The 52,668-nt window shown below is 62.1% G+C and carries 62 protein-coding genes, 1 tRNA gene and 1 pseudogene (1 of these 64 only partly in view); 31 read left to right on the forward strand and 33 right to left on the reverse strand.

Going from position 1 to position 52,668, the window contains the following annotated elements:
• The 4 genes from HJC04_RS08200 to HJC04_RS08215 all read right to left on the reverse strand — a co-directional run.
• Positions 1-244: ACT domain-containing protein (locus HJC04_RS08200; RefSeq protein ID WP_221102709.1), on the reverse strand; the 244-nt coding region annotated here is incomplete at its 3' end.
• Positions 245-556: 312 nt separating this feature from the next.
• Positions 557-1,573: an acyltransferase gene (locus tag HJC04_RS08205; protein ID WP_210629561.1), complete on the reverse strand. Its 1,017-nt coding sequence runs from the start codon at positions 1,571-1,573 to the stop codon at positions 557-559.
• Positions 1,574-1,627: 54 nt separating this feature from the next.
• Entirely contained in the window at positions 1,628-2,908 is a 1,281-nt protein-coding gene (locus HJC04_RS08210) for a hypothetical protein (protein WP_221145681.1), read from the reverse strand.
• A gap of 2 nt (positions 2,909-2,910) precedes the next feature.
• On the reverse strand, positions 2,911-3,960 hold the full coding sequence (locus HJC04_RS08215) for a glycoside hydrolase family 5 protein (protein WP_221145684.1): 1,050 nt from the start codon (positions 3,958-3,960) through the stop codon (positions 2,911-2,913).
• Between the two features lie 135 nt (positions 3,961-4,095).
• On the opposite strand from HJC04_RS08215, the gene HJC04_RS08220 reads away from it, so the two are divergent.
• The 3 genes from HJC04_RS08220 to HJC04_RS08230 all read left to right on the forward strand — a co-directional run bounded on the left by HJC04_RS08220 (position 4,096) and on the right by HJC04_RS08230 (position 6,601).
• The gene (locus HJC04_RS08220) at positions 4,096-5,733 is read left to right on the forward strand and encodes a GumC family protein (protein ID WP_221145686.1); all 1,638 of its coding nucleotides are present in this window, start codon (positions 4,096-4,098) and stop codon (positions 5,731-5,733) included.
• A 61-nt stretch (positions 5,734-5,794) separates the two neighbouring features.
• Positions 5,795-6,127, forward strand: a complete 333-nt coding sequence (locus HJC04_RS08225) for a hypothetical protein (RefSeq protein WP_221145688.1) — start codon at positions 5,795-5,797, stop codon at positions 6,125-6,127.
• A 183-nt stretch (positions 6,128-6,310) separates the two neighbouring features.
• Positions 6,311-6,601 carry a DUF982 domain-containing protein gene (locus tag HJC04_RS08230; protein ID WP_221145690.1) on the forward strand — a complete coding sequence of 97 codons (291 nt, stop codon included), beginning with the start codon at positions 6,311-6,313 and terminating at the stop codon, positions 6,599-6,601.
• Between the two features lie 129 nt (positions 6,602-6,730).
• Here HJC04_RS08230 and HJC04_RS08235 read toward each other — a convergent pair.
• Positions 6,731-6,815, reverse strand: a tRNA-Leu gene (locus HJC04_RS08235).
• Between the two features lie 169 nt (positions 6,816-6,984).
• Between HJC04_RS08235 and HJC04_RS08240 the strand changes: the two genes are divergently transcribed.
• Positions 6,985-7,398 carry a BA14K family protein gene (locus HJC04_RS08240; RefSeq protein WP_210629555.1) on the forward strand — a complete coding sequence of 138 codons (414 nt, stop codon included), beginning with the start codon at positions 6,985-6,987 and terminating at the stop codon, positions 7,396-7,398.
• Between the two features lie 10 nt (positions 7,399-7,408).
• Here HJC04_RS08240 and HJC04_RS08245 read toward each other — a convergent pair whose 3' ends face one another.
• Positions 7,409-7,702, reverse strand: a complete 294-nt coding sequence (locus tag HJC04_RS08245; RefSeq protein ID WP_210629554.1) for a SelT/SelW/SelH family protein — start codon at positions 7,700-7,702, stop codon at positions 7,409-7,411.
• Between the two features lie 125 nt (positions 7,703-7,827).
• Here HJC04_RS08245 and HJC04_RS08250 point away from each other — a divergent pair, with 125 nt between their 5' ends.
• From HJC04_RS08250 to HJC04_RS08260, 3 genes are all read left to right on the forward strand, one after another.
• A complete protein-coding gene (locus tag HJC04_RS08250) occupies positions 7,828-8,565 on the forward strand; it encodes a type 1 glutamine amidotransferase (protein WP_221145692.1) in 738 nt (245 codons plus the stop codon).
• Between the two features lie 11 nt (positions 8,566-8,576).
• Positions 8,577-9,134 carry a sugar O-acetyltransferase gene (locus HJC04_RS08255; protein ID WP_210629552.1) on the forward strand — a complete coding sequence of 186 codons (558 nt, stop codon included), beginning with the start codon at positions 8,577-8,579 and terminating at the stop codon, positions 9,132-9,134.
• 70 nt (positions 9,135-9,204) lie between these two features.
• Positions 9,205-9,657, forward strand: coding sequence for a GFA family protein (locus HJC04_RS08260; RefSeq protein WP_221145694.1), 453 nt, complete (start codon positions 9,205-9,207; stop codon positions 9,655-9,657).
• A 3-nt stretch (positions 9,658-9,660) separates the two neighbouring features.
• Here the strand turns inward: HJC04_RS08260 and HJC04_RS08265 are convergent, their stop codons facing one another.
• From HJC04_RS08265 to tenA, 4 genes are all read right to left on the reverse strand, one after another.
• A complete protein-coding gene (locus tag HJC04_RS08265) occupies positions 9,661-9,960 on the reverse strand; it encodes a CcdB family protein (RefSeq protein WP_221145696.1) in 300 nt (99 codons plus the stop codon).
• 87 nt (positions 9,961-10,047) lie between these two features.
• Positions 10,048-10,278 carry a type II toxin-antitoxin system CcdA family antitoxin gene (locus HJC04_RS08270; protein ID WP_210629549.1) on the reverse strand — a complete coding sequence of 77 codons (231 nt, stop codon included), beginning with the start codon at positions 10,276-10,278 and terminating at the stop codon, positions 10,048-10,050.
• 57 nt (positions 10,279-10,335) lie between these two features.
• Positions 10,336-12,168, reverse strand: a complete 1,833-nt coding sequence (lepA, locus tag HJC04_RS08275; protein ID WP_085776615.1) for a translation elongation factor 4 — start codon at positions 12,166-12,168, stop codon at positions 10,336-10,338.
• A 77-nt stretch (positions 12,169-12,245) separates the two neighbouring features.
• The gene (tenA, locus tag HJC04_RS08280) at positions 12,246-12,944 is read right to left on the reverse strand and encodes a thiaminase II (RefSeq protein WP_221145698.1); all 699 of its coding nucleotides are present in this window, start codon (positions 12,942-12,944) and stop codon (positions 12,246-12,248) included.
• Between the two features lie 138 nt (positions 12,945-13,082).
• On the opposite strand from tenA, the gene HJC04_RS08285 reads away from it, so the two are divergent.
• Positions 13,083-13,652: a helix-turn-helix domain-containing protein gene (locus HJC04_RS08285; RefSeq protein ID WP_221145700.1), complete on the forward strand. Its 570-nt coding sequence runs from the start codon at positions 13,083-13,085 to the stop codon at positions 13,650-13,652.
• Positions 13,653-13,676: 24 nt separating this feature from the next.
• A complete protein-coding gene (locus HJC04_RS08290; protein WP_085776617.1) occupies positions 13,677-14,195 on the forward strand; it encodes a GNAT family N-acetyltransferase in 519 nt (172 codons plus the stop codon).
• A gap of 21 nt (positions 14,196-14,216) precedes the next feature.
• Here HJC04_RS08290 and HJC04_RS08295 read toward each other — a convergent pair whose 3' ends face one another.
• A complete protein-coding gene (locus HJC04_RS08295; protein WP_183700681.1) occupies positions 14,217-14,822 on the reverse strand; it encodes an HAD-IA family hydrolase in 606 nt (201 codons plus the stop codon).
• A 134-nt stretch (positions 14,823-14,956) separates the two neighbouring features.
• Here HJC04_RS08295 and HJC04_RS08300 point away from each other — a divergent pair, with 134 nt between their 5' ends.
• The 3 genes from HJC04_RS08300 (at position 14,957) to HJC04_RS08310 (ending at position 17,530) form a co-directional block, all read left to right on the forward strand.
• Entirely contained in the window at positions 14,957-15,982 is a 1,026-nt protein-coding gene (locus HJC04_RS08300) for a histone deacetylase family protein (RefSeq protein WP_221145702.1), read from the forward strand.
• 9 nt (positions 15,983-15,991) lie between these two features.
• A complete protein-coding gene (gene recX / locus HJC04_RS08305) occupies positions 15,992-16,543 on the forward strand; it encodes a recombination regulator RecX (protein ID WP_221145704.1) in 552 nt (183 codons plus the stop codon).
• Between the two features lie 93 nt (positions 16,544-16,636).
• On the forward strand, positions 16,637-17,530 hold the full coding sequence (locus HJC04_RS08310; RefSeq protein ID WP_210629542.1) for a DMT family transporter: 894 nt from the start codon (positions 16,637-16,639) through the stop codon (positions 17,528-17,530).
• Here the strand turns inward: HJC04_RS08310 and HJC04_RS08315 are convergent, their stop codons facing one another.
• Positions 17,531-17,998: a group III truncated hemoglobin gene (locus HJC04_RS08315; RefSeq protein ID WP_221145706.1), complete on the reverse strand. Its 468-nt coding sequence runs from the start codon at positions 17,996-17,998 to the stop codon at positions 17,531-17,533.
• A gap of 171 nt (positions 17,999-18,169) precedes the next feature.
• Between HJC04_RS08315 and mbfA the strand changes: the two genes are divergently transcribed.
• On the forward strand, positions 18,170-19,153 hold the full coding sequence (mbfA, locus tag HJC04_RS08320; RefSeq protein WP_207244224.1) for an iron exporter MbfA: 984 nt from the start codon (positions 18,170-18,172) through the stop codon (positions 19,151-19,153).
• A 261-nt stretch (positions 19,154-19,414) separates the two neighbouring features.
• Here mbfA and HJC04_RS08325 read toward each other — a convergent pair whose 3' ends face one another.
• Both HJC04_RS08325 and HJC04_RS08330 read right to left on the reverse strand, forming a co-directional pair.
• Entirely contained in the window at positions 19,415-20,014 is a 600-nt protein-coding gene (locus HJC04_RS08325; protein ID WP_210629540.1) for a transglutaminase-like cysteine peptidase, read from the reverse strand.
• A 137-nt stretch (positions 20,015-20,151) separates the two neighbouring features.
• The gene (locus HJC04_RS08330) at positions 20,152-21,003 is read right to left on the reverse strand and encodes a carboxylesterase (protein WP_221145708.1); all 852 of its coding nucleotides are present in this window, start codon (positions 21,001-21,003) and stop codon (positions 20,152-20,154) included.
• A 179-nt stretch (positions 21,004-21,182) separates the two neighbouring features.
• Between HJC04_RS08330 and infC the strand changes: the two genes are divergently transcribed.
• The 5 genes from infC to pheT all read left to right on the forward strand — a co-directional run bounded on the left by infC (position 21,183) and on the right by pheT (position 26,403).
• Positions 21,183-21,719, forward strand: coding sequence for a translation initiation factor IF-3 (infC, locus tag HJC04_RS08335; RefSeq protein ID WP_073990355.1), 537 nt, complete (start codon positions 21,183-21,185; stop codon positions 21,717-21,719).
• 366 nt (positions 21,720-22,085) lie between these two features.
• Entirely contained in the window at positions 22,086-22,289 is a 204-nt protein-coding gene (gene rpmI / locus HJC04_RS08340; protein ID WP_011423646.1) for a 50S ribosomal protein L35, read from the forward strand.
• Positions 22,290-22,328: 39 nt separating this feature from the next.
• The gene (rplT, locus tag HJC04_RS08345; protein ID WP_011423647.1) at positions 22,329-22,733 is read left to right on the forward strand and encodes a 50S ribosomal protein L20; all 405 of its coding nucleotides are present in this window, start codon (positions 22,329-22,331) and stop codon (positions 22,731-22,733) included.
• Positions 22,734-22,880: 147 nt separating this feature from the next.
• Positions 22,881-23,963, forward strand: a complete 1,083-nt coding sequence (gene pheS / locus HJC04_RS08350) for a phenylalanine--tRNA ligase subunit alpha (RefSeq protein WP_210629538.1) — start codon at positions 22,881-22,883, stop codon at positions 23,961-23,963.
• Positions 23,964-23,979: 16 nt separating this feature from the next.
• Positions 23,980-26,403, forward strand: coding sequence for a phenylalanine--tRNA ligase subunit beta (pheT, locus tag HJC04_RS08355; protein ID WP_221145710.1), 2,424 nt, complete (start codon positions 23,980-23,982; stop codon positions 26,401-26,403).
• 51 nt (positions 26,404-26,454) lie between these two features.
• On the opposite strand, the gene HJC04_RS08360 is transcribed toward pheT, so the two are convergent.
• Both HJC04_RS08360 and HJC04_RS08365 read right to left on the reverse strand, forming a co-directional pair.
• Positions 26,455-26,814: a nuclear transport factor 2 family protein gene (locus tag HJC04_RS08360; protein WP_210629536.1), complete on the reverse strand. Its 360-nt coding sequence runs from the start codon at positions 26,812-26,814 to the stop codon at positions 26,455-26,457.
• 91 nt (positions 26,815-26,905) lie between these two features.
• Positions 26,906-27,901, reverse strand: a complete 996-nt coding sequence (locus HJC04_RS08365; protein ID WP_221145712.1) for an aldo/keto reductase — start codon at positions 27,899-27,901, stop codon at positions 26,906-26,908.
• A 129-nt stretch (positions 27,902-28,030) separates the two neighbouring features.
• Between HJC04_RS08365 and HJC04_RS08370 the strand changes: the two genes are divergently transcribed.
• Complete coding sequence (locus HJC04_RS08370) at positions 28,031-28,939, forward strand: LysR family transcriptional regulator (protein ID WP_210629534.1); 909 nt, start codon at positions 28,031-28,033, stop codon at positions 28,937-28,939.
• 27 nt (positions 28,940-28,966) lie between these two features.
• Here HJC04_RS08370 and HJC04_RS08375 read toward each other — a convergent pair whose 3' ends face one another.
• Positions 28,967-29,464 carry a ferritin-like domain-containing protein gene (locus HJC04_RS08375; RefSeq protein ID WP_210629533.1) on the reverse strand — a complete coding sequence of 166 codons (498 nt, stop codon included), beginning with the start codon at positions 29,462-29,464 and terminating at the stop codon, positions 28,967-28,969.
• 148 nt (positions 29,465-29,612) lie between these two features.
• Here HJC04_RS08375 and HJC04_RS08380 point away from each other — a divergent pair, with 148 nt between their 5' ends.
• A complete protein-coding gene (locus tag HJC04_RS08380) occupies positions 29,613-30,230 on the forward strand; it encodes a hypothetical protein (protein ID WP_221145999.1) in 618 nt (205 codons plus the stop codon).
• Here the strand turns inward: HJC04_RS08380 and HJC04_RS08385 are convergent.
• Positions 30,220-30,663, reverse strand: coding sequence for a GNAT family N-acetyltransferase (locus tag HJC04_RS08385; protein ID WP_221145714.1), 444 nt, complete (start codon positions 30,661-30,663; stop codon positions 30,220-30,222). The genes HJC04_RS08380 and HJC04_RS08385 overlap by 11 nt on opposite strands.
• 11 nt (positions 30,664-30,674) lie before the next feature.
• Positions 30,675-31,622 carry an aldo/keto reductase gene (locus HJC04_RS08390; RefSeq protein WP_221145716.1) on the reverse strand — a complete coding sequence of 316 codons (948 nt, stop codon included), beginning with the start codon at positions 31,620-31,622 and terminating at the stop codon, positions 30,675-30,677.
• A 187-nt stretch (positions 31,623-31,809) separates the two neighbouring features.
• On the opposite strand from HJC04_RS08390, the gene HJC04_RS08395 reads away from it, so the two are divergent.
• The gene (locus tag HJC04_RS08395) at positions 31,810-32,796 is read left to right on the forward strand and encodes a Gfo/Idh/MocA family protein (protein WP_210629531.1); all 987 of its coding nucleotides are present in this window, start codon (positions 31,810-31,812) and stop codon (positions 32,794-32,796) included.
• Between the two features lie 9 nt (positions 32,797-32,805).
• Here the strand turns inward: HJC04_RS08395 and HJC04_RS08400 are convergent, their stop codons facing one another.
• Positions 32,806-33,183, reverse strand: a complete 378-nt coding sequence (locus HJC04_RS08400) for a GtrA family protein (protein ID WP_210629530.1) — start codon at positions 33,181-33,183, stop codon at positions 32,806-32,808.
• Positions 33,180-34,187, reverse strand: a complete 1,008-nt coding sequence (locus tag HJC04_RS08405; protein WP_221145718.1) for a glycosyltransferase — start codon at positions 34,185-34,187, stop codon at positions 33,180-33,182. The genes HJC04_RS08400 and HJC04_RS08405 overlap by 4 nt, the downstream gene beginning before the upstream one ends.
• 162 nt (positions 34,188-34,349) lie before the next feature.
• On the opposite strand from HJC04_RS08405, the gene HJC04_RS08410 reads away from it, so the two are divergent.
• Positions 34,350-36,197 carry a hypothetical protein gene (locus HJC04_RS08410; RefSeq protein ID WP_221145721.1) on the forward strand — a complete coding sequence of 616 codons (1,848 nt, stop codon included), beginning with the start codon at positions 34,350-34,352 and terminating at the stop codon, positions 36,195-36,197.
• A gap of 28 nt (positions 36,198-36,225) precedes the next feature.
• Here the strand turns inward: HJC04_RS08410 and HJC04_RS08415 are convergent, their stop codons facing one another.
• Positions 36,226-36,468, reverse strand: coding sequence for a hypothetical protein (locus tag HJC04_RS08415; RefSeq protein ID WP_221145723.1), 243 nt, complete (start codon positions 36,466-36,468; stop codon positions 36,226-36,228).
• 338 nt (positions 36,469-36,806) lie between these two features.
• Between HJC04_RS08415 and xseA the strand changes: the two genes are divergently transcribed.
• Both xseA and HJC04_RS08425 read left to right on the forward strand, forming a co-directional pair.
• On the forward strand, positions 36,807-38,387 hold the full coding sequence (gene xseA / locus HJC04_RS08420; RefSeq protein ID WP_210629527.1) for an exodeoxyribonuclease VII large subunit: 1,581 nt from the start codon (positions 36,807-36,809) through the stop codon (positions 38,385-38,387).
• Positions 38,388-38,389: 2 nt separating this feature from the next.
• Positions 38,390-38,980, forward strand: a complete 591-nt coding sequence (locus HJC04_RS08425; protein ID WP_210629526.1) for an NAD(P)H-dependent oxidoreductase — start codon at positions 38,390-38,392, stop codon at positions 38,978-38,980.
• Positions 38,981-39,149: 169 nt separating this feature from the next.
• Here the strand turns inward: HJC04_RS08425 and HJC04_RS08430 are convergent, their stop codons facing one another.
• A complete protein-coding gene (locus HJC04_RS08430; RefSeq protein ID WP_221122707.1) occupies positions 39,150-39,647 on the reverse strand; it encodes a MarR family winged helix-turn-helix transcriptional regulator in 498 nt (165 codons plus the stop codon).
• A gap of 82 nt (positions 39,648-39,729) precedes the next feature.
• Between HJC04_RS08430 and HJC04_RS08435 the strand changes: the two genes are divergently transcribed.
• Complete coding sequence (locus HJC04_RS08435) at positions 39,730-40,641, forward strand: EamA family transporter (RefSeq protein WP_221145725.1); 912 nt, start codon at positions 39,730-39,732, stop codon at positions 40,639-40,641.
• Here the strand turns inward: HJC04_RS08435 and HJC04_RS08440 are convergent.
• Entirely contained in the window at positions 40,589-41,842 is a 1,254-nt protein-coding gene (locus HJC04_RS08440) for an aminopeptidase (RefSeq protein WP_210629523.1), read from the reverse strand. The two genes, HJC04_RS08435 and HJC04_RS08440, sit on opposite strands and share 53 nt — an antisense overlap.
• A gap of 252 nt (positions 41,843-42,094) precedes the next feature.
• Positions 42,095-42,778 carry a glutathione S-transferase family protein gene (locus HJC04_RS08445; protein WP_210629522.1) on the reverse strand — a complete coding sequence of 228 codons (684 nt, stop codon included), beginning with the start codon at positions 42,776-42,778 and terminating at the stop codon, positions 42,095-42,097.
• A 79-nt stretch (positions 42,779-42,857) separates the two neighbouring features.
• Between HJC04_RS08445 and HJC04_RS08450 the strand changes: the two genes are divergently transcribed.
• On the forward strand, positions 42,858-43,301 hold the full coding sequence (locus HJC04_RS08450) for a MarR family winged helix-turn-helix transcriptional regulator (RefSeq protein WP_210629521.1): 444 nt from the start codon (positions 42,858-42,860) through the stop codon (positions 43,299-43,301).
• On the opposite strand, the gene ybaK is transcribed toward HJC04_RS08450, so the two are convergent.
• The 3 genes from ybaK to HJC04_RS08465 all read right to left on the reverse strand — a co-directional run bounded on the left by ybaK (position 43,302) and on the right by HJC04_RS08465 (position 45,281).
• Positions 43,302-43,775, reverse strand: a complete 474-nt coding sequence (ybaK, locus tag HJC04_RS08455; RefSeq protein WP_221145727.1) for a Cys-tRNA(Pro) deacylase — start codon at positions 43,773-43,775, stop codon at positions 43,302-43,304.
• A 3-nt stretch (positions 43,776-43,778) separates the two neighbouring features.
• Entirely contained in the window at positions 43,779-44,129 is a 351-nt protein-coding gene (locus HJC04_RS08460) for an ArsC family reductase (RefSeq protein WP_210629519.1), read from the reverse strand.
• A gap of 90 nt (positions 44,130-44,219) precedes the next feature.
• Entirely contained in the window at positions 44,220-45,281 is a 1,062-nt protein-coding gene (locus HJC04_RS08465; RefSeq protein WP_210629518.1) for a succinylglutamate desuccinylase/aspartoacylase family protein, read from the reverse strand.
• A 290-nt stretch (positions 45,282-45,571) separates the two neighbouring features.
• On the opposite strand from HJC04_RS08465, the gene HJC04_RS08470 reads away from it, so the two are divergent.
• The gene (locus HJC04_RS08470) at positions 45,572-46,135 is read left to right on the forward strand and encodes a methylated-DNA--[protein]-cysteine S-methyltransferase (RefSeq protein ID WP_210629517.1); all 564 of its coding nucleotides are present in this window, start codon (positions 45,572-45,574) and stop codon (positions 46,133-46,135) included.
• A 31-nt stretch (positions 46,136-46,166) separates the two neighbouring features.
• Here the strand turns inward: HJC04_RS08470 and HJC04_RS08475 are convergent, their stop codons facing one another.
• The 3 genes from HJC04_RS08475 to HJC04_RS08485 are packed head-to-tail and all read right to left on the reverse strand — an operon-like array spanning position 46,167 to position 48,209.
• Complete coding sequence (locus HJC04_RS08475; RefSeq protein WP_210629516.1) at positions 46,167-46,901, reverse strand: SDR family oxidoreductase; 735 nt, start codon at positions 46,899-46,901, stop codon at positions 46,167-46,169.
• Positions 46,902-46,939: 38 nt separating this feature from the next.
• Positions 46,940-47,791, reverse strand: coding sequence for an oxidoreductase (locus tag HJC04_RS08480; protein ID WP_221145729.1), 852 nt, complete (start codon positions 47,789-47,791; stop codon positions 46,940-46,942).
• A 43-nt stretch (positions 47,792-47,834) separates the two neighbouring features.
• A complete protein-coding gene (locus tag HJC04_RS08485) occupies positions 47,835-48,209 on the reverse strand; it encodes an Atu4866 domain-containing protein (protein ID WP_221145731.1) in 375 nt (124 codons plus the stop codon).
• 126 nt (positions 48,210-48,335) lie between these two features.
• On the opposite strand from HJC04_RS08485, the gene HJC04_RS08490 reads away from it, so the two are divergent.
• The 3 genes from HJC04_RS08490 to HJC04_RS08500 all read left to right on the forward strand — a co-directional run bounded on the left by HJC04_RS08490 (position 48,336) and on the right by HJC04_RS08500 (position 50,813).
• Positions 48,336-49,232: a LysR family transcriptional regulator gene (locus HJC04_RS08490; RefSeq protein WP_210629513.1), complete on the forward strand. Its 897-nt coding sequence runs from the start codon at positions 48,336-48,338 to the stop codon at positions 49,230-49,232.
• A 142-nt stretch (positions 49,233-49,374) separates the two neighbouring features.
• Entirely contained in the window at positions 49,375-50,229 is an 855-nt protein-coding gene (locus HJC04_RS08495; RefSeq protein ID WP_221145733.1) for a helix-turn-helix domain-containing protein, read from the forward strand.
• Positions 50,230-50,267: 38 nt separating this feature from the next.
• On the forward strand, positions 50,268-50,813 hold the full coding sequence (locus HJC04_RS08500) for a YbhB/YbcL family Raf kinase inhibitor-like protein (RefSeq protein WP_210629511.1): 546 nt from the start codon (positions 50,268-50,270) through the stop codon (positions 50,811-50,813).
• A 116-nt stretch (positions 50,814-50,929) separates the two neighbouring features.
• On the opposite strand, the gene HJC04_RS08505 is transcribed toward HJC04_RS08500, so the two are convergent.
• Positions 50,930-51,460, reverse strand: coding sequence for a dihydrofolate reductase family protein (locus HJC04_RS08505; protein ID WP_221145735.1), 531 nt, complete (start codon positions 51,458-51,460; stop codon positions 50,930-50,932).
• Between the two features lie 107 nt (positions 51,461-51,567).
• Here HJC04_RS08505 and HJC04_RS08510 point away from each other — a divergent pair.
• Positions 51,568-52,185: pseudogene (locus HJC04_RS08510) on the forward strand (GyrI-like domain-containing protein); the annotation flags it as partial.
• Positions 52,186-52,210: 25 nt separating this feature from the next.
• Here the strand turns inward: HJC04_RS08510 and guaA are convergent.
• Positions 52,211-52,668: the final stretch of a glutamine-hydrolyzing GMP synthase gene (guaA, locus tag HJC04_RS08515; RefSeq protein WP_210629509.1), read on the reverse strand. The gene runs 1,105 nt beyond the window's last position; 458 of the gene's 1,563 nt are visible here — the last part of the coding sequence; the start codon falls outside the window, past its right edge; the stop codon is at positions 52,211-52,213.

Genomic DNA, 52,668 nt, shown 5'->3' on the forward strand with positions numbered 1-52,668 from the left:
TGTCGTGGAAGTCGTAATCCATCTCGAAGGGCGCGGCGACGGCGGCAAAATCGGCGCTGATGGCGGAGCCCGACAGTCCCTCTTCCGAAATGAAGCTGACGCGCATGAAGAACCTGCCGGTATCGAGGTCGTCGAACTGGCTGGAGTCGATGATGTTGCAGCCTTTGTCGGCCAGATAGCTCGAAATCGCCGCAACGATGCCGCGCGTCGATTTGCAGGATACCGTCAATACATAGCTTCTCATGTCTCTCCCTCTTCCCTCTTGGAGGCCGCAGCCCGTGCTTAAATCAAAGCCCGTGCCGCGAATAGGCCGGCGCACTTTCATTCATGCGACAAATTGCAAGATAAACCATCACGTTCCAGCAAGTTCTCTCATGGCCGTATCGGCTTAGGAGAAGTCGCTCAACGCCGCACCGCCAGCGCCGTCCGGATGTGTATTCTCGCCTTCAGTGGATGAAATTAAAGCATGTCGCTGAAAGCTGATGAGCAATATGCGACATCGAGAGGCGGGAAACCAAGCATGTGAAGGGCGGAAATTGAATCCGAAGGTTCACATCTAGGCCGGCGGCCTGCCTGCCACGGCCACCTTCCGGCGCGGCGTGGTGATTTCATGGACGATTGCGCCGCCGATTGACGAAAGCACCAGCGCCAGGATCACGAAGAGCACCGGTTGCTGCAGGATGCCGATCGGCAGGCGGTCCGAAGCCACCCTCAGGAAAGCGAGGGTGAAGGCGTGGGTGATATAGATGCTGTAGGAGCAGTCGCCGAGATAGTTCAGCCATCCCAGAACCGGCAGACGGGAAAAGTCGATGGAAACAGCGCCGTAGAGGATGAAGATCGCCGGGATGCCCCAGGCGTAGAACCGGCTCTCCGGCGGCATCAGCGCTTCGTTGACGACGAGGAACACAAAACCCGTGGCCAGTGCCGCCCATGCCCAGCGGTTCGGCAGAAGCACCTTCTGCCGGTAAAGCCAGCCGAGCACGACGCCGGCAAGAAATTCCAGCATGATCGGCTCGCCGTAGAACCGGGTGGCCGTTGATTCCGGAAGCAGCCGGCAGGCAATCAGGATGACGGCAAAGACGGCAAACATCACCGGAATCCGGCGGGTTTCCGAGAGCGGCAGCAGCAGTGCAAACACGAAATAGAAGAACATTTCGTAATTCAGCGTCCAGCCCGGCACGACAACGGGGGTGATCGTGCCGGGATCGGCGGCATTGGCCCATGGCAGGAACAGCAGCGAGGCAATGAGATGCGGAAGGTCGAACACCGTGGATTTGAGCAGTGAGGGGGCAGCAAGCGCCACGACAGCCGAAAACAAGGTTGCCAGCCAGTAGAGCGGGACGATCCTCCTGATGCGGCGGCGGGCGAAATCGATGGGGCGGATCGCCCGCCCGCTCGTCGTCAGCCACATCACGAAGCCGCTGAGCACGAAGAAGATGTCGACGCCGGTTTCGCCATAAAGAAAAGCCGTGGCGTCGACGGCGGGATTGACCTTGGCCAGCTGCAATATTGCATGGAAATAAACGACCATCAGCGCCGCAACCGCGCGCAGATATTGAAGCTGGACAAGCATCTGATGTCTTGCTCCTCGAGCTCGCGGACGCCGGTTTCCACCGTGCCGCTGCGGTCAACTCAGTACATCTGCCGCACGACCCTGCCGGATGCGCGGGCTGTCGTGGAAGCGCATATATCCGACGACGAACCACAAGAGGCCGGCAATCTTCATCGAGAAAACGGCGGTGCCCCCGATCATCATATTCAGAAAAATGAAAAGAGAAAGTGAATGGGCGCAACGCCGCTGCGCCGCCGTACGGCCGGCAGGGAACAGGCAGACGAACAGCCAGAGGGCGACGACGCCGAAGATCGTCGCCGCGTAGATCAGATAGACGTAGCCGCTGTCGGCGAACTCGGCGACCCTGTCGACCGAAAGCCCGAGAACGGCGAGCGGATCGAGCTCCATGATCTTCTTCATCGTCAGGTTGATGCGGCCGGTGAAATTGTCACCCGTCGCATTCGGTTTGAGGGTATAGACGATGAAGCCCGCGGCGACGATCAGCGGCATCAGCGCCAGATTGAGATTCCGCGGGATCTTCGGAAAGACGAAATAGCCGACGATGCAGGCAAAACAGAAGATCAGCATTGTGCGCGTGTCGTTCGTCACCAGGATCAGCACCGCCGTGCTGATGAAGAGCAGCCGGTCCCAGCGCCCCAGTCTTTCCCACATGGAAATCAGGTAGATCGCGATCACGCCGCAAAAATTGGCAAGCGACACCTGTTCGAGGAAGATCGACGACGAGCGATGGTCGATGATGCCGAAGGAAAATCGCTCGGGAAAGCCCAGCGCGTTCTGGAACAGGCCTGTCGTGTTGTAGCTCAGCGGCAGCAGCCCGCGCGTATTGGCGAAATAATCGGACGGATGCACGATGCTGACATAGAAGGGCACGCTGACGATCTCGAAGATCAGGAAGATCAGCACCGTAAGGCTTGCCCAGCGGAAGGCCAGCTTCATCGTTCTCTCGTTGCTCCAGCCGCCGAGGCCGGTAAAGCAGAAGATGATCAGCACGTTGCGGAAATGATCGACGAACGGCATGCGATTGAGCACGCTGATATAGATGGTCACGACAAGCGTGAACAGCAGGAACAGGAAGGCCGGCAGATCCGTCTCGTAGATCCCCTTATGAAGGATGTAGATGATTGCGCTTGCCAGAATCAGGCCTTCGCTGGCGGCGACATGCGTCATCGACAGCGGCATGATGTTGTGGTTGATGAAGGCGAGAATGCCGTTATAGAGCATCGAAAGCAGGCCGAGCCAGAGCACTGGATGGTCGATGCGCGACGTCCCCCCGGCCGCCTCGATGCGGTTGCCCGCCACGGTGAAAGTCGCTGCCTTCTGATCGACTGTCGCCACGGTCAGTTCCCCGCAGGCTTGACGGCGGTGCAGGCGCCGGCGTCCGCTTTCGCCGACGCGGCGAGAAGCCGCATCTGCGGTCGCTCGGGGCCCTTGCCCGGCTGAACGTTGAAAGGTTCGTCCGCCGGCCACCATTCGCCCGCCGCCCAATAGGACCAGCCGAGCCAGACATCGCTATTGTCGGACATGGTCGCGTAGATCTTGGTCAGGCCGCTCATGCAGTCCTTATCGGCGGAGCCGCCGAATTCGCCGAGAAAGCCGCGTTTATGGTTCCGCTTCAGCCAGGCGGTGACGCCGGCGATGGCCTCGACCGCGGTGGCGGCGCCTTCGCAGGTGGCATGGGTTCCCGACGAATCGACGTCGAGATATTGGTGGACCTCGTAAGCGTAGAAATCGAGCGGATCGCGCACGCCGAGCATCACCGTAGCGTTGGCGCCGCCGATCACATCCTCCTCCCAGCTGTGAGCGCCGCTCCAGGCGGTGCCTGGCACGAGGATAAGGTTGCGAGCGCCGACGGCGCGGATGGCGCGGATCGCCGCGTTGGCGGCATCGAGCCAGTCGGTGGCCTTGATGTCGTGCGGCTCGTTCATCAGGCCGAAGAGAACGCCGTCCTGATTGGCGAATTCGACCGCGAGCCTTGCCCAGAAGTCGGCGAATGCGGCGTCCGTCGCCGGCGGGTTGCCGATCTGCGCCTTATCGTAATAGCCGAAATTATGCGGGTCGAGCAGAACGGCCATGCCCTGCTTTCGGATCAGGCCGACCGTATCCTTGATCCGCTTGAATTCGTCCTCGTCCAGCCGCCCGCCTAGCGCCGGCTGCAGCCGCTCCCAGCGGAAGGGCAGCCGAATGATCGTCATGCCCTTCTCGGCGAAATAGCGGATCGTCTGCTCGCTCGGATAGATGTAGTTCGTGCCGTAGATGGCGCCGCGCTCGCTATATTCGCCGCCGGAAAGATTGATGCCGCGATAACACGGCGCGCCGGCCGCAAAGACCGGCGACGGCATGAGGGCGGCCGCAAGCAGCAGCGCCACCAGATGGCGTGTCGTCCTCATGGCTATCCTCGCAATCACGGCAAATCGCAACATCGACTTCGCTGCGCCTATCTTAACGGTCCGTTAGCTAAGAATTTCTAAAGTCTCGGCACCTCGGCTTCAGTTTTTCACGCTGGGCGGGACACGAGTGCGCGTATGAGCCAGTATGACAGGAACAGGGTAAGCCGGCTGCCCGGCTGGCGGAGTTACGAGCCGTCTCCGACTGCGTCCGAAGGCGTGCGCCCGCGCAGTCCCGTCGTTCGTCCGGATGATTTCGCCCGTCCCGAGCCCGAGCCAGCCCCTCCGCCTTTCGTGCCGCCGTCGGCACGGGTTGCAGAAATCCGTCGATCCGAGCAGCCGCCGGCCGCTGCAGTCGAACCGCCTGCGGCCATAGAAACGCCTGCGGCCCCAGAGAGGCCTGCGGCCAATGTGCCGCTGCAGAGCACAGCCGCCCCGCTTCTCGATCTCCGCTCCAGCATCGCGGCGATCTGGAGCCGCCGGCTGGTGGTATTTGTGCTGGCCCTTGTCGGAGCCGTTGGGGGTGGCGCGGTGGCGCCGCTGATCGGCCAGAAATTCACCGCCGCCAGCAGCCTTTATTTCGATCCGCGCCAGATCGGCCTGGCCGAGGCCGGCGCGCAATCTTCAGGCCCGTCGCCGGAAATGATCTCGGCGCTGATCGACAGCCAAGTGCAGATTCTGACCTCGGGCAATGTGCTGCGCCGCGTCGTCGAGGCGATGAAGCTCGACCAGGATCCGGAATTCAACGGCGGCAGGACGGATGGCGCGGCCGTGATCGGCGCCCTGCAGAAGGCGCTTGTTATTACCCGCCAGACCGGCACCTATGTCGTTTCGCTCGCCGTGACGACCAACGATCCGGAAAAATCGGCACGGCTTGCCAACCAGGTGGTCACCTCCTTTACCGAGGAGGAAAACAGCGCCTCGAACGGCCTCTACGAAAACACTTCCTCGACGCTTGACGGACGCCTTGCCGACCTGCGCCAGAAGGTGCTGGAGGCCGAGCAGGCGGTCGAAACCTTCCGGGCCGACAACGACATGGCCGCGACCGAAGGCAACCTGATCTCCGACCAGCGCCTCGTCTCGCTGAACACGCTCTTGGTGACGGCGCAGGAAAAGACCATCCAGGCGAAGGCCCGCGCCGATGCCGTCGCCAATCTGCGCGTCGAAGATATCGTTGCCGGCAACCAGGCGGAGGGCGGCGGCACCTCGCCGCTCGTCAGCCTGCGTCAGCAATATGCTGCCCAGGCCGCCGCCGTCGGCAGCCTCGAAAGCCAGATGGGCACGCGTCATCCGCGCCTGCAGGCGGCGCGCTCCTCGCTGCAGAGCATAGCAGGCGAAATCAGGGGCGAATTGCAGCGCCTCGCCACCTCGGCAAAGGGCGAATATGAGCAGGCCAAGGCCGCTGAGGACAGCATTGCCAAGGAGCTTGGCGTTCAGAAGGCGCTGCAGGCAACCGTCTCCGACAAGCAGGTGGAACTGAACGAATTGCAGCGCAAGGCGACGGCGGCGCGCGATATCTACGAAACGGTGCTCAAGCGCTCGAGCCAGACGAGCGAGGAACAGAACCTCAGCCAGAGCAACATCCGCGTCATCTCGCCTGCCGAGCCGCCGGTCAAGGCCGACGGCCCGGGAAAGAAGATCCTGATGGTCGCCGGCGTCATCGGCGGCTTCCTCGCCGGGTTCTTCCTGGGTGCCGCCTTTGCCATCCTCGCCGGTCTCTTCGGCCACCCCGTCATCAGAGGCTATTTCAGGAAATCGCCCGCCGCGGCGGCTTGATGCGCGCCGTCGATTTTCCTACATGGAGCAGAAGCGCTTTGTCGCCGGCAGGAGAATTCCCATGCGGCTGTTGATGATGCTTCTGATATCGCTCGGCGTCCTGTCCAGCCTCGCCCCGGCGTCAGCCCTCGCTGTCGATTGGACGAAATCCGTGGATTCGGCTGTTCAACCCCTCTACCCTTACAAGGGCCTTCCCGGCGTCAAGGCGCAGCCGGACAAGAAGGACGAGGAATCCTATAATTGCCGCACCGAGACCGTCCAGCTCCGCCGCCGTTATGACGATATCTTCCGCTCAGGCGGCATGCCGACGCTGATGTATGTCTGCGAGCGCGACGGCTTCGTCACCATGGGCGGAAAGGTTCCGCTCCGCGGCCATTACCAGCCGGTGCGGTAAGGCCAATCGCCTTTCTCGGAGAAGACATGCAGCTCGGCCGGTTTGTCCCCGAGCCCCGAAAGATTTCATCTCTTGCCGAGATCATTCACGAACCGCTGCTCGATCGGGCAACGAACGTGCCTCCGCTCCCCGGCACGCTTCTTGCATCATTACTAATATTCTAACCTTTTGGGAGAAAGTGTCATGCAATGGAACGCATCGGCGAATTTTGCGCCTCTTGTCCTCTTTCTTGGCGGCCGGCGAAGGGTCGTCAAGACGCTCCGAGACGCAGCCGAAGTTCTGATAATAGATTGGCCGTTCGACGATGGAGAGGAATATGTCGCGGCCGTAAAGGCTTGCGACGATGCCATCGCCGGGGAGGCCGGCTTGGAGGAATTGAGGGAATTGCTTCTTCGCGCCGCCAGGGAAGCCGGCATTACGGCTTTGTCGGTCATATCGGATAGCGGGAAGACGACCCCCCATATGGCGGCGTGACAGGGCTTCAACCTGCACCGCTCCTCGAACCGGTATCCAGACAAGCACGTGGATGGCCTCTGTCAACAGAGCCAAACGCGTAATTTTGGAAAGATTTGATATTTGATCTTGGCAGCGATCAAAAGGAAATGGTGCCCAGAAGAGGACTCGAACCTCCACGCCTCGCGGCACAGGTACCTGAAACCTGCGCGTCTACCAATTCCGCCATCTGGGCGACGGAGAGCGATGTAAGGGGGCGGCTCATGACTGTCAACTGGGTTTTTGAAGTTTTCCTGACAGTTGGCAAAAAACTGCGTCTCGCATCGGGAGGAGTGCGGGCCGGGCCGGCATAGCGCTGTCGCCGGCGCGCCCTATATAAAGAGAATATCGAAAGGAAATGCGTCATGCCCGCTCCTCGCACGCTTCTGCTCGCCAGCCTCTTGGCCGTTCTGTCGCCCGCAATGGCAGCCGCCGATTCGCTGAATGTGGGTAGGCCTGGCCTCGGCTCGGTCAACACGGGATCGACGCTCTGCGATTTTCGTGGCTGCTTCGGCTTCGGGCCGCAGCAATGGCATCGCCCCGCGTATGTTCAGCCAAATTACCGTCCGAGGGGCGCGGGGCCGACCTATTACCTGCCGGGCGCGGCGGGGCGGCCGCAGCTCACCTATGATCCGCCGCCGGTGCCCCGTGTGCAGCCGAAGCAGGTGAATAAGCACATCGCCTGGTGCACCAATGAATACCGTTCTTATAATCCGCGGACGGATCACTTCCTCACCTATGAAGGCGTCTACAGGGTCTGCCGCTCGCCCTATCGCTGAGCGAGCTTGATCAGCTTTCGTGCGACACGCGGTCGACATGGCCGAGATCGCGGCCGGGCTCGATGATGTCGCGGACGCGTTGCTTGAGCTCCTTCGGCCCGGGAAAGCCGCCGTCGCGCTTACGCTCCCAGAGGAGATCCCCATTGATGCGGATTTCGAAATTGCCGCCGGTGCCCGGGATCAGCGCCACCTCGCCGAGACTGTCGGAAAAGGTGCTCAACAGCTCCTGCGCCATCCAGGCGGCGCGCAGCAGCCAGTTGCACTGGGTGCAGTAGAGGATCGAGACGCGGGCTTTTTCGGTCATGGCGTTTTCCTTTCGTTTGGCGTGATTTAAGCCCTTGCGGCGTGCGGACGCAATCGCACATGCGCAAGCATCTTGCGCGCCGTTCTTCGGCATGGTCTCTTCCTGCCGACCACCGGGGAGAACCTATGCGAGTCGCAGTCGTCGAAAATATGCGCAACACCGGCCTCGGCGCGCTTGCCACGGCGCTCGACGAGGCGGGTGCTGAGATCGAGTGGTTCCGGGTCTGGCGGGATGGCATCCTGCCGAAAGACATATCCGGTCATGACGCGCTGGTCGTTCTCGGCGGCGAGCAAAGCGCGCTGGATGACGAGACGCATCCCTATCTGCCGGAGCTCGCCCGGCTCGCGCGCCGTTTCGGCGATGCCGGCAAGGCCGTGCTCGGCATCTGCCTCGGCAGCCAGATTCTTGCGCGCGCCTATGGCGCCGACAACCATCTCGGAACCGCCCGCGAATTCGGCTGGCACAGTATCGGCGTCACCGATGAAGGCCGGGCCGATCCGCTGCTCTCGGCGCTTGGCGGCGAATTCACCATCTTCGAGTGGCATGCCGACACCTTTTCCCTGCCTGCAGGCGCCGTTCGTCTCGCGACAAGCGCTGTCGCCGAAAATCAGGCCTTCCGCATCGGCCGCGCCGTCTACGGCACCCAATTTCATTTCGAGGCCGATAGAAGGGTTGTCGAGCAGTGGAAGGCGGAATTCCCTGACACGATAGAACGCATCGCGCCCGGCTGGCTGGAAAGCTATGCCGAGCTGACTGCGCGGCATGCTGGTGACGCCGATGCCGCTGGCCTTGCCATCGCCCGTGCCTGGGTCGGGCAGATCGAACAGCAAGAGGTCGAGATGCTGTCGCAGGTCCCGGCTTGAAGGGCAATGCGATGACACTAAGCGAACGCGAGAAGATGGCGGCGGGTGAGTGGTATTGCTGCCTTGACGATGAGCTCGATCACCTGCGCCGGCAGGCGCGGCTCGCCGTCCACGCCCACAATACGCTGCCGCCGGACGAGCGCGGCCCCGCTGCCCCCGCCCTCAGCGCGCTTTTTGCACGGGCCGCCTCCGATATCTTTATCGAAGCGCCGTTTCACTGCTCCTATGGCATCAATATCGTTCTCGGCGAGCGCGTCTATGTCAATGCCGGCTGCACCATCCTCGATTCCGGCAGCGTGACGATCGGCGATCGCACCATGTTCGGCCCCGGCGTGCAGATCTATTGCGCCGAGCATCACAATGACCCTGCGCTTCGCGGCGCGGGGATCGAGATCGCCCGGCCGGTCGCAATCGGCAGCGACGTCTGGATCGGCGGCGGCGCCATCATTCTCGGTGGCGTGACGATTGGCGATGGCTCGATCGTCGGTGCTGGTGCCGTGGTGACGAAGGATGTGCCGACGGGCGCAACGGTGGTTGGCAATCCCGCGCGTCCGATAAACCGCGTTTGAGATACGCGTCTAGGACTCTCGACAATGACGCCGCCTCCGCTAGATCAGGGGACGGAAGGGGAGAGATATCATGACATCACCGAATTTGCCCATGGAAGGCGGCTGCCGCTGCGGCCGGGTGCGCTTGAAGATCAGCGCTCCGCCGCTGCTCACCATGGCCTGCCATTGCACGGGCTGCCAGAAGATGACGGCGAGCGCCTACTCGCTGAGTGCTGCCATCCCCAGCGAGGGCTTCGAGGTTACCAAGGGCGCGCCTGTTATCGGCGGGCTGCACGGCGCCACCAAGCATTATTTCTGCCCGCATTGCATGAGCTGGATGTTCACCCGGCCGGAAGGCATGGACTGGTTCGTCAATCTGCGCATCACCATGCTCGACGACCCGAGCTGGTTCACGCCCTTCATCGAGACATGGACGAGCGAGAAGCTGTCGTTTGCCGAGACAGGAGCGGTGTATAGTTACGAAGCGCTACCCGAGATGGACGCCTATGAGGGGTTGGTGAAGGAGTATATGAGCAGGGGATAAGGCTCAGAAGCCTTGGAAGAGAAAGTCCATGGCGCCGATGATGGCATCGCTTTTGCCCGATAGATCTGTGACGGCTTCTCCAATTTCCGATGTCGGGACAGACGCCATGCGCTGGGTGGCCATCACGTATGGTTCATTCTCAATGAGAAAGCGTGGGTTCAGTCGCGAGATCGTCCAAGCCAATTCCTGGACTGGATGCAAAGGAACCATGACTCTTGAAGGCAGATCGTCAAGCAGATTGGCTTGAAGGTCGACGGCAAGGACATTCCCACTTTTCAGGCGATAGACGTGAAAGCGTGCCATGGAGCAATTCCAGGAAAAGTGTGAAGCGGGTTTTCCGTCAGGAATTGCGTAATACAAGACTGCGCTTCAATGAAAAACTGAACCGCTCTAAAACTGACGGTACTTGGCGAGCGGCAGGCCGTGTTTTTCGACATATTCGTTTTCGAGCCGGATCGCCTCGGCGTTCTCGATCCGCCACAGCCGCTCGCGTTCCGCCTTTATCGCTTTCGCGATACCTTCTTCCGCCGCCCTGGATATGTTGATCTTGAGCTCGCGGGCCTGGGAAACGAGGCCTTCATCAAGTGAAAGATTCGCTGCTTTTCTCGCCTGATGACCCATAACGATCTCCTCGTCTTATGCGCAAATCATATGCGCATAAGACGTCATTGAGAAGCGTTATTCATCGCCCATCTTGAGCGCGGCGATGAAGGCTTCCTGCGGAATCTCCACCTTGCCGAACTGGCGCATGCGCTTCTTGCCTTCCTTCTGCTTGTCGAGCAGCTTGCGCTTGCGGGTGGCGTCGCCGCCGTAGCACTTGGCCGTCACATCCTTGCGCAGGGCCGAGATGGTCTCGCGGGCAATGACGTTGCCGCCGATCGCCGCCTGGATCGGGATCTTGAACATGTGCTTCGGGATCAGCTCCTTCAGCCGCTCGCACATGTCGCGGCCGCGCTTTTCGGCTGCCATGCGATGCACGAGCATCGAGAGCGCATCGACCGGCTCGCCATTGACAAGGATCGACATCTTCACGAGGTTGCCTGCGCGGTAGCCTTCGAGGTGATAGTCGAAGGATGCGTAGCCCTTGGAGATCGATTTCAGCCGGTCGTAGAAGTCGAAGACCACCTCGTTGAGCGGCAGTTCGTAGGTCACCATCGCCCGGGTGCCGACATAGGTCAGCTCGGTCTGGATGCCGCGGCGGTCCTGGCAGAGCTTCAGGATGCCGCCGAGATAATCGTCCGGCGTCATGATCGTCGCCTTGATCCAGGGCTCGCGGATTTCGGCAATCTTGACGACATCGGGCATATCGGCCGGATTGTGCAGTTCGCGCTCGCTGCCGTCGGTCATCGTCAGCTGATAGACTACGGAAGGCGCGGTGGCGATGAGGTCGAGGTCGAACTCACGCTCCAGGCGCTCCTGGATGATTTCGAGATGCAGCAGGCCGAGGAAGCCGCAGCGGAAGCCGAAGCCGAGGGCTGCCGACGATTCCATCTCGAAGGAGAAGGAGGCGTCGTTGAGGCGAAGCTTGCCCATGGCGGCGCGCAGGTCTTCGAAATCGGCGGCATCGACAGGGAAGAGGCCGCAGAAGACGACCGGCTGCGCCGGCTTGAAGCCCGGCAGGGCTTCCGCGGTCGGGCGCTTGTCTTCGGTAATCGTATCGCCGACACGCGTATCGGCCACTTCCTTGATCGAGGCGGTGATGAAGCCGATCTCGCCGGGGCCGAGGCTGTCGACATTGACCATCTTCGGCGTCAGCACGCCGACGCGCTCCACCTGGTATTTCGCATCGGTGCCCATCATGCGGATCGTCTGGCCCTTGGTCAGCACGCCGTCGATGACGCGCACGAGAACCATGACGCCGAGATAGGTGTCGTACCAGCTGTCGACGAGCAGCGCCTTCAGCGGCGCCTTCTCGCCGCCCGGGCTCTTCGGCGCCGGCAGCTTATGGACGATCGCTTCCAGCACGTCGGGAATGCCGAGGCCGGTCTTGGCCGAGATCAGCACGGCCTCGGAAGCGTCGATACCGATCACTTCCTCGATCTGTTCCTTGATGCGGTCGGGTTCGGCGGCCGGCAGGTCGATCTTGTTGAGGACGGTGACGAGTTCGTGGTTGTTGTCGATCGCCTGGTAGACGTTGGCGAGCGTCTGCGCTTCGACGCCTTGGCTGGCGTCGACGACGAGCAGCGAGCCTTCGCATGCTGACAGCGACCGCGAGACTTCATAGGCAAAGTCGACGTGGCCGGGCGTGTCGATCAGGTTGAGAATGTATTTCTCGCCGTTGTTTGCCTGGTAGTGCAGGCGCACGGTCTGGGCCTTGATGGTGATGCCGCGCTCACGCTCGATCTCCATATTGTCGAGCACCTGCTCGGACATTTCGCGCTCGGCAAGTCCGCCCGTCGTCTGGATCAGGCGGTCGGCCAGCGTCGATTTGCCGTGGTCGATATGGGCCACGATCGAGAAGTTGCGGATATGGGACAGCGGAGTGGTCGAATTGGTGCTCATGCGCGCCATATAGCAGCGCCGCCCCCTGCCGCAAAGCGGTAATTATCCCCGAATTTACGCTATTTTGCGGGTCCGCGGCCAGCATGTCAGATCGGCCAGGTCTCCAGCCGCCAGGCCGAATCCCAGAACATCCATTCATATTGCGAGGCGCGCACGAAAACGTCCATCATCGCGGCACGTTCCGTCTCCGATGCGGCGCGTGCGGCGATATCGGTCAGCGCGATCACCTCGCGGGCGCCGGCTGCAAATTGCGGATCGCCATAGGTGTTGATCCAGGCCTGGAAGACATTGCCATCGATTGCCGGCCTGCCTTTGATGCCTTCGCCGACATGCATGTAGATCCAGAAGCAGGGCAGGATGGCCGAAAGCGCAACGGCATAGGAGCTGTGATAGGCGGTCGCCAGAAGGAAATTCGTATAGGCGAAGCACGAAGGCGAGGGCTCGGCGGCCGTCACGTCCGCGCTCGAAATGCCGAATTGCGAGAGGAAGCCCGCATGCAGGCCCTGCTCGACGGTGATGGCCTTCTGCGCCGAACCGAGGAAGCGCAGCACCTGTGCATTGTCGGGCGCCTTTGCCGCGACGATGGCGAGGCACCGGGCATAATGCTTCAGATAGATTGCGTCCTGCAGGATATAGTGACGGAAAACCTCCGGCGGCAGCGTGCCGTCCGAAAGCCGTTCCAGGAGCGGCAGTTGCTCGATCTCGGCCATAAGAGGCTTGATCCGCTCCCAGGCGGCGGCCGTGAAGCTTCCCGTGATTTCGATGTTCTGCAAGCTGCCGTCCATGATGTCCTCCGCTCTCCAAGCGCCGCTGCCATATATCGGCGGCACGGCGGTGAAGGCAAGCGCGACGACGCATCAAAAAGACGCTTGATTCCATGATGAGATAAGATATTTCTCTTATAGTAGAATCTTGGATCGGCGATGGAACAGGAACTCGAACAGGCGATCGGCAGCCGCATTCGCACCTTGCGGCTGGAAAAGGGCCTGACGCTGGATGAGCTTGCCGGGGCGTCGGGCGTCAGCCGCGCGATGATCTCGCGCATCGAGCGGGCGGAGGCGAGCCCGACCGCCTCGCTGCTGGCAAGGGTCTGTGCCGCGCTCGGACTGTCGCTGTCAGCCTTCTTTGCAGAGGAGGGGCAGCAGGCCTCGCCGCTGGCACGCGGGCATGAGCAGCAGGTCTGGCGTGATCCGGAGACCGGTTATCTCAGGCGCGCGGTATCGGCGCCCGGCACCGGCTCCGCCGTCGATATCGTCGAAGTCGAATTCCCACCCGGCGCCCGCGTCAGCTTCCCACCGCATGCGGCATCCCATGACATGACGCAACATGTCTGGCTCTTCGACGGCGAGTTGGAGATGACGGCGGGTGAGGCGGTCTACCGGCTGCGTCCAGGCGATTGCCTTTTCATGCCCGTCGGCGAGGGCCATTCCTTTCATAACCCGGGTCATGCGCCGGCGCGCTATTGCGTCGTGCTCGATCGCGGCGGCCGATGACGACCTTCATTTCAGGAGAAGACCATGCCTGACATTCGCATCCTTTCTGCTGAGGAGGCCCACGCTGCAATTCCGGCCCTCTCGGAGGTACTGGCCGATTGCGTCACGGGCGGCGCTTCCGTCGGCTTCATGCAGCCCTATGGACCGGAAGATGCCGAGCCCTATTGGCTGGACGTTGCAGATGCAGTCGCCGCCGGCAGCAGTCTACTGCTGGTCGCCAAACTCGATGGCCGGATCGTCGGCACGGTGCAGGTGGGTGCCGCGCAGATGCCGAACCAGCCGCATCGCGGCGACCTGAAAAAGCTCCTGGTGCATCGCTCCGCTCGCGGCAAGGGTCTCGCACGCCTGTTGATGGAAGCTGCCGAACGCGAAGCGGCCGCCCGCGGTAAAACCCTGCTCGTGCTCGACACGGCAACCGGCAGCGATGCCGAAGCCATCTACCCGCGCCTCGGCTGGCAGCGCGTCGGCGTCATCCCGGATTATGCGCTGTGGCCGGAAGGCGGCTTCTGCGACACCACGCTGTTCTACAAGCGGCTCGCCTGATTGCGCCCGCGTGGCCCATGCTCACCTTGCGAATATTGGAAACGCGCCGGTAAGCGTCACGCCCGCCGTCCAATGCGTCGCGTTCCAGCCGAACTGCCGCGCTGCTTCGATGTTGGCCGCCATATCGTCGACAAAGGCGATCTCCTCAGGCAGGACCCCCGCGCGTTCGGTCGCCAGCCGGAAGAAATCAGGCGACGGTTTGCTGTGTCCGAGTGCTGCCGAATAGATGATGTCGTCGAAGTGGGCGCAAAGGCCCAGCTGTTCCATCAGATAATGCGCCCGCCTGTGCTCCTGGTTCGTCGCCAGGAAGAGAGTGATACCGCTTCGCCTGAGAGCGGCGAGATCCGCCAGCAGATTGCGGTCGAGCCGGGAATCGTTTTCGAACCAGTAGTCGATCAGCGCCGCGGCGCTGAGATGGGGCGCGATCTTTGCGAGCACGCCGGCGAGCGTTGGCTCCAGTGCTTCGCGGCCGATGATGATGGCGCCCCAGTGAACCTGGAAAAACTCCTGCTGCAGCAGATCGGGTCGCAGGCCGAGATCGCGCTCGAGATAGGTGAAGTGGGGCAGCCCGTCGGCCGGGCGGCCATGGATGAGCACGCCGTCGACATCGACCATCAGCACTTTCATGCGGCAGTTTCCTTCGGACTCAAAACATCGCGAAGGGTGAAGTCATTCACTTTGGCGATCAAGGGCGCCGCGCCGGCTTTTTTGTCGCGGCCGACCCATGTAAATCTCGAATTCCAATCAAGGACGGATCCGAAATGCGCGTCATCTATTCCGAAGACCATAAGCTGCGTGACGCCAGGACCGAGCTCTATGCCGGCCAGCTGGTGACGCCCTTCGAGGCGCCGTTTCGGGCCGAGTGGATCCTGGCGGCGGTCAAGGAAGCGGGTTTTGCCGATGTCGCAGCGCCGGACGCGCATGGGCTGGAAGCGGCCCGAAAGGTGCATGACCCCGCCTATCTCGATTTTCTCGCCACCGTCTGGGATCGCTGGGTGGCGGCCGGTTTCGAAGGCGAAGCGATCGCCAATTCCTTCCCGGTCCGCCGCACCAGCCAGCGCGTGCCCGACAATATCGTCGGCGCGATCGGCCATTACGCCAATGCCGCCGACACCTCCATAACCAAGGGCTCTTATGAAGCGGCGATCGCCTCCATGCGTTGCGCCATCACCGGCGCGGATTGGCTGAATGCCGGCAACCGTTTCGCCTTTGCGCTTTGCCGGCCGCCTGGCCATCATGCCGGCATCGATCTCTTCGGCGGCTATTGTTTCATCAACAATGCGGGCGTCGCGGCCCAGCGGCTCATCGATGACGGTGCGAAGAAGGTCGCCGTGCTCGATGTCGATTTCCATCACGGCAACGGCACGCAGGACCTCTTCTATCACAGAGGTGATGTCTTCACCGCTTCGCTGCATGGCGACCCCATGTTTGCCTTTCCCTATTTCCTCGGCCATGCCGACGAAGAGGGCGAAGGAGAGGGCACGGGTAGCAACCGCAATTATCCGATGCCGCCCCACACGCCCTGGCAGGTCTGGTCTTCGGCCCTTGCCGATGCGCTCGCCCGCATCAAGGCCTTCGGTGCCGAGGCGATCGTTGTGGCGCTCGGCGTCGATACCTTCGAGCGAGACCCGATTTCCTTCTTCCAGCTGAAATCGGAAGATTTCATTCGCATGGGAGAGATGATCTCCGCCGCCGGCCTGCCCGTCGTCATCTGCATGGAGGGCGGTTACGGCGTGCCGGAAATCGGCCTCAACGTCGCCAATGTCCTCAAGGGCCTGGAAGCCTGATCGCTTGATATGACCGACGACACCATTCCATCCGATATACCGACGCCGCGCATGCTGAGCTGGGCGCGCAATTCCGCCATCTACAGGCTGGAGCGGCGGATGATGACGGAAAAACAGCTGTTTGACGCCATCACCCGTAAGGCGAAGGAGAAGTTCGAGGATATCGGCGCGGCGCAACTCAAGGCCCTTGCCGATTTTGCCGTCAGGTTCGCTTATGACAACAAGGCGCTCGATGATCGCGCCTATGCCGAGATCAGCACGCGCTCCCAGCTGCGCGGCGGCAAATCGAAGCGCGCCATCGCCCGGAAACTTGCGGCCAAGGGTGTTGCTGGCGATAAGGTCGAGGCCGCCCTTGCGGAGGCTGACGATCTCTATGCTGCTGCGATATTTGCCCGCAAACGCGCCTTCGGTCCCTTCCGCCGCGTCCAGCTTGACGAAAAGCGAAAGGCCAAAGAGCTTTCGGCCTTCGCCCGCAACGGCTTCAGCTTCGATATCGGCAGGAAAGTGTTCGACATGAGTTTGGAGGATGCCGAAGACGTCATCCTGGCCCGCCGTCTTTGATATCGCATAAGGCCTTTTGCTGGCCGGATCAGAAGTTTGAATTTGTCGCTCGCAGGCCGTCTTCGTAAGAAGAGCGCACAATCGGGGGCGAGCATGGAAGAAAGAGCAAATGCTGGCGCGGGCACGCTGACCGCAGAGGCGTCAACAGCATTTGGCGGGGTAGCGACCGGTGGGCTGATGTGCCTCCTGTCCATGTCGTCGATCCAATTCGGCGCCGCACTCTCATCCTCGGCCATCTCAACCTATGGGCCGGCCGGCGCCAGCTGGCTGCGCCTGGCTTTTGCGGCCATCATTCTCGCCCTTGTCGTGCGGCCGCGCATCGTCAGCTACAACAGGGCGCAATGGACGAGCGCACTGGTTCTCGGCGCGACGACAGCGCTGATGACCATGAGCTTCTTCGCGGCGATCGCGCGCATTCCGCTCGGTCTCGCCGTAGCGATCGATTTTCTCGGTCCGCTGTCCGTTGCGACCATCGGCTATGGCCTCAGCCGGCGTCTCGTCTGGCCGCTCATTGCAGCACTTGGCGTTCTGGCCCTCGCCCATGACGGTAAAGGCTGGGTCGGCGATACCGGGGGCATTCTTTTTGCGCTCGGCGCGGGAACCGGGTGGGCGATCTATATCGTCCTGACAAAAAAGATCGGCGCGAGCTTCAAGGGGCTGGAAGGACTGTCCATGTCGCTGATGGTCGCCGCTCTTGTCGCCACACCCTTTGGCTTCGCCGGCGCCGTGCCGAAGCTCGATGCTTACGGCCTGGTTGAAATGGCGGGCCTTGCCATCCTTGTGCCGCTGCTGCCCTACACTCTGGAACTGATCGCCCTGCGGCGCATGCCGACAGCCTCCTTCGGCATTCTCATGAGCCTCGAGCCGGCCATTGCGGCACTCGCGGGTTTCGTCATTCTGGCGCAGCCGATGACGCTGCTGCAGATGGCCGGAACTGCCCTGGTCGTGGCCGCAAGCGCCGGCGCGACCTTTTCCGCACGGCAGTGATCAGCCTGCCTTTTTCGCCGGGTCGTCGAGAGCGGGATTGTAGAACAGCGACAGCGTCAGGCTTTTGGCGATCCGCTCTGCGGTCGCCATGAACCAGTCCTTGGCTTCCGGCGAAGGGGCGACATCGTCAAGTGTTGCGGCAAATAGCGACAGCCACTTCGGAAAAAGATCGGGCGTCAGGTTCTGAACGGTGGTATGCGCCTGCACTGGCTTGCCGCCATAGGCGCCGCTGCGGAAGGCGACGGCCGACCAGAAGCTCTTCATCTTCTCCAGATGCTCCGGCCAGCGGCCGGAAAGCCGCGCATCGAATACCGGGCCGAGATCGGGATGCTCCAGCACGCGCCCGTAGAAAGTCTCGACCAGCCTGCCGATAAAGGCCTCGTCGACCCCCATCGCCCGCATCTCGGCCTCCGCCTTTTCGCGGATCGCCGCGACATGGGCAGGGCGGCCCTGAATGTCATTGTTCATCATAAACCCCGGCGCCGCATGATGCGGCAGCCTCCATATAGGCCTTTACCCCAGCGAACCAAAGCCGCTCGTGCGGATTGCGGCAATCTGTCAGCTAGTCCGCCCCGGCCACTTGACCGCCATCGCTTCCTTGCTTAGATTTAGAATTATTCTAAATTATTGGAGAGATTTATGCTGGCGCGTTTTTTCAGATCGCCGAAACGATCCTTCGAGTCCCTCTCCGAGCAGGAGATTCTCGCCCTTGCGATTGCCTCCGAGGAAGACGACGCCCGCATCTATCTGGCCTATGCCGATAGGCTGCGCCCTGAGTTTCCGGCTTCGGCCAAGGTCTTCGAGGATATGGCCGAGGTCGAGGACACGCACCGCAAATCGCTGTTCGAAATCCACCGCCAGCGTTTCGGCGAGCGTATCCCGCTGATCCGGCGCGAGCATGTGCAGGGCTTTTACGAGCGCAAGCCGGACTGGCTGAGAGCCAACCTGTCACTCGATGCGATGCGGCAGGAGACTGAGGCGATGGAGGAGCAGGCCTATCGTTTTTATGTCGAGGCGGCAAAGCGCACCACCGACGCCTCGACGCGTGAGCTTCTCGGCGACCTCGCACTCGCCGAACAAGGGCACGAAGACATCGCCCGCATGCTTGGCGACAAACATACGCCTGAGGATATCAGGCACGACGAGGACGAGACCGCGCACCGGCAATTCGTGCTGACCTATGTGCAGCCGGGCCTTGCCGGCTTGATGGACGGCTCTGTCTCGACGCTGGCGCCGATCTTTGCCGCCGCCTTCGCAACCCAGGACACATGGCAGACCTTCCTCGTCGGTCTTTCCGCCTCCGTCGGCGCCGGCATCTCGATGGGCTTCACCGAGGCCGCCCATGACGACGGCAAGATCTCCGGCCGGGGCTCGCCGATCAAACGTGGCCTTGCCTGCGGCATCATGACGGCGCTCGGCGGCCTCGGCCACGCGCTGCCCTATCTGATCCCGCATTTCTGGACGGCGACGATCACCGCCGCCATCATCGTCTTCTTCGAACTCTGGGCAATCGCCTTCATCCAGAACCGCTACATGGAAACCCCCTTCCTGCGCGCCGCCTTCCAGGTGGTGCTCGGCGGCGGCCTGGTCCTCGGCGCCGGCATCTTGATCGGGAATGGGTGAGGAGCGGTCGGCGAAGCCGAGCAATCGATCCAGTGAATCGATTGCAGCGACGAACGCCCTGAGCCAAAGCGAAGGGCCGGGAGACGGTGCGGCATATCAACACCTCATCTCCGGCGGCACGCACGATCAACGCTCAATGAGGTGCACAGCACGGACCTCGAAGGAAGAGGACTGCGAAAGCTAACGACGACGCGTCTCCAATCTCCAAAAAGCAAAAGGCCGGCTTTCGCCGGCCTTTTCCCCCGCATCCCCTTGAGATCCCTATCGAAGAGCGCCGACCAGAAGGTCGCGGCCGTTCTCGATGGTGACCCAGCGGCCAGCATTGTAGCTCGACTGGCGCTTGACGAAAGTATAGGCCGTCGCGAACCAGGGCTTCACGTCGGCAGCGAGATTATCGAGCACGAAATCGCCCTCGGCGGTGCGCAGCGTCAAGACAGCATGGCCTTCACCGTCAGGCTTGCGCACGACGGTCATCAGCAGGTCGGCGGCCGAAAAGCCGCGCTGGATCAGCATGCGGCGCTTCAGCAGCGCGAAATCTTCGCAGTCGCCGGCGGTCGTCGGATAGGCCCAGACCTCGTCCTTGCCGTAGATTTCCTTGTCGGTCATCGGCTTGATCGTGCTGTTGACCGTGGTGTTGAGCGAACGGACGAGCGACCACTTCGCCGGCGTCATCTCGATCGGGCCCGCATTGCGGTTCGCGCCGCATTCACTGCTGTGGATCTGACAGAAATCGTAATGGCCGATCGGCTGCGAAGTGGCATTGCCTGTTACCATGGAAGCATTTCTGCTTGGAGCTGGGATGGCGGCAGTCGCCATCGCAAACACGGCCATCATGGCCACAAAGACACCCTTGATCCGCACGCCCGCTCTTTCCTTGATCGCCCCTTAATTATTAACAAATTGTTAATGGAGAGGGCGGAGAAGAGTCAATCGTTACTTCTTGGGAGAGCGTTGCAACGCGCCAACATGGTTAAAATGCAACGGGTTGGCGGCTTGCGTTAGGGGAATTTCTCGGGCGGTGCTGTTCGAATGGGCATCTGCATATTTGTTGATGAACGAATGATGCCTTTGACGGCGCTGAGGAGAAGGGCGATATCGCCCGGGCGGGAAAGGCGGTGGTCGCCATCGCGGATGAAGGTCAGCACCACGTCGTCGGCGGGAAGGTGCTCCAGAAGCTTCATCGCGTGCGCATGCGGCACGTCCGGATCTTTCATGCCCTGCAGGATATGGACCGGGCAGCCCGTCTCGATCATGCCGTCGAGCACCCGGTTTTTGCGCCCGTCCTCGATCAGCGCCTGCGTATAGATGTTCGGTTCCGGGCTGTATTGCGAGCGCTCTTCGAAATAGCCGCGCTCCGCCAGCGACTTGCGTTCCTTGGCCTTAAGGTTCGGCTCGATCAGTTCGGAGGTGAAATCGGGCGCCGGCGCGATCAGCACCATGCCGGCGAGCTTCGGACCTCCCTGTCGGGCGAGTTCCTGCGCCAGCCGGAGCGCGATCCAGCCTCCCATCGAGGAACCGACGAGAATGATGCGCTCGGGCGCAACATGGCGGATGACGGCAAGCGCTTCCTCCAGCCAGCGCGAGATCGTGCCGTCGCGAAAGCTGCCGCCGGAAAGCCCATGGCCTGAATAGTCGAGGCGGATGCAGGCCGCACCGAGTTCGGCCGCCAGCCCATCGATCTCCGCCGCCTTGGTGCCGCTCATGTCGGAACGGTAGCCGGATAGCCAAACGAGCGATGGGGCAGCATTGCCGGCCTGCGCCGGACGCAGGAGCATGGCGATCTCCCGTGCCGCCTCGCCTTCGCCGACGGTCAGGAACTGCGGTTGGGCATTGCTGATCTGATCGGACATCGGCGAAACCTCCTGTTGTTTCGGCCTATAAAACAGATTCTTGGCAGGCTGACAGCTGGTGATTTTTCCGCTAAAGGATGATATTGACTCCGTTGCAGCGATGACGAGATACGTTTGTGCACCCAAGATTGAGCGTGCGCGGCTGCAACGTTCCGAAACAACGCGAGGAGAATACGACCATTCGCAGACCTTTTAAGACCGATGCGCCCGTGAAGGACGGACCGCGCTCGAATCGTGAAATCCGCATTCCCAAAGTTCAGCTGATCGCGGCTGACGGACAGAATATGGGCGTCGTGCCCACCGACCAGGCCTTGAGAATGGCGGAAGAAGCCGGCCTCGATCTTGTCGAAATTTCCCCGAATGCCGAACCGCCGGTGTGCAAGATCCTCGATCTGGGCAAGCTGAAATATGCCAACCAGAAGAAGGCTGCCGAAGCGCGCAAGAAGCAGAAGATCGTCGAAGTCAAAGAAATCAAGATGCGCCCGAACATCGACACCCATGATTATGAGGTAAAGATGAAGGCGATGGGCCGCTTCTTCGACGAAGGCGACAAGGTCAAGGTGACGCTGAAATTCCGCGGCCGTGAAATGGCCCACCAGGAACTCGGCATGAAGCTTCTGCAGCAGGTCAAGGCGGATACGACCGAGATTGCCAAGGTCGAGGCCGAGCCCAAGCTCGAAGGCCGTCAGATGATGATGGTGCTGGCGCCGAAGTAAGCGCCAGTCACTTCTTGCCCAAGGCCGTCCGCAAGGGCGGCTTTTGTGCGTTTGGCTACCCTGTCTTCAGCCTTTGTTTTATGCATGTCGTTATCCCGGAACCGCCGCACACTTCCGGGCGACATGCGTAGCCGAAGATTCCTCCGGGGCCCCGTTGCACTTTCGTGACGCTGCGGTTATAAGCGCGCGTCCGAACTGACCGGCAGGGCATGCCGTGGCAGTTTCGAATGCTTGCGGAACGGTTCGTCGCCGATGCCGCAGATCAACAACAAACGCTCCCGCACCTTGTTGCGACGGCCGGAGAACCGGACTTCGCAAGGAGGGCTTTTTGATGAAGCGCGCAAGGAGGACAGAAGGAGTAGCAAAATGCCCAAGATGAAGACGAAGTCCGCTGCCAAGAAGCGGTTCAAGATCACCGCATCCGGCAAGGTCAAGGCGGCTGCCGCTGGCAAGCGCCATGGCATGATCAAGCGCACGAACAAGTTCATTCGCGATGCACGCGGCACGATGGTTCTCGCAGAACCCGATGGCCGCAAGGTCGTGAAGAACTATCTGCCGAACGGTCTCTGAGACTATTCCGGTAACGCGTTAGATTAAGGAGATCATGATATGGCACGTGTAAAAAGAGGCGTCGCAGCTCACGCCAAGCATAAGAAGGTTCTGAAGGCCGCGAAGGGCTTTTACGGCCGCCGCAAGAACACCATCCGTACCGCCAAGGCTGCCGTCGATCGCGCCAAGCAGTACGCCTACCGCGACCGCAAGGTCAACAAGCGCAACTTCCGCGCCCTCTGGATCCAGCGCATCAACGCTGCCGTCCGTGAATTCGGCCTGACCTATGGCCGCTTCATCGACGGCCTGAACAAGGCTGGCATCGAAGTCGACCGCAAGGTTCTGTCCGACATGGCGATCCACGAGCCGGAAGCATTCGGCGCCCTGGTTGCTGCCGCTAAGAAGGCCCTTGAATATCTCAAGGAAACCGGCACGGCTAACGAGTTTGAAGGCGCGGTTCGGTAACCAGCGCTTCCCAAGCTTGACGCTTTTTGAATTTTGGGAAACCCGCGCTGGTTTGGGCTGGCGCGGGTTTTTCTTTCTTTATATTCCTTGCGCCGGCCTCTCCGGCCTGCCTTTCGAACGCCGCCTGATCTGGACGGAAAGAAGACGATGTCAGATATCGACCAGCTTAAATCTACCTTGCTTGCCGAAATTTCCGCTGCTGGTGATGAGCCCGCGCTTGAAGCCGTGCGCGTGTCCGCGCTTGGCAAGAAGGGCTCCGTCTCCGAACTGCTGAAGACGCTCGGCGCCATGACGCCGGAGGAACGCCAGACCCGGGGGGCTGCGATCAACGCCCTGAAGAATGCGGTGACGGACGCCATTGCCGAACGCAAGTCAGTGCTGAAGGTTGCGGCTGTCAATGCGCGGCTGAAGGCCGAGACGGTCGATATCAGCCTGCCGGTGCGCTCCTCGCCCGCCGAGCGCGGCCGCATCCACCCGATCAGCCAGATCGTCGACGAGATCACCGCGATCTTCGCCGACATGGGCTTCTCGATCGCCGAAGGTCCCGATATCGAAACCGACTACTACAATTTCACGGCGCTGAACTTCCCCGAAGGCCATCCGGCCCGCGAGATGCATGACACTTTCTTCTTCAATCCGGATGAGAATGGTGAGCGCAAAGTGCTGCGCACCCATACCTCGCCGGTGCAGGTGCGCACTATGGAGACGCAAAAACCGCCGATCCGCATCATCATTCCCGGCAAGACCTATCGCCAGGACTCTGACGCCACACATTCGCCGATGTTCCATCAGGTCGAGGGCCTGGTCGTCGACAAGAAGGCCAATGTCGCCAACATGCGCTGGGTGCTGGAAGAATTCTGCAAGACCTTCTTTGAGGTCGACAGCGTGACGATGCGTTTCCGCCCGTCCTTCTTCCCCTTCACCGAGCCCTCCTTCGAGGTCGATATTCAGTGCGACCGCTCCGGTCCGATCGTCAAGTTCGGCGAAGGCACCGACTGGATGGAGATCCTCGGCTGCGGCATGGTCCACCCGAACGTGTTGCGCTATGGCGGGCTCGATCCGGACGAATATCAGGGTTTTGCCTGGGGCATGGGCCTCGATCGCATCGCCATGCTGAAATACGGCATGCCCGACCTGCGCGACTTCTTCAATGCCGACGTCCGCTGGATGACGCATTACGGCTTCCGCCCGCTCGACATGCCGACGCTGTTCGGCGGTCTGAGCGCTTGAACGGAGATTTGGGACGATGAAATTCACGCTCTCCTGGCTGAAAGAGCATCTCGAAACGGATGCCACGCTGGATGAAATCTGCGCCCGCCTCACCGAGATCGGGTTGGAAGTCGAGGATGTCGATGACAAGGCGGCGTTCAAGCCCTTCGTCATCGCCAAGGTCCTGTCGGCGGAAAAACATCCCCAGGCCGATCGCCTGAAGGTGTTGATGGTGGATACCGGATCCGGCGCGCCGGTGCAGGTCGTGTGCGGTGCCCCGAATGCACGCGCCGGCCTGGTCGGCGCCTTTGCCGCACCTGGAACCTATGTTCCCGGCATCGAGGTGACGCTGGCCGTCGGCAATATCCGCGGCGTCGAAAGCCGCGGCATGATGTGCTCCGAAAAGGAGCTTGAGATTTCCGACAATCATGACGGCATCATCGATCTGCCGGAGGATGCGCCGGTCGGCCGGAGTTATGCTTCCTATGCCCATCTCGACGATCCCGTCATCGAGATCAACCTGACGCCGAACCGGCCGGACTGCACCTCGATCCACGGCATCGCCCGTGATCTCGCCGCCTCCGGTCTCGGCACGCTGAAGACGCGGTCTGCGCCGTCCTTCGCTATCGAAGGCGAAACGCCGGTGAAGCTGACGCTCGATCTCGATGATCCCAGGCTCTGCCCAGGCTTTGCGCTGCGTCTCGTGCGCGGCGTCACGAACGGCCCGAGCCCGCGCTGGATGCAGCAGCGGCTCACCGCCATTGGCCTGCGCCCGATCAATGCGCTCGTTGATATCACCAATTACATGACCTTCGATCAGGGCCGCCCGATCCACGTCTTCGATGCCGCCAAGATAAAGGGCAATCTCACTGTCCGCCGGGCAAGGGAAGGTGAGACTGTGCTGGCGCTCGACCAGCGCGAATACAAGCTCGGCCCGAACAATGTCGTCATATCAGATGAAGAAGGCATCGAATCGATCGGCGGCATCATGGGCGGCGAACATTCCGGCTGCGACGACAACACCGTCGACGTCCTGATCGAATCCGCTCTGTGGGATCCGATGAACATCGCCAAATCCGGCCGCAGTCTCGGCATCATCACCGATGCCCGCTATCGCTTCGAACGCGGCGTCGATCCGGAATACATGGTTCCCGGTCTCGAACGCACGACGGAACTGGTGCTGGAACTCTGCGGCGGCACCGCCGCCAGGGCCGAGATTGTCGGCTATCACGGCTACGAACCGAAGGTCGTCGATTTCCCCTATTCGGAGGTCAAGCGCCTGACCGGCCTCGACGTCTCGAATGAGGAAAGCAACACGATCCTGACGCGTCTCGGCTTCACGGTCTCCGGTTCCGGCGAGCGCGTCTCCGTCGCCGTTCCCTCCTGGCGCCCGGATGTTGACGGCAAGGCGGATCTCGTCGAGGAGGTCATGCGCATCCATGGCGTCGACAATATCAAGCCGGCGCCGCTCGAAAGCCATGCCGCCGTCAACGGCAAGATTCTGACGACTCTGCAGATCCGCACCCGTGCGGCCAAGCGGGCGCTGGCCGCGCGCGGCATGCTCGAAGCCGTCACCTGGTCCTTCATTGCGGAGGAACATGCGAAGCTGTTCGGCGGCGGTTCGCCAGCCCTCAAGCTTGCCAATCCGATCGCTGTCGAAATGTCGGACATGCGCCCGTCGTTGCTGCCGGGTCTGCTGACCGCAGCTCAGCGCAATGCCGACAAGGGTTATGCCGACGTCGCCATCTTCGAGGTCTCGGGCACCTATGAAAACGACCGGCCGGAAGGCCAGCGCCGCGTCGCCGGCGGCATCCGCCGCGGCACGGCCTCGCTCGCCGGCGCCGGCCGCATGTGGTCGAATGCAGCCAAGGGCGGCGGCAAGCCGGTCGACGCCTTCGACGCCAAGGCCGATGCGCTCGCCGTCATCGAAGCCTGCGGCCTGCCGATGGGCAACATCCAGATCGAGCGGGGCGGGCCCGAATGGTATCACCCCGGCCGCTCCGGTACGATCAAGATGGGGCCGAAGATCGTGCTCGGCTATTTCGGCGAATTCCACCCGCTGATGCTGGAAGCGCTCGATGTCTCCGGCGCTCTCTGCGGCTTCGAAGTCTATCTCGATGCTATGGCGGAGCCGAAGAAGAAGGCGACCCGTACCAAGCCGGCGCTCGATCTGTCGCCGTTCCAGGCCGTCAAGCGCGACTTCGCCTTCGTCGTCGACAAGACGGTGGAATCAGGCGCGATCGTCAAGGCTGCGACCGGCGCTGACCGCAAGCTTATCACCGGCGTTAACGTCTTCGACATCTTCGAGGGCGCATCGGTCGGCGAGGGCAAGAAGTCGGTGGCGATCGAGGTTCAGATCCAGCCGGTCGAGCGCACGCTGACGGATGAGGATTTCGAGGCGCTGACGCAGAAGATCGTGGCGAGCGTGACGAAATTCACCGGCGGTGTGCTCAGAAGTTGAGCTTCATCTTCCGAAAACTGAAAAGACCGGTCGCGTAAGCGGCCGGTCTTTTCACGTATGAAGATGGTAGAGCTTGCTGACGATCACCCAGCGTCCTTCGATCTTCAGCAGCGAGAGATAGTCGGTAAAGCGCATTCCGGCGAAATCGTCGGTGACCTTGACGCTTGCCGCGTCACCCTCGACATCGACGTTCTGGATGTCCATGAAAGGCTGCGTGCCGGGCGCGGCGGGCTCCTCCGCCAGGATCGCGGCGATGAATTCGTCCCGCGTCAGCCATTCGACGGCATTCTGGTAATAGCCGATGATCGAGCTTTTCGGGTGAAAGGCCTTCTTCAAGGCTGCCGCATTGGCGAAGGCCATGCCTTCGACATAGAGATGAACCGTCTGTTCGACTGCCTGCCTGTCCGACATGTTTCCATCCCGTTCTCCAAGATGACGTTAGATAGTTTCGCCGGCCGCGAAGGCAAGCCCGACCTATGCGACCGGCCGGGCTTGTCCGTTTTCAAATGTTCGTCATGGCAAGCGAGGCATCCGAATAGCGATTGCCGGCGACCTGTGCCGCTGGGATCGCTTCGCCGAGCTGATCAAGCTCCTCCGCGCTGAGCGTGATATCGGCAGCGGCGACATTTTGTTCGAGGTGGTGAAGCTTGCGCGCGCCGGGGATCGGCACGATGTCGTCGCCCTGGTTCAGCACCCAGGCCAGTGCCAGCTGCGCCGCGGTCACGCCTTTGGCGGCGGCTAGCTTTTCGAGCGTTGCGACAAGCGCGGCATTGGCGTCGAAATTCTCCGCCTGGAAACGCGGCACCTGCCGGCGGAAATCGTCGGCGACAAGGTCGTCGGCCTTGCGGATCGCTCCTGTCAGGAAACCGCGCCCGAGCGGGCTGTAGGGCACGAAGCCGATGCCGAGTTCGCGGCAGGTGGCAAGCACATCCTCTTCGGGATCGCGCGTCCACAGCGAATATTCGCTCTGAAGCGCTGCGATCGGATGGACCCCATGCGCGCGCCGGATCGTGGCGCTGCCGGCTTCCGAGAGGCCGAGGGCGCGAACTTTCCCTTCCTTCACAAGCTCGGCCATGGCGCCGACCGTCTCCTCGATCGGCACGTTGGGGTCGACCCGGTGCTGGTAGAGCAGATCGATCGTCTCGATGCCCAAACGCTTGAGTGAGGCTTCGGCGACCGCACGCACATGTTCGGGACGGCTGTCGACGCCGGCGATGGCGGCAGCGCCGGCCTGGCTGGTATCGATCCTGAAGCCGAATTTGGTGGCGATCACCACGCGGTCACGGAAGGGCTTCAGCGCTCTTCCGAGAAGAACCTCGTTGGTGAAGGGGCCATAGACCTCGGCGGTGTCGAAGAAGGTGACGCCGAGATCGACGGCGCGGTGCAGTGTCCTCACTGATTCCGCTTCGTCGCTGGCGCCATAGGCAAAGCTCATGCCCATGCAGCCGAGGCCGACGGCAGAGACCGACAAATCGCTTCCGAGTTTTCTGGTTTTCATGATGCGCTCCTTTTCTGAGCTGGCGCCGAACCGCTTGGGAGATCATTGCGGCAGGGGCAGACTATATCGGCGCCGTATCAATCAAAAAATGCATGCAGTTTCTAACAGCCTGTTCTATAATTTCGATCAATGGACAGAAGGCAACTCTCTCAACTCGCCGTTCTCGCCGCCGTCGCGGAGCATCGCAGCTTCCGGGCCGCGGCCAAGGAACTGCTCGTCGCGCCGTCGGCGGTCAGCCACGCCATTTCGAGCCTGGAGGACAGTCTCGGCGTCAGGCTTCTGGCGCGTACGACCCGCAGTGTCGCGCCGACAGAGGAAGGCCGGCTGCTTCTCGAAAGGTTGCGTCCGGCGCTCGAGGAGATCGGCGTCGCATTGGAGGCGGTCAACGATACGCGCGGCAAACCGGCCGGAAACCTGCGCGTCACTGCGCCGCGCTTCGCCTCCGATATCCTGCTCGCCCCGCGCCTTGGCGATTTTCTCAACACCTATCCCGATATCACGCTGGAGATCGCCAATGAGGACGGCTTCACCGATATCGTCAAGGAGGGTTTCGACGCGGGCATCCGGCTGGAGGAGAGCCTGGAGGCCGATATGATCGCAGTCAGGATCTCACCCAATCTGACGACGGTGATCGCGGCCTCGCCGGAATATTTCGAGCGCTATCCGAAGCCGGAGCACCCGCGCGATCTCGTCCATCATCGTTGCATCAAGCGACGCTTCACCAACGGCTCCATCTATCGTTGGGAATTCGAAAAGGATGGGCAGGAACTGATCGTCGCGGTCGATGGGCCGCTTGTTGTCAGCGAGGACCGGCTGGCCCTGCTCGCGGCGCTGAACGGCGCCGGCCTTGCCTATCTCTTCGACATGCGGGTGCATACCGAACTGACGGCCGGCAGGCTGGTGCGGGTGCTGGAGGATTGGTGCGCGCCCTATCCCGGGTGGTTTGTCTATTATCCGAGCCGACGGCAAATGCGGCCGGCGCTGCGCGCCTTCATCGATTTCTTCAGGTATGCGGTGAGGGATGCGGGCGGCCGATGAGGGCCGCCGCTCGTTTGCCTCGTTTCGTCAGGCGGCTTTTGCCTTCTGGTTTGCCGCAGTCGTGGCGAGCTTGGTAAGGATCTTGTCGGTGGCCGTTTCCTCCTGCAGCGTCTGGTCGAGCAGGGCGACGACATCCTTCTGGCCGAGCGTCGCGGCCCATGTCTTCAGCGTGCCGTAACGGGCGATTTCATAGTGCTCGACCGCCTGGGCAGCCGAGATCAGCCCCGCATCCAGCGCCGGTGTGCCCTTGAATTCTTCCATGATCTCTTCTCCCTCGGCGATAATGCCCTGGATCGCCTCGCAAGTCTTGCCCTGGGCGCGCTTGCCGATCTTTTCAAAAACCTGCTGCAGCCGCTCGACCTGGGCTTCCGTTTCCTCGAGATGCTTCTGGAAACCGGCCTTCAGTTCGGAGGACTGGGCGGCGCGCGCCATCTTCGGCAGGGCGCGCAATATCTGCCGCTCGGCAAAATAGATGTCCTTGAGCGTGTCGTAGAAGAGGTCTTCCAACGTCTTTTCCTTGGCCATTTTCTCGATCCTTGTTTTGGGAAAGGCCGCGAATGCGGCGACACACTAAGAAGCAAAGATCGCGCAATTTGTTCCCGATCGATTTCGGGTGGACTGGAAAACCGCGCCGGGCAATCATTCGGCCGCTGAAGTGGAGGACGAAAAGATCATGCGAAAGCCGGGTTCGATGAAAGGTCTGGAGGATCTCGGCCGCGTGCGGCTGTCGCAAAACTTCTTCTTCCGCGATTTCCTGCATTCGGAAATCGCGGATTTCTACCGGATTCCCAATATCCCCGAGGATCCCGACCTGGCGATCGAAGCCGGCAAAAGACTTTGCGAGGAACTGCTGGAGCCGCTGGAAGCGACGTTCGGGCGTCTTCACATCCGCTCCGGCTACCGCTCGCCTGAGGTCAACCGCTTCGGCAACGCGAACAATCTGAACTGTTCCACCAATGCCGCAACGGCTGCGCATCACATCTGGGATATCAGGGATATCGACGGCTGCATGGGCGCCGCCGTCTGCATTGCCGTGCCCTGGATGATCGACCGCTATCGCGATGAAAGCGATTGGCAGCGGCTCGCCTGGTGGATCCACGACCATCTGCCCTACGCCTCGCTCTGCTTCTTCCCAAAGCTTTCGGCCTTCAATATCCAATGGCACGAACGGCCGAAGCGGGTGATCCAGAGCTACGTCAGGCCGCGCGGCATCCTGACCAAGCCGGGCATGGGGAACTGGGAAGGCGACCATTCGGAATGGTATGAGGGATTTCCCGCCCTCAGAAACTGATGCGGTAGCGAATGTGGCCGTCACTCTCGACGTAGCTGTCGTAGAGCGCACGGGCAGTCTTGTTTCCTTCGCTCGTATGCCAATAGAGCCGCGACCAGCCCTCGGCCTTGCAGAGCGCGACGAGATCGTCCAGCAGCGCCCGGCCGACACCCTTGCCGCGCGCATCGGGATCGACGAAGAGGTCTTCGAGATAGCAGTCCCTGCCGCGGATCCAGGTGCCCTCATGCGTCAGGAAAAGAGCGAAGCCCATGATCCTGCCGTGGGCCTCGGCGACGCGCATGCCGATCGCCGAGGCCGGATCGAAGATTCGCCGCCACGTCTGGTCGGTGATGTCAGCGTCAACGCTCACCTCGTAAAAGGCCAGATAAGCTGCCCAGAGTTCACGCCAACGGGCTTCGTCTTCCGGGCGGGCATCGCGAATGATTACGGTCATGGCATTCCTGTTCAGGCACCGGCTTCGTCGAGCAGCGCCATTGCGTCGTTGGAAAGGGAGAGTGTTGCTGATTTCACCAGGCTTTCAAGCTGCGACAGGCTGGTCGCACTGGCAATCGGCGCCGTGACGCCTTTCTTGCGCAAAAGCCAGGCGAGCGAGATTTCCGCGGGTTTGGCGCCGGTCTCGGCCGAGACCTGATCAAGCGCGGCGAGGATGCGCAGGCCCTTGGCGTCGAAATATTGCGAAACCCGGCCTTCGCGGGCGCGGCCTTGCGTATCGGCCTTGCTGCGGTATTTGCCGGTCAGGAAACCGGCTGCGAGGCTGAAATAGGTGATGACGCCGATATTCTGACGGATGCACAGTTCGGCCAATTGCCCCTCGAAGCTCGCGCGCTCGTAAAGATTATATTCCGGCTGCAGCACGTCGTATCGCGGCAGGCCAGCCTTCTCGGCTGCGTCGAACGACGCCTGGAGCAGATCCGCATCATAGTTCGAGCAGCCGATGGCGCCGATCTTGCCCTGTTGCTTCAGCTTGGCGAAGGCGCCAAGCGTTTCCTCGTGTGGCGTATCGGCATCCGGCCAGTGCGAGAGATAGAGATCGATATAGTCCGTCTGCAATCGGCGCAGCGAACCCTCGACCGCCTTCAGGATGTATGCCTCCTTGAGGGTCTTTCCCTGCCCCATGTCCGAGCCGACCTTGGTAATGATGACGGCCTTGTCGCGGGAGATCCGCGATTGCTTTAGCCAGCGCCCGATGATCTCCTCGGAATCGCCACCCTTGTTGCCGGGAACCCATGTGGAATAGACATCCGCCGTGTCGATCGTGTTCAGCCCCGCGTCGAAGAAGGCGTCGAGAATGGCGAAAGATGTTTTCTCGTCGGCCGTCCAGCCGAAAACATTGCCGCCGAAGACGATCGGCGAGATCGAAGGACCTGTTTTTCCAAGCCGGCGCATGTTCATGACGCTCTCCAAAATGGGTGAATATAAAAGGCTGTATTGAATCGCGGATACGGCAGAACGCCGTCTGGCCAAGCTAGCGCGATCCCGGCGCCAGGCAAACCCGGCTTCCGCAATTTCATGTCGCGCCATTGCGTCGCGGCGGAGGCCTGAATATGGTTCGCCGACATTGGTTTTGGGAGGCTCGCACATGCTGCGTTTCGGTATCATTTCAACGGCGAAGATCGGTCGCGACAATGTCGTTCCCGCCATCCAGGACGCGGAAAATTGCGTCGTCACGGCGGTTGCCAGCCGTGATCTCACGCGCGCAAGGGAGATGGCCGATCGCTTCTCCGTGCCGCATGCCTTCGGCTCCTATGAGGAAATGCTGGCTTCCGACGTCATCGACGCGGTCTATATCCCGCTGCCGACGTCGCAGCATATCGAATGGTCGATCAAATCAGCCGATGCCGGCAAACATGTGCTCTGCGAAAAACCCCTGGCCCTGAAGGCCGACGATATCGACGCGGTAATCGCTGCCCGCGACCGCAACCGCGTGGTGGTCACCGAAGCCTATATGGTCACCTATTCCCCGGTCTGGCAGAAGGTGCGCTCACTGATAGCCGAGGGTGCGATCGGTTCGCTGCGACATGTGCAGGGCGCCTTCACCTATTTCAACCGAGACCCCGCCAACATGCGTAACGTTCCGGAACTCGGCGGCGGCGGCCTTCCCGATATCGGCGTCTATCCCGTCATGAGCACGCGTTTTTCCACCGGCAAGGAGCCGCTCTCAGTCCAGGCGATCACCGAGCGCGATCCGGATTTCGGCACCGATATCTACTCCAGCGTCAAGGCCGATTTCGGCGATTTCGAGCTGAGCTTCTATGTCTCGACACAGATGGCCAACCGTCAGGTCATGGTCTTCCACGGCACCGAAGGTTACATCGAGGTCAAATCGCCCTTCAACGCCAATCGCTGGGGACCGGAAGAGATCGAACTCGCCGATCGCAGCCACAATGAATCGCGCATCTTCCGCTATCAGGACAGCCGCCAATACAGGCGCGAGGTCGAGGCCTTCGCTCGCGCGGTCAAGAACGGCAAGGAAGAGATCGTCACGCTCGAAAACTCGAAGCTGAACCAGAAGGTGATCGATGCCATCTACCGCGCCAGCGAGAAGGACGGCTGGGAGGCAGTCTGATCATTCCGCTCATTCCGCGCGGAAGACGAAGCGCGAATAGCCGAAGAAGCTGAAGACCATCGAGGCGACGCTGGCGATCACCATGGCCGCCAGCGGTTGCAGCGCCGGCAGCGAAAGCAGCAGCGCAGAGTATAGCCCGTAATTGACCAGTGCCGCCGTCACGCCGACCGAGCCGTAGCGGAAACCCTCGGCGGCAAGCGACCGGCCGGAACGATCGAAGGTGAAGCTGCGGTTGAAAGCCCATGTGGTCGCCATTGCCGTCGCGATGGCGACGAGCCGGGCCAGAAACGGTCCGAGTGGCGTCAGATGGAGCAGCGCCGCCAGCATGCCGGCATCGACAAGGAAGCCGATGCCGCCGCCGATCGCGAAGCGGACGAGCTTTCTCATGCCGCATCCGCCTTGCCGGGACGATCGCGCGATGCCGGTTTGGCGTCGGCGAGCGGTGCCTTGACCGCACTCGGGGTCTCCAGGCTCATATAATGGATACGAAGCTGCTCGGCCCGGGCGCGGGCCACGGAATCCAGGATGACGCCGGCGGTAAAAAGCATGAAGGAGATCATCATCAGCGCCATCGACAGCACCCAGGTCGGCATGCGGCTGACGAGGCCCGTGTCGAAATATTCCGCCAGCACCGGCGTCATGAAGCCGAGGCTCGTCAGCATGAAGGCGGCGCTGATCGCGCTGAAGAAGGCGAAGGGCCGGGTTTCCTTCATCAGCATCGCGAACATCCAGAGGATTTTTCCGCCGTCGCGGAACGTCGAAAGCTTGGAATGCGAGCCTTCCGGGCGCCGGCCATAGTCGAGTTCCAGCTCGCTGACCGGAAGCTTCAGCCGGGAGGCATGCACCGACATCTCCGTTTCGATCTCGAAGCCGCCGGATACCGCCGGGAAGCTTTTGACGAAGCGACGTGAGAAAGCGCGGTAGCCGGAAAAGATATCGGTGAAGTCGGGGCCGAAGATCGTTCGGTAGAGCAGGTTGAAAAGCCGGTTGCCAAGCGCATGGCCCTGACGGCCGGCATCGGCATGCACGCCGCGCCGGGTTCCCACGACCATGTCGGCGCGCTCGGTTAGAAGCGTTCGCACGAGCTCCTCGGCGTCGCCAGGCGCATAGGTTCCGTCGCCGTCGGCGATGATATAGATGTCGGCCTCGATGTCGGCGAACATGCGGCGCACGACGTGCCCTTTGCCCTGGCGCCGTTCGCGCACGACATGCGCTCCGGCCAGCATCGCCTGCAGCGCGGTGCCGTCGGTGGAATTATTGTCGTAGACGTGGATCGCGGCATCCGGCAGCGTCGCCCGGAAGCCCCGCACCACAGCGCCGATCGTCGCAGCTTCATTATAGCAGGGAAGCAGGACGGCAATGTCCGGGTGATGGGTAAGCGTTCGGGCCATGACTCTACTCGTTACACTGAAAAGCCGCCACCAGCCTAAATCACGCAGCGTTAATAAGACCCTATGACGCAGGCAAAATCGGCTGCGGTCTCAGACGGCTTTACACTTTCTTGATCGGTGCCCGCTAAGGTTCGGGCATCTGGAAACGAAGCGCTAACCACGATGAACGCCGTGCAGCCGATCGCTGATGCATCCGCCGTGACCGCCGCCCGCCGGAGCCGGCTCGGGGGGCTGCTGACGCGTCTGTGGCCGGCTGTCATTGCCTATAGTGTCATCCTCGCCGCCGTTATCCTTGTTACCAAATTCTCCGGCTCCACCGATTATGTCGGTCCCGACAACGACGACGGCATGCGTCTCGTCGAGGTTCGCGATTTTCTTGCCGGCCAGGGCTGGTTCGATCTGACGCAATATCGTCTCGGCCTTGCCGGCGGTACGCTGATGCACTGGTCGAGGCTGATCGATCTGCCGATCGCTTCGCTGATCTGGTTCTTCGGCCTGTTTGCGCCGCATGAAACCGCCGAGGCGCTGGCGCTCGCCGTCTGGCCCGTATCGCTCATCTTTCCTGCCATGCTGGCCATGGGCGTCGCCGGCCGGCGGATCGGCGGCGTCGCGGGCATGCATATCGCCCTCGGTCTCACCGCTCCGGCGATCTACACCGGAAACCGCTTCGCCCCGGGCGCCATCGATCATCACAATGCGCAACTGGCGCTGGTCGCGACGATGGTGGCGATGCTCGTGGACCCCCAGCGTCGCGGTTGGAGCTACTCAGTCGCCGGCGTTGCGGCGGCTGTCGCCATCGCCATCGGGGCCGAGACCACCCCGTTCGTCGCCGGCGTCTGCCTCACGGTCGCCCTGCTCTGGGCATGGGAAGGGGAGAATTTCGCCGTCGCCGCCCGGGCCTTCGGGCTGTCGCTGACGATTACGATCAACATTCTTTTCTTCGCAACGGTACCGCCCCGGCTCTATTCGATGGTCACCTGCGACAATCTCTCGCTCGGCTATTACAGTCTGGCGGCGATTGGTGGCGGCCTGCTGCTGTTTTTGGCCGTTTTTGCCAGCGCCTTGCGTCGGCCCTTGCGCTTTACCGCGCTCGCCTTTATCGGCGTCGGCGTTTTTGGTGCGGCGATCGTCATCGCGCCGCAATGCCTGAGCGATCCGTTGGGCAATCTCGATCCGATGCTGGTCGAGCTCTGGCTGCGGCATATTTCGGAAGCCCAATCGCTCCTGGCGCTGGCGCGCACCGATCCCACCGCGGTCGGCGCCTTCTATGCGGCAGGCCTCTTCGCCATTGCCGTCTGCATCTTTCGCCTCATTCAGCGCGACCGCGTGCAGATCCACCTGATCCTGCTCTTCCTGATCGCCACGAGTTGGGCAATCGCGCTGGTCCAGGTGCGCGGCTCTTCCTTCTCGAACCTGCTTTCGATCCTGCCGCTCGCCCTGCTGATCATTGATGTCAGGCGCATCTCCAACAGCGACAGCGAGAATGTCTCCGCTGCCTTCGTCTATGTGATGAGCGTGCTTGCAAGCGTTCCGGCAGTCTGGGCCGTCGGTGGCGGGCTTGTCTCGCTGCAGATGGAGAACGATGCGCAGAAGAAGGCGGCGGAGCCGACAAAAGCGCTTTCCTGCACATCGAAAGAGGCGCTGGCACCGCTTGCCGAACTCCCGCCCGGCCTGGTCTCCGCGCCATCGGAAATGGGTGTGCCGATCCTCCGCTTCACGCAGAACCGGGTTCTCTCTGCCCCCTATCATCGCGATCAGGGCGGCATGCTGACGGAAATGCATATCGGCCTGGCAACACCGCAGGAGGCGGAAGCCTTCCTGAAGGGAGCCGGTGTGACGGCGCTTGCTTTCTGCCAGAAGGACCTGCAGACGCGCGAACTCGCCAAATTGAAGCCAGATGGGCTCTATGCCGAACTCGGCAAGGGGAATATTCCGCCCTATCTGGAGCGGCTGGCGCAGGTGCCGGGTACGGGCGTCCAGTTCTTCCGCTACCGGCCGACGGCGAATTGACGCCGACAGCCTTTATGTTGCGCTGACGTCAGTGAGACGTGCGGACGGCCTGCAGACGGTCGCTGGCATAAAGCCCGAGCACGAAGAGGATAAGGCCGCCATTATAGCCGAGAATGGCATAAACAAGCGCCAGAAGTGACACCGGCCCCGGCGAGGTTATCGCCGCCAGCGTGAAGCTCATTCCGATCAGCGCGGCGACCAATGCGATACCGGCGGCCGAGCGCATTAACCCGGCGCTGATGCCCAATGCTGCTGCTGTGAGAATAATCATTTCAGCACCTTCCCAGAGAGAACGAGGGGAAGAATAGGAAGCGCCAACTAACAAAGATTTACCGGCTCTCTCGGCTGAAAATCCTTTGTATTGCGGTGGTTAGCAATCCCTTTCAGAGAAAACGCGCGTTTTATCTATGCGTTCCCCGACGGAGCGAATTTTCCCGTTTTTCTTGTCATTCTTATCGCTGCAACGACCGCATGCACGCAATGCCCGGAGCGTGAGTCTTGATGCAACGGCGACGACTCTGCCTCGCCACCGGTTTCAGCAGTCGGGAAAACGGTCTCTCCGGCTGTCGCGACCTTCCCGTTTCCCGCCAATGGAAATAGAAAGGAGGGATGAGCAACCTCTTCGACAGCGATTCGCCGACCAACCTTGCCGAATATTCGGTTTCGGAGCTTTCCGGCTCGATCAAGCGCACCGTCGAAACCGCCTTCGATCAGGTTCGCGTGCGCGGCGAAATATCCGGCTATCGGGGTCCGCACTCCTCCGGCCACGCTTATTTCGCACTGAAGGACGATCGCGCCCGTATCGACGCCGTTATCTGGAAAGGCACTTTCTCGCGGCTGAAGTTCCGTCCTGAGGAAGGCATGGAGGTGATCGCCACCGGCAAGGTCACCACTTTTCCCGGCTCCTCGAAATATCAGATCGTCATCGAGACACTGGAGCCGGCAGGCGCCGGCGCGCTGATGGCGCTGATCGAGGAGCGCAAGCGCAGGCTCGGCGGCGAAGGCTTGTTCGATGCGGCCCGGAAGAAGCGGCTGCCCTTCATGCCGCATGTGATCGGCGTCGTCACCTCGCCGACCGGCGCCGTCATCCGCGATATCCTTCACCGCATCTCCGACCGGTTTCCCGTGCAAGTCCTCGTCTGGCCGGTGAAGGTGCAGGGGGAGGGATCCGGCGAGGAGGTGGCGAACGCCATCCGCGGCTTCAACGCGCTGGACCCCGCCGGCGCCATTCCGCGTCCGGATGTGCTGATCGTCGCGCGCGGCGGCGGCAGCCTGGAAGATCTCTGGAGTTTCAATGACGAGATCGTCGTGCGCGCTGCTGCCGAAAGCCGCATACCGCTGATCTCGGCCGTCGGCCATGAGACCGACTGGACGCTGATCGACTATGCCGCCGATGTGCGCGCTCCGACGCCGACCGGGGCGGCGGAGATGGCTGTGCCCGTCAAGGCGGAGCTCGAAGCGCAGGCGGCCGCACTTGCCGCCCGCCTGCAGGGTTGCATGAACCGGCAGATGGATCAGCGCCGCCAGTCCGTCCGTAGTCTGATGCGGGCATTGCCCTCGCTTGATCAGCTTCTCGCCTTGCCGCGCCGCCGCTTCGACGAGACGGCGGCCGGCCTCGGCCGCGGGCTGGAACTCAACACCATCAACAAGCGTCGCGGCTTCGAGCGCATCGCCTCGCATCTCCGCCCGGATGTGCTCTCCAATCGCATCGCCGAGCGACGCCAGCTTCTGAGCGAGCGCATGGCGCGGGCCGAGCGCACCGTCGAGCGCCTGGTCGATCGCTCGAAGTCCCGCATTGACCGCGCCGAGGCCATCCTCGCCTCGCTGCCGGCCCGGCTGAAGACCGAGACAGACCGCAGTCGCGAGCGGCTCGGCAACCTTTCGCGCCATGCCGATACGGCGATCCGCCACCAGCTGACGCGCGGCCGCGCCGAGCTCTCCGCGCAGGACCGCGTGCTGCAGTCGCTCTCCTACAAGAACGTGCTGAAGCGCGGCTACGCCGTCATTCGCGACGAGGACAACAGGCCGGTCTCGCAGGCGGCCGCACTTTCCGCCGGCATGGGCATCGCCATCGAATTTGCCGACGGCCGTGTCGGCGCAATGACCACGGAAGGCAGCATCTCGCCTGGCGGCGCCAAGAAGCGCAGCACAAAACCGGCGGAACCGACGAAGCAGGGAAGCCTGTTCTAACGATGCGGATCCTGCTGGTGCTCGCCCATCCCTTGTCGGACAGTTTTGCTGCCGCGGTGGCGCACACGGCTCGCCAAGCGCTGGAAGCTTCCGGTCATGCCGTCGATCTGCTCGATCTCTATGCCGAGGATTTCGATCCACGACTCTCCGAGGCCGAGCGCCGTGCTTACTTCGATATGCCCTACGACACCTCTGATGTGGCCGATATCGTTGCCCGGCTGAAGGCGGCCGATGGTCTCGTCCTCGTCTTTCCGCAGTGGTGGTTCAATTTCCCAGCCATCCTGAAAGGCTTCTTCGATCGCGTCTTCGCGCCAGGTGTGGCCTTCACGCATGACGCCGCTGGCGGCCGGATCGTGCCTGAGCTCACCAATATCAGGCTGCTCTATGCGCTGACGACGACGGGCTCGCCCTGGTGGCTGGTGCATCTCTATATGGGCGATCCCGTTCGCCGCCTGCTGAAGCGCGGTATCGCCAACTTCTGTTCGAGGAAGCTTATCTTCCGCATGCTGAGCCTCCACGATATGGACCGCGCCACGGAATCCAGGCGCAGGGCGCATCTGGAGCGTGTCAGCAAGGCGCTCGCCGCCATCTAAAGAGCCTTTCCTGGTCAGATTGAAGCATTCTGCCGGAGGGCTGAAACGGGCCGGCTGATCGACCGGCCGGCTTGGCCGTAGAGCTTGGCTACGACGCGCGCCGGCCGGTCGACCATCCGACTCCGTTTGAGCCAACAGAATGCTTCAATCTGACCTGGAAAGGCTCTTATTATTCGAAATCCGCGAGGAATTTCTTCAGCAGTCGGTCAAACTCGGCCTTGTCCTCGGCCGTCAGGTTGCGCGTCAGCCGCTGCTGGTTGGCGACATGCGCGCCGACCGCCTCTTCGACGGTCGCAAGCCCCTTTTCGGTCAGCGCGATCAGCACGCTGCGCCGATCCTGCGGATTGACGATGCGCTCGACCAGGCCCGCCTTCTCCAGCTGGTCGATCCGGTTCGTCATCGTGCCGGAGCTGACCATGGTCATTTCCAGGAGCTCGCCCGGCGAAAGCCGATGAGGTGCGCCGGAGCGGCGAAGTGTGGCCAGCACGTCGAAGGCCGAGGTGGAAAGCCCGTGCTTCATGAGCATGGCTTCGACTTCGCGGCCGAGATGGGTGCCGAGGCGTTTCAGGCGCCCGAGGATGCCCATCGGCTCGACGTCGAGATCCGGCCGCTCGCGCCGCCATTGCGCCAGAATCCGGTCGACGTGATCTTGCTTCGCTTCACCCATGTGGGATGGATACCACTGCATATCTTGACGTCAAGATAAATTGCGTTATGTTCGAATTTATCTTGATGTAGAGATTCTTGAGATGAAGACAAATTCTCGATACTTGGCGGATGTGCTGACGACCGCTGTCGCCCCCGCTATCTGGGGCAGCACCTATTTCGTCACCACATCCTTCCTGCCCCAGGGCTATCCGTTGACGGTCGCTCTGCTGCGCGCCCTGCCGGCGGGCCTGCTTCTGCTACTGATTGTTCGGAAGCTGCCGACGGGCGTCTGGTGGGGCCGCGCCTTCCTTCTCGGGGCGCTGAACTTCTCGTTCTTCTGGGCGATGCTGTTCGTCTCCGCCTACCGGCTGCCCGGCGGTGTTGCCGCGACCGTCGGTGCCGTGCAGCCGCTGATCGTCATCGCCCTGTCGCGGCTTTTCCTCGGCAAGCCGGTCCGGCCACTTGCCGTGCTGGCGGGTCTTGCCGGCATGGCCGGGGTCGCGCTGCTGGTGCTGACGCCGAAGGCGAGCCTCGATCCCGTGGGTGTCGCCGCCGGTATCGCCGGCGCGGTTTCGATGGCGTTCGGCACCGTGCTGTCACGGCGCTGGGCGCCGCCGGTGTCGAACCTCACCTTCACCGCCTGGCAACTGTCGGCAGGCGGTATTCTCTTGGTACCCTTTGCGCTCTTCCTGGAACCGGCGCTGCCGTCGCCGAACATCGCAAACATTGCCGGCATTGCCTATCTCGGTCTGGTGGGTGCGGCTTTCACCTATCTGCTCTGGTTCCGCGGCCTGTCGCGCGTCGAGCCCTCGGCGATTTCCTCGCTCGGCTTTCTGAGCCCTGTGGTCGCGACCCTGCTCGGCTGGCTGGCGCTCGGCCAGAGCCTGACGCCGGTGCAGATCGCCGGTTTCGCCCTGGTGCTTGCCGGCGTCTGGCTCAGTCAGCGCAAGGTGATGCCGCTCAGGCCCATTCGCCCTGCCGCATCACCGGGACCCGCGAGCCGTCCGGTGTGATGCCGTCGATATCGACCTTGTTGGAGCCGATCATCCAGTCGATGTGGATCAGGCTGGAATTGCCGCCCTGCGCCTTGATCTGCTCCTGGCTGAGGGTCGCGCCGTTGAGGAAGCACTTGGAGTAGCACTGGCCGAGCGCGATGTGGCACGAGGCGTTTTCGTCGAACAGCGTGTTGTAGAACAGGATGCCGCTCGCCGAGATTGGCGAGGAATGCGGCACGAGCGCCACTTCGCCGAGCCGGCGCGCGCCCTCATCGGTATCGAGCACCTTGTTCAAGACCTCTTCGCCGCGTGACGCCTTGGCTTCGACGATCCGCCCGCCTTCGAAGCGCACCTGGATATTGTCGATCAGCGTGCCCTGATGCGACAGCGGTTTGGTGCTCGAGACATGACCTTCGACCCGCAATGCATGCGGCGTGGTGAACACCTCTTCGGTCGGAATATTCGGATTGCAGGTAATGCCGTTCTTCGCGGTGGAGGCGCCGCCGTGCCATTCATGTCCGTCGGCGAGGCCGACCGTCAGATCGGTGCCCGGCCCCCGGAAATGCAGCGAAGCAAAACGCTCGCCGTTCAGCCAGGCTGAGCGCTTGGCGAGATTGGCATTGTGCTCCGCCCAGGCGGCGACGGGGTCGCTGACATCGACACGCGAGGCAGCAAAGATCGCCTTGGCGAGCTTGGCGATCGCGATCGGCTCCGGGTCGTCGGGGAAGACCACCTTGGCCCAGGAGGGGTTGGGATAGGAGACGATGTTCCAGTTGATGTCGAAATTCGAGATCTTTTCCAGCGCCGGCTTATAGGCGGTGGAGGTGGCGCGATTGGCGCGGCCGACCTTGCCGGCATCCTGTTCGGAAAGCAGCATCGGGTTGTCGCCGGCGACGGCCAGGCGGGCCGCCCCGTTGGCATAGGCCTTGGCCATGCCCTCGTAGAGCCAGTCGGAGGCGCGGTCGAAGCTCTCGTCACTGCCATATTGGAAGCGCGCCAGCGTCGTTTCCTCGTCGGAGTAGAAGGCGCTCACCAGCCCGGCGCCGGCCTGATAAGCGTGTTTGGTGATGAGGCGGACAAGCGGCAGCGCCACGACAGGCGCGGTGATCACCAGGTCCTGGCCCTTCTGCAGCTGCAAACCGACCTTGACGGCGACTTCCGCGAGCTTCTCGAGCTTGACGGGATCAACGGTGTTCTGGCTCTGGGGCATGAAAGTCATGATTCAACCTGCCTTCTGTCATCGACGCTAGAGCAATTCCAGGAAAAGTGCGAAGCGGTTTTCTCAGGCAAAGCGCAAAGCGCTTTTGCCGGGAATTGCGTAAACAAAAGAGTAGAGCGGTTCTGCGCTTCCGTGAAAGCTGAACCGCTCCAAGAGGCTGAAAGACTTAGACCCGTTTGCGGCGAAAATGAAGCGCGCCGCTGCCGATTCGAAACCGGCCGGCGCGATGCCCGACCGGTTTCAGCGCAAGCGTCAAGCCGCGGCAGGCAGGCCGAGCAGGATCGACTTGTGCTTGTCGAGGAATTCCATCAGCCGCTGCGGATAATCTTCGCCGACGGCGTCTTTCACGCTTCGCCGTTCGCCGAGCGCGCTCCGCCAGCGCGTCACCCGTTCAAGCCCCGCGAAGATGCCGCTATCTCCCAGCCTGTCGAAAACATCGAAATACCGAAAGATCGGCGCGAAAACGGCATCGACGAGGCTGAAGCTGCTGCCGGAAAAATAAGGTCCGTCCGCGAGTGCTCCTTCGAGCGTCGTGAACTTGGCGATCAGCATCTTGCGCTTGGCCTCCAGCTGTTCCGCGTCCGTGGCGGTTTCATAGCCCCAGAGATCGGAAAGCACGGATGAGCCGAATTCCATCCAGCCGCGATGGCGGGCGCGGGCAAGCGGATCGGCAGGATGCAGGGCGGGCCCCGGCTGCGTCTCCTCCAGATATTCGCAGATGACGCTGCTTTCGAAGAGGACGGCCTCGCCGCCTTCTTCGTCCTCGATCCTCAGCAGCGGCACCTTGCCGAGCGGCGAGATCTGCAGGAACCAGTCCGGCTTGTTGGCAAGGTCGATGTTGATGCGCTCGAAGGGAACACCCTTTTCGCGAAGTACGATGGCGGCGCGTTGCACATAGGGGCAGAGATGGTGGCTGATGAGGGTAAGCCTGCTCATGAACGTCTCCTCGTTTTAATAGATGCATATGCATATAATAGCGCTTGCGGCCTTATGCAAGATAAATGTATTTGCATCTATGATGGAAAAGACAACGAAGCTGAGCGAAGCCGCCACCTCTGCCTGGATCAGCATCATGCGCGCCGGCGAACGGCTGCTCGCCGCGATCGAAGCCGATCTGAAAACGGCCGGCATGCCGCCGCTTGCCTGGTATGACGTGCTGTGGGAATTGGCGCGCTCGAAAGACGGCAAGCTGCGGCCCTACGAGATCGAGGAGCGAACCTTGCTGGCGCAGTATAATCTTTCCCGGCTGATCGACCGGCTGGAAAGAGAGGGCCTGGTCCGGCGCGAGGTCTTCGCCGAGGACGGCCGTGGGCGCTGGGTTGTGATTACCGATGCCGGCCGAACGCTTCGCACACGGATGTGGGCTGTCTATGCGGCAGCGATCGAGGCCCATGTCGGCAGCAAGCTTGCCGAAGACGAGGCGAAGGCGATTTCCGGTCTACTCGCGCGTTTCCTCTAATCAGGCGATCAATGATGCACCGACCGCTTTCAACGCTCTCAGCGCATCTTTCGGATCAAGCCGCACCTGCAGCCCGCGCTGTCCGCCATTGATATAGACCAGCGGTTCGGCGAGAGCGGTTTCCTCGATCGCCGTCGGCACGGCCTTCCTCTGGCCGAAGGGACTGATGCCGCCGACATGGTAGCCGGTCAGCCGCTCGGCATCGGCCGGCTTCATCATATTGGCCGACTTGCCGCGAAAGGCGCTGGCGAGCTTCTTCATGCTGACCTCGCGATCCGAAGGCACCACGACGCAGACCGGCTTGCCGTCCACCTCGGCCATTAGCGTCTTCAGCACCCGCTGCGGCGCCTCAGCAAGGGCTTCCGCCGCCTGCAGCCCGACGCGCTCCGCGCCCGGGTCATAAACATAGATGTGGATGGTGAAGGCGACGCCTGCCTGGGAAAGAACCTGTGTCGCGCGCGTGGTCTTGGACATTGCTCAGCGCCCGAATATATCCGCGTAATTCTCCGGCTTGAAGCCGATCACCAGCTTGCCTTCGGTCTCCAGCACCGGCCGCTTGATCATCGACGGCTGGTCGAGCATCAGCGCGATCGCCTTTTCCCGGCTCAGATTCTCGCGCTCGGCATCGGGCAGTTTGCGAAAGGTGGTGCCGGCGCGGTTGAGCACCGCATCAAGGCCGGCCTGGTCGATCCAGGCTTCGAGATGGGGGCGGTCGATGCTGAACGCCTTGTAATCGTGAAACTCATAGGCGACGCCGTGTTCTTCCAGCCAGCTGCGGGCTTTCTTCATCGTGTCGCAATTCTTGATCCCATAGATGGTGACGGCCATGCCCGATCGTTCTCCCTGTGATGGCAGCGGGATAACATGCGCGAGAGACGGCGCAAATGCCGCCCGGCATTTATCCCGGGCACCGTTTGTTCAACTCTCCAGCGTGCCGGCCTTGCGTGCGGCCTTGCTCGGCCTGGCGCAGACGATCTTCATCAGGTCGCCGCGCCGGCGCACCAGCCGATCCGAGGTTCGGGTCAGGACCAGCCCATCCTGCGGTGCATGCAGATCGATGCTGCCGTCAGGCCGACCGGGCCGGGTGACGATCGTCGCCAGAAGCTCGCCCTCTGCAACCCTGTCGCCGATCGTGCGATGGAAGAGCACGGCGCCGCCTTCGGGAGCGCGAATGATCTCGACATTGTCGAGCGGCACGGCGGGACCGGCAAACATGGCCGGCGCCATTCTGTCGTCGCTCACGATCCCCCGTGCCGCGAGAAAACGCCAGAGCCCGTCCGCATCCCGCTTCGCCAGCAGCGGATCGACGTCGCGCTTGCCGCGCAGCTCGACCGTGACCGAAAGCTTGCCCGGCAGCCGGGATTGTCGTTCACCGGGAACCGCATATTTCCATGCAAAACCGACGGCCTCCTCGAAGGCCGAGCTTTCGCCATCCGAAAGCAGCACCGCCTCCATGTCGAGCGCGGCGGCAAGATCGGCCGCCTCCGGCCAGAAGGCCTCATCGATATAGGCATATTGCAGCGATTCATCGTCGCAGTGCAGATCGAGGACGAGATCGGCGCCGAGCGCCATATCCAGAAGTCGCCGCTTCAGCTGGTCCGTAGCCGGATAATCATTCAGGTCTTCCGTCAGCATCGGCCGATCGGCGACGCTGATCAGCGGAAAATCCCGATTGAAATTGGTACGCGAGCCGAGATCGAAGCGGCCCTGCAAGTCGCCGAAATGCGATTGCGCCGCGCCGATCGGGTTGGCCTGCGGCACGATGGTGATGTCGCCGGCGACCGCGCCTTCGCTTTCCGCCCGCCGCAGGCGCTCGCAAAGGAAATGCAGGAGCGCCGTTCCCGGCAGCTCACCGGCGTGAAGCGCCGCCTGGATATAGGCCTTCGGAGCCTTCGGATTACGGCCCGCAAAACGCAGCACCGGCAGCCGCCACTCCGTTCCCGGCGTATCGCCTGGGATGATGATCTCCGAACCTTCCATGCTGTCCTTGCTCCGCGTTCACCAGCCGACCAGCTTTATGCGCGGAAATCCGGCGAGCGCAAGCCTCACCGGCACCCTTGTCTCAACCGGGGGCAATCCCGAAGAAAAGCAGGTTGCCGCTATGTTGATCTTGCCTTGCCGTCGAGATCACGGACGAACATCAAAAGCGCCTGCTTCATCGGCTTCCAAGCCGATAGGAACAAAAAAAGAACGATTTTCGCAAGAAACGGGTTGAAACCGGGGTCTCGCCATAGGATCCTTTGGGAGATCGTAAATGCGGAGGCTGTGTCATGGCCGAGACGATGCATCACTATCTCATCTTCGAAACCGCTGGCGGCTTCTGCGGCATCGCCTGGAGCGACGCCGGCATCGCCCGTTTCCAATTACCGACGAAAACCGCGGAGGCGACGGAACGGCTGCTGCTGCGCCGCCTGCCGGATGCCCAACCCGGCGCCCCGACGCCTGAGGTGGTGGAGACGGTAGCGGCCGTGAGGCGCTATTTCCAAGGCGAGGAAACCGATTTCTCGGGCGTCGAACTCGATCTTGCCGACCAGAATGACTTCTTCCGGGATATCTATGCGGCGGCAAGGCGTGTTGGCTGGGGCAGCACGACCACTTACGGCGCGCTGGCCAGGGAACTCGGCGCCGGGCCGGAAGCGGCTCGCGACGTCGGCCAGGCGATGGCCAAGAACCCGGTCGCCCTGATTATCCCCTGCCACCGGGTGCTTGCCGCCGGCGGCAAGATCGGCGGCTTCTCGGCGCCCGGCGGCTCGTCATCGAAGGCCCGCATGCTGGAGCTCGAAGGCGTCAGCCTCGGCCCGCCGCCGCCTGCCCAGCAGTCGCTGGGCTTTTGAGCGGCCGGACAATTCCACGGGACGTGGCTGCTCAATGCGGGCTGGCCGTCGGGCGGATGATGATTTCGCTGACATCGACGTCGTCAGGCTGGCTGATGGCATAGAGGATCGCATTGGCGACGGCTTTCGGGCTGATGGTGATCGCCCTGAAAGCCTTCATGGCGTCCCGCGCCGTCGTGTCGGTGATCGTGTCGGCAAGCTCGGATGTCGTCGTGCCGGGCGAGATGACGGTCACGCGGATACGGTCGGTCTCCTGCCGTAGCCCGTCCGAAATCGCCCGCACGGCAAATTTCGTTGCGCAATAGACGGCCGCGGTCGGCGAGACGCTGTGGCCGCCGATCGAAGACAGGTTGATGATCTGCCCCGATCCCTGTGCCTTCATGATCGGAAGCGCTGCCGCTATGCCGTAGAGGACACCCTTGATGTTGACGTCGACCATCCGGTCCCACTCGTCGACCTTGAGCGCGTCGAGCGGCGACAGCGGCATGACGCCGGCATTGTTGATGATGACATCGAGCCGGCCGAATTCGGCCTTGGCGAAGCCTGCAAAGGCTTCCACCTGGACACGGTCGGTGACGTCGAGCTTGCGCAGACGCACCGTTCCACCCCCGGCTTCGATTTCGCCGGCGAGCGCCTCCAGGCGGTCGCTGCGGCGCGCGCCGATCACGACTCGCGCGCCGGCGGCGGCCAGCACTTTTGCCGTGGCCTCTCCAATGCCGCTGCTGGCTCCGGTGATGGCAATGACTTTTCCTTCGATATCAGACATTTCAAACTCCATGAGCAGATTGAGGATTTTCGTGATGGTCAACTCGGAAAATCGGCGCTGAGAGTCGTCTTCGCCCACGCATCGAAATTGGCGCGCAGCGTGTCGAGCCGATCGCGGGCGATCTTCAGGGAAGCTGCCCCGAGCAGCAGACGCAGCGGCGGTTCGCCCGCCTCGAAGGCCGATATGATTGCGCTTGCCGCGCGCGCGGGATCGCCCGGCTGCTTGCCGGCGATTGAGCGGGTGGCCTGGCGCCGCTTGCCCGCGGTCTCGGCATAGTCTTCGATGATCGTGCTGGATTCGACCATCGACCGGCCGGCCCAATCTGTGCGGAAGCCGGCGGGCTCCAGGATCGTCACACGAATGCCAAGCGGCCCGACCTCATGGGCCAGCGATTCCGACAGGGCTTCGACCGCGAATTTCGTGGCGTGGTAGTAGCCGGTCGCGGCGAAGGCGACGAGCCCGCCGAGCGACGAGACGTTGAAGATATGCCCCTGCCGGCGTGAGCGCATGCGGGGCAGAACCTGTTTGGTCACGGCGATCAACCCGAAGACATTGGTCTCGAATTGGGCGCGGATCTCGGCATCCTCGCCCTCTTCGATCGCCGAGAGATAGCCGTAGCCGGCATTATTGGCGAGAACATCGATGGCGCCGAAATGCGCCTCGGCGGCGTGGACCGCAGCGGCGATGGAGCGGCCGTCGGTTAGGTCGAGGGCGAGGGCCAGCGCCCGCTTCCCATGCGCTGCTGTGAGATCGCTGAGCGTATCGGGTCTGCGCGCCGTAACGGCAGCGCGCCACCCGCGCGCCAGGACCGCTTCGGCGAGTGCCCGGCCGAGGCCGGATGATGCGCCGGTGATGAACCAGATGGGTGTGGTGGAAGACATGGTCGTCATCCTTTCCGGCCGTCCTATGCGGCCCTTTCCTGTGCGCGAGCGGTCATTTGCGGCGAAGCACCATGCCGCCGTGATGGAGCGTATTGTCGTCGACGAAATCGCCGTCGGCGGTGAAGCCCGTATCGTCCCAGTATTCAATGTGCGTTCCGGTGACTTCGTAGCGTCCGCGATAGGCGCTCTCCCGGCTTCCGCGGGCCTCGTCGTAACGATTGTCGGGCAGGAGTCCGTGTCGGACGCGGCCGTCGTCGGTGACCCACATTCCGACATAGGGATGCTGCTGCATGGTGTTCTCGCTTGGCTGTTGGAACTTGGTTTTTCGCACGTTCGGGGCGTCGGCCGACCACGCCGGCGTCGCGGTGCCGGTCAGAATGATGGCGGTGAAGAGATGCAGAACTGGGCTGCTGTAAAACTTTCGCATCGCGCCTCCTTTCGAGCGGGGAGCGCTTGGGGCTAGGCCATGCCTTGACCTCGACAGGAAGATAATCTTGGCGAGCCGCGCGATTAAGTTGCCAATGCCGGATGGCTTGGTTAACATTGCTAACCAATGGCCGATGATCTCGAAGGCATTTCAGTCTTTCTCGCCGTAGCGGAGGCCCGGAATTTCCGGCTCGCCGGCGAGCGTCTGGGCGTGACCCGCTCCGCCGTCAGCCAGGCCTTGCAGCGTCTTGAGGACCGGCTTGGTGCGCCCCTGGTTCAGCGCACGACGCGCAGCGTCAGCCTGACCGAGGCCGGCGAAGTCTTCCTTGAGGTGGTTCGTCCCTCGATGCGCCAGGTCAGGGATGCGATGCAGACGGTGCGCGACATGCAGGCGCGCCCGAGCGGCCTGCTGCGGATCACCGTTTCCTCCATCGCCGAGCGCTTCCTATCCGGGACTTTGCTCGCCGGCTTTATGCAGGCCTGCCCGGGCATCAAGCTCGATATCACCATCACCGATGACGAATTCGACATCGTCGAAGCCGGCTTCGACGCTGGTGTGAGACTGGGCGAGGTGATCGAGCAGGATATGATCGCGATTTCGGTTTCGTCTCCACAGAGACAATGCGCCGCCGCATCGCCAAGCTATCTCGAGCGTCACGGTTCGCCTCGCCATCCCCGCGACCTGGAGAACCACGCCTGCATCGGATGGCGGCCGCGCCCGGATACCGCGCCCTATCGCTGGGAGTTCACGGAGAACGACCGCGACTTCGACGTCGCCGTCGATCCCGTGGTCACGACCAATGACATGGGAATGATGATCCGCATCGCCTGCGCTGGGGCCGGAATCACCTTCGGCATGGTGGAAACTTTCGAGCCCTATATCGATCGCGGCGAACTCGTGCCGCTGCTGGTGGAGTTCTGCCCGCCATTTCCGGGCTTCTATCTCTATTATCCCAGGCGCCAGAGGCAGCCAGTGAAACTGCGCGCGCTGGTCGACTATGTGCGCCGGTCGGCCGGTAATTAGGCCTAATCAAGTGCCGTGCCGCTGGCATGGTTGCTGCCGGCATGTGGTTTTGGTATTCCCGAGCACCTAGTCGATGGCCGAGCGGGCGACGTCATGCTGGCCCCTCCGGTCGCCGTTCTGAACATCCGCTGGCGGAGAAAATATGCTCGACGACGTCTTTCCCATTCCGACCAGGGCATTGATCCGCCAGGGTGGGCGAGCCTGCTTCCATCGCCTCGTCACGACCAGCCCGCTGCTGATCCAGGTCCAGTCTGGAACGAAGATCGTCATGTCGGATGACAAGCCTTTGCGCCTTGAGGCCGGCGATTACGGCCTCTTGCCCGACCACCGGCCGTTGACGATGGAGAACATTCCGAAGGCGCCGCAGAAATATCAGACCCTGGCGCTTCCAATTCCGCGACAGCTTTTCGAGGACGCTTATGATAGGATGGGATCGGTCGCCGTGCCATCACGGCCTCTTCCGGCCAGCACCTCGAGGCTGCCGGAGGAAGCTGCTGCCTTGTTCGAATATTGCAGTCAGCCGGGCAATCTGGCGCGGCTTCCGGGCGCCATCGCCAAGGCCCGTCTGATGGAACTCGTCACCTGGTTCGCGCTCTGCGGGGCGGTGCTCGGCCGATGCGAAAGCCCTCGACTTGAGGACCGGCTGCGGCAGATGATCGAAGCTGATCCGGCCGGCGCCTGGACGCTGGCGAATGCTGCGGGCTTGTTCAACATGAGTGAGGCGACGCTGAGGCGGAGGCTCTCCGCCGAGAATACCGCCTTCAGCGAGGTCTTGAGCGATACCCGGATGAACCGCGCTCTGGCGCTTATCCAGACGACGACATTGCCGATGGCGCAGGTTGCGCTGGAGGTCGGTTACGATTCGCCTTCGCAATTTTCCGCACGCTTCAAGGAGCGGTTTGGCGTCAGCCCGCGTCATGTACGCAGCGGCCCCGAGCACTTTGAGCGGATCGGGGCAGAAATTGAGCAGAGCGGGGCAGATGCGCTGGAGCGGTGACGATAGTTTCCCGGCATCGTCAACCAAGGAGAACAACAATGCGTTTGATCACAGCAGCACTTATGGCCGCCTCCGTCTTCGGCGCCACGGCCGCCCACGCCGAAATGAAGCTCACCTCGAAGGATCTAGCCGCCGGCAAGGCCATGGCCGACGCGCAGGTCTTCAACGGCTTCGGCTGCTCGGGCGGAAACATTTCGCCGGAACTGGCCTGGTCGGGCGCGCCCGAGGGTACCAAGAGCTTCGCCGTCATGGCATACGATCCGGATGCGCCCACAGGCTCCGGCTGGTGGCATTGGTCGGTGTTCAATATCCCCGCAGATATTTCGAAGATTGCCACCGGCGCAAGTGGTGGCAAGAAGCTTCCCGCAGGCGCCGTGGAAGGTCACACCGATTTTGGCACTTCCGGATATGGCGGCGCATGCCCGCCGACCGGCGATAAGCCGCACCGCTACCAGTTCACCGTCTACGCGCTCAAGGTGGACAAGCTTCCGCTTCCGGAGACGGCGCCGGGCGCCATGGTCGGCTTCTATGTCAGGGCCAACACGCTCGACAAGGCCTCGATCGAGGTGACTTACGGCCGCTGAAGCTGGCTCTGGATCCGCAACGTCCTTACACAATCAAGGCCGGCCGTGGTGACTGAACCTCGGCCGGCCTATGCGTGCCTTCCGTCTTCGCCGGCAACGTCACTTGCGGCTCCTCATTAGGCAGGAACATAGGTGAGCTTGATCACATTCTCGTCGATCAGATTATGGCTCACAAGACGAAGCGGCGGTCGGGGCCCGGCGAAATATGGTTTGCCGTGGCCAAGCACGACGGGATGCAGGTAGATGTGATACTCATCAATCAGGCCGAGTCCGGTAAGGCTTTGCGCCAGGTCCGGCCCGGCAACTTCGATCTCTCCGTCACGCTCGGCCTTTAGAGCGCGCATCGCGCCCTCGAGATCATCCCCGACAAGGCTGGCGTTGGGGCCGACCGACGTCAATGACCGCGAGACCACCCATTTCGGCTGCTTCCGCCACGCCGCTGCAAAGGCCTGTTCCTCTGCATTCCACTCGGGATGATCCTCATCCCAATAACGCATGACCTCATACGTCCGGCGGCCGTAGACGCTGCCCGCCTGCCTCCGAGCCTGCTCGACGAAGTGGCGGAAGAGGATGGGGCTTGGCCCGAAGGCCGTGTGGTCGACGTAGCCGTCCAGCGACTGGTTCATCCCGAATACGAGCTTGGCCATGCCAACTTCCCTTTTTGAACGGAGCATCCACGTGCGTTCGGCTGCGCACCGATAGGAAACAGGCTAGATCAACTGATTTTAATTTGCAATTGGTTTTTGGCTATACGATGAAGGCCGGCTACACCGCACCGGATGCTTTCGCCCGCGCCTTTCGGCAAAGGTTCGGTCAATCGCCTTCGTCGTTCCGGAAGTCTCCCGACTGGGAGCCGTGGCTTGCGGCCTTCGGACCTCTCGACAACGCCAGGAGCAAGCTGATGCAGAAGACTTTTACCCCCAACGACATGACGATCCGCAATGTGCCGCCCACGCCGGTGGCGATCATGCAGCATCGGGGTGACCCGGCGATGCTCGCCGCCACCATCCAGCGGTTCATCGCCTGGCGCAAGGCCGCCGGTCTGCACCCCAGGACAAGTCCGACCTTCAACGTCTGGCGTTCAGAACGGCGCCCTGCTGAGCCTGCCGATTATAGCGTCGACCTCTGCGTGGGGACCAGCCGGCCGATCGAGGCGGGCGAAGGGATCAAAGCCGGCGAGATCCCCGGCGGGCGCTGCGCGTCCTCGGCAATACCGATAATCTGGAGGCCGGCACTCTACCTTTATCGCGACTGGCTTCCGGCGAGCGGCGAGCAAGCACGCGATTTCCCGATCTATTGCCAGCGGCTAAGCTTCTTCCCGGAGGTGCCGGAGCATGAGGCGGTGGCGGAGCTGTTTCTGCCGCTGAAATAGCGGTCTCGGAGGGCGGCTTCTGCCCTCATTCCCATTCGATCGTGCCGGGCGGCTTCGATGTGACGTCGTAGACCACGCGGTTGATGCCGCGCACCTCGTTGATGATGCGGGTGGCGGCGCGGCCGAGGAATTCCATGTCGTAGTGGTAGAAATCCGCCGTCATGCCGTCGACTGACGTGACCGCGCGCAATGCGCAGACGAATTCGTAGGTGCGTCCGTCGCCCATGACGCCGACGGTCTGGACGGGCAGCAGCACGGCGAAGGCCTGCCAGATGGCGTCGTAGAGCCCGGCCTTGCGGATTTCGTCGAGATAGATCGCATCGGCTTCGCGCAGGATCTCCAGCTTCTCGCGGGTGATGCCGCCGGGGCAACGGATCGCAAGGCCCGGACCGGGGAAGGGATGGCGGCCGATGAAGCTGTCGGGCAGGCCGAGCTCGCGGCCGAGCGCGCGCACCTCATCCTTGAAGAGTTCGCGCAGCGGCT

This window comes from Rhizobium sp. NLR8a, from assembly GCF_019685235.1.
Lineage (GTDB): Bacteria > Pseudomonadota > Alphaproteobacteria > Rhizobiales > Rhizobiaceae > Rhizobium.

Bases quoted from the DNA above. Each gene is read 5' to 3' on its own strand.
- HJC04_RS08470 (WP_210629517.1), top strand. From the start codon at position 45,572: ATGGCCGAGACGATGCATCACTATCTCATCTTCGAAACCGCTGGCGGC.
- HJC04_RS08220 (WP_221145686.1), top strand. From the start codon at position 4,096: ATGAGCCAGTATGACAGGAACAGGGTAAGCCGGCTGCCCGGCTGGCGG.
- HJC04_RS08330 (WP_221145708.1), bottom strand. From the start codon at position 21,003: ATGTCCGATCAGATCAGCAATGCCCAACCGCAGTTCCTGACCGTCGGC.
- HJC04_RS08495 (WP_221145733.1), top strand. From the start codon at position 49,375: ATGCTCGACGACGTCTTTCCCATTCCGACCAGGGCATTGATCCGCCAG.
- HJC04_RS08245 (WP_210629554.1), bottom strand. From the start codon at position 7,702: ATGACCGAAAAAGCCCGCGTCTCGATCCTCTACTGCACCCAGTGCAAC.
- ybaK (WP_221145727.1), bottom strand. From the start codon at position 43,775: ATGTCCAAGACCACGCGCGCGACACAGGTTCTTTCCCAGGCAGGCGTC.
- HJC04_RS08370 (WP_210629534.1), top strand. From the start codon at position 28,031: ATGGACAGAAGGCAACTCTCTCAACTCGCCGTTCTCGCCGCCGTCGCG.
- HJC04_RS08405 (WP_221145718.1), bottom strand. From the start codon at position 34,187: ATGGCCCGAACGCTTACCCATCACCCGGACATTGCCGTCCTGCTTCCC.
- HJC04_RS08460 (WP_210629519.1), bottom strand. From the start codon at position 44,129: ATGGCCGTCACCATCTATGGGATCAAGAATTGCGACACGATGAAGAAA.
- HJC04_RS08300 (WP_221145702.1), top strand. From the start codon at position 14,957: ATGCGCGTCATCTATTCCGAAGACCATAAGCTGCGTGACGCCAGGACC.
- HJC04_RS08360 (WP_210629536.1), bottom strand. From the start codon at position 26,814: ATGTCGGACAGGCAGGCAGTCGAACAGACGGTTCATCTCTATGTCGAA.
- mbfA (WP_207244224.1), top strand. From the start codon at position 18,170: ATGCTGGCGCGTTTTTTCAGATCGCCGAAACGATCCTTCGAGTCCCTC.
- HJC04_RS08505 (WP_221145735.1), bottom strand. From the start codon at position 51,460: ATGGCCAAGCTCGTATTCGGGATGAACCAGTCGCTGGACGGCTACGTC.
- HJC04_RS08240 (WP_210629555.1), top strand. From the start codon at position 6,985: ATGCCCGCTCCTCGCACGCTTCTGCTCGCCAGCCTCTTGGCCGTTCTG.
- HJC04_RS08310 (WP_210629542.1), top strand. From the start codon at position 16,637: ATGGAAGAAAGAGCAAATGCTGGCGCGGGCACGCTGACCGCAGAGGCG.
- rplT (WP_011423647.1), top strand. From the start codon at position 22,329: ATGGCACGTGTAAAAAGAGGCGTCGCAGCTCACGCCAAGCATAAGAAG.
- HJC04_RS08290 (WP_085776617.1), top strand. From the start codon at position 13,677: ATGCCTGACATTCGCATCCTTTCTGCTGAGGAGGCCCACGCTGCAATT.
- HJC04_RS08410 (WP_221145721.1), top strand. From the start codon at position 34,350: ATGAACGCCGTGCAGCCGATCGCTGATGCATCCGCCGTGACCGCCGCC.
- HJC04_RS08255 (WP_210629552.1), top strand. From the start codon at position 8,577: ATGACACTAAGCGAACGCGAGAAGATGGCGGCGGGTGAGTGGTATTGC.
- HJC04_RS08395 (WP_210629531.1), top strand. From the start codon at position 31,810: ATGCTGCGTTTCGGTATCATTTCAACGGCGAAGATCGGTCGCGACAAT.
- HJC04_RS08205 (WP_210629561.1), bottom strand. From the start codon at position 1,573: ATGCTTGTCCAGCTTCAATATCTGCGCGCGGTTGCGGCGCTGATGGTC.
- HJC04_RS08415 (WP_221145723.1), bottom strand. From the start codon at position 36,468: ATGATTATTCTCACAGCAGCAGCATTGGGCATCAGCGCCGGGTTAATG.
- HJC04_RS08480 (WP_221145729.1), bottom strand. From the start codon at position 47,791: ATGACGACCATGTCTTCCACCACACCCATCTGGTTCATCACCGGCGCA.
- HJC04_RS08295 (WP_183700681.1), bottom strand. From the start codon at position 14,822: ATGAAAGTGCTGATGGTCGATGTCGACGGCGTGCTCATCCATGGCCGC.
- HJC04_RS08440 (WP_210629523.1), bottom strand. From the start codon at position 41,842: ATGACTTTCATGCCCCAGAGCCAGAACACCGTTGATCCCGTCAAGCTC.
- HJC04_RS08265 (WP_221145696.1), bottom strand. From the start codon at position 9,960: ATGGCACGCTTTCACGTCTATCGCCTGAAAAGTGGGAATGTCCTTGCC.
- HJC04_RS08385 (WP_221145714.1), bottom strand. From the start codon at position 30,663: ATGACCGTAATCATTCGCGATGCCCGCCCGGAAGACGAAGCCCGTTGG.
- HJC04_RS08465 (WP_210629518.1), bottom strand. From the start codon at position 45,281: ATGGAAGGTTCGGAGATCATCATCCCAGGCGATACGCCGGGAACGGAG.
- rpmI (WP_011423646.1), top strand. From the start codon at position 22,086: ATGCCCAAGATGAAGACGAAGTCCGCTGCCAAGAAGCGGTTCAAGATC.
- xseA (WP_210629527.1), top strand. From the start codon at position 36,807: ATGAGCAACCTCTTCGACAGCGATTCGCCGACCAACCTTGCCGAATAT.
- HJC04_RS08380 (WP_221145999.1), top strand. From the start codon at position 29,613: ATGCGAAAGCCGGGTTCGATGAAAGGTCTGGAGGATCTCGGCCGCGTG.
- pheT (WP_221145710.1), top strand. From the start codon at position 23,980: ATGAAATTCACGCTCTCCTGGCTGAAAGAGCATCTCGAAACGGATGCC.
- HJC04_RS08435 (WP_221145725.1), top strand. From the start codon at position 39,730: ATGAAGACAAATTCTCGATACTTGGCGGATGTGCTGACGACCGCTGTC.
- HJC04_RS08430 (WP_221122707.1), bottom strand. From the start codon at position 39,647: ATGGGTGAAGCGAAGCAAGATCACGTCGACCGGATTCTGGCGCAATGG.
- lepA (WP_085776615.1), bottom strand. From the start codon at position 12,168: ATGGCGCGCATGAGCACCAATTCGACCACTCCGCTGTCCCATATCCGC.
- recX (WP_221145704.1), top strand. From the start codon at position 15,992: ATGACCGACGACACCATTCCATCCGATATACCGACGCCGCGCATGCTG.
- tenA (WP_221145698.1), bottom strand. From the start codon at position 12,944: ATGGACGGCAGCTTGCAGAACATCGAAATCACGGGAAGCTTCACGGCC.
- HJC04_RS08365 (WP_221145712.1), bottom strand. From the start codon at position 27,901: ATGAAAACCAGAAAACTCGGAAGCGATTTGTCGGTCTCTGCCGTCGGC.
- HJC04_RS08500 (WP_210629511.1), top strand. From the start codon at position 50,268: ATGCGTTTGATCACAGCAGCACTTATGGCCGCCTCCGTCTTCGGCGCC.
- HJC04_RS08315 (WP_221145706.1), bottom strand. From the start codon at position 17,998: ATGAACAATGACATTCAGGGCCGCCCTGCCCATGTCGCGGCGATCCGC.
- HJC04_RS08225 (WP_221145688.1), top strand. From the start codon at position 5,795: ATGCGGCTGTTGATGATGCTTCTGATATCGCTCGGCGTCCTGTCCAGC.
- HJC04_RS08375 (WP_210629533.1), bottom strand. From the start codon at position 29,464: ATGGCCAAGGAAAAGACGTTGGAAGACCTCTTCTACGACACGCTCAAG.
- HJC04_RS08400 (WP_210629530.1), bottom strand. From the start codon at position 33,183: ATGAGAAAGCTCGTCCGCTTCGCGATCGGCGGCGGCATCGGCTTCCTT.
- HJC04_RS08390 (WP_221145716.1), bottom strand. From the start codon at position 31,622: ATGAACATGCGCCGGCTTGGAAAAACAGGTCCTTCGATCTCGCCGATC.
- HJC04_RS08485 (WP_221145731.1), bottom strand. From the start codon at position 48,209: ATGCGAAAGTTTTACAGCAGCCCAGTTCTGCATCTCTTCACCGCCATC.
- HJC04_RS08445 (WP_210629522.1), bottom strand. From the start codon at position 42,778: ATGAGCAGGCTTACCCTCATCAGCCACCATCTCTGCCCCTATGTGCAA.
- HJC04_RS08230 (WP_221145690.1), top strand. From the start codon at position 6,311: ATGCAATGGAACGCATCGGCGAATTTTGCGCCTCTTGTCCTCTTTCTT.
- HJC04_RS08250 (WP_221145692.1), top strand. From the start codon at position 7,828: ATGCGAGTCGCAGTCGTCGAAAATATGCGCAACACCGGCCTCGGCGCG.
- HJC04_RS08475 (WP_210629516.1), bottom strand. From the start codon at position 46,901: ATGTCTGATATCGAAGGAAAAGTCATTGCCATCACCGGAGCCAGCAGC.
- pheS (WP_210629538.1), top strand. From the start codon at position 22,881: ATGTCAGATATCGACCAGCTTAAATCTACCTTGCTTGCCGAAATTTCC.
- HJC04_RS08270 (WP_210629549.1), bottom strand. From the start codon at position 10,278: ATGGGTCATCAGGCGAGAAAAGCAGCGAATCTTTCACTTGATGAAGGC.
- HJC04_RS08450 (WP_210629521.1), top strand. From the start codon at position 42,858: ATGATGGAAAAGACAACGAAGCTGAGCGAAGCCGCCACCTCTGCCTGG.
- HJC04_RS08260 (WP_221145694.1), top strand. From the start codon at position 9,205: ATGACATCACCGAATTTGCCCATGGAAGGCGGCTGCCGCTGCGGCCGG.
- HJC04_RS08490 (WP_210629513.1), top strand. From the start codon at position 48,336: ATGGCCGATGATCTCGAAGGCATTTCAGTCTTTCTCGCCGTAGCGGAG.
- HJC04_RS08425 (WP_210629526.1), top strand. From the start codon at position 38,390: ATGCGGATCCTGCTGGTGCTCGCCCATCCCTTGTCGGACAGTTTTGCT.
- HJC04_RS08215 (WP_221145684.1), bottom strand. From the start codon at position 3,960: ATGAGGACGACACGCCATCTGGTGGCGCTGCTGCTTGCGGCCGCCCTC.
- HJC04_RS08285 (WP_221145700.1), top strand. From the start codon at position 13,083: ATGGAACAGGAACTCGAACAGGCGATCGGCAGCCGCATTCGCACCTTG.